This window comes from Vibrio sp. S234-5, from assembly GCF_000960595.1.
In the GTDB taxonomy this organism is placed as follows: Bacteria; Pseudomonadota; Gammaproteobacteria; order Enterobacterales; family Vibrionaceae; genus Vibrio.
This window is the reverse complement of the sequence record NZ_JZAM01000222.1, coordinates 1-57,671: the sequence shown is the minus strand read 5'-3', so window position 1 is coordinate 57,671 and position 57,671 is coordinate 1. Positions and strand designations below refer to the sequence as shown.

The window sequence follows — 57,671 nt, the reverse complement described above, 5'->3', positions numbered from 1 at the left end:
CATTTCGAAATCGATCTTATCGTAAGGGTTGACTTTTTTCTCTACATCCAAATGAAAACTATTGGTGTAGTAACCTTTGTCGGTCACGCCTGCAATCACGCCAAACTCTTTGGTGTCAATTCGGCAGAAACGGCTGCACAGGTTTTCACTTGGTGTGCCATAGAGGCTAAATCCATAACCAGTCTCTTCTGTCCACAGATCCACAGCCGCTTTCATGCGTTTAACAATCTCTAGCGCCTTTTCACGCAGACTCGTGTCGTCATAAACATGCGTGCCATCACGGTAAAGGGCATTGATCGTTTCATGGATGCCAATGTAGCCAAGGGAAATAGACGCTCGCCCGTGTTTGAAAATATCGGAAATCGCTTGGTCAGCTTTCAAACGCACACCACACGCCCCTTCCATGTAAAGAATCGGTGCAACGCGCGCTTTAACATTTTCTAAACGGCTAATGCGTGTTTCTAAAGCGCGACGGGCTAGCTTCAGTTTCTCATCCAGCAATTGATAAAAACGCTGTTCATCACCAGCGGCTTTGAGGGCAATGCGCGGCAAGTTGAGGCTCACCACACCGAGGTTATTACGCCCTTCATGGACCAGTTCGCCATTTTCTTCGTAAGTGCTTAAAAAGCTGCGACATCCCATCGGTGTTTTGAAAGAACCGGTCACTTCAACCACTTTGTCGTAGTTAAGGATATCCGGGTACATGCGCTTAGAAGCACATTCTAATGCCAGTTGTTTGATGTCGTAATTAGGATCTGCTGGTTTATGGTTGAGACCATCTTTGATAGCAAAGACCAATTTAGGAAAAACGGCAGTTTTGCGATTTTTGCCCAGACCCGCGATACGGTTTTTCAAAATTGATCGCTGGATAAGTTTCGATGCCCAACTGGTGCCAAGACCAAAACCAAAAGTGACAAACGGCGTTTGCCCGTTGGCGGTGTGTAAGGTGTTCACTTCGTATTCCAAGGATTGAAATGCGTCGTAGCACTCTTTTTCGGTACGAGCGCGCGCAAAACCTTCTGGTTCATAGATATCCCACTCACGCGCGATGTCGAGGTGTTTCTCATAGCTGGCCATCACATAGGGTTCAAGCACTTCATCTATGCGGTTAATTGTGGTTCCGCCGTAAATATGGCTGGCAACCTGAGCAATGATTTGCGCGGTGACTGCTGTCGCGGTGGAAATCGACTTTGGCGTGTCAATTTCTGCGTTTCCCATTTTAAAGCCGTGTGTCAGCATGCCCTTCAAGTCTATCAACATGCAGTTAAACATAGGGAAAAAAGGTGCGTAGTCTAAATCGTGGTAGTGAATATCGCCCTCTTCGTGTGCCTGCACGACATCTCTTGGCAAAATATGCGTTTTGGCATAGTGCTTGGCGACAATACCTGCGAGCAAATCACGCTGAGTTGGGATGACTTTACCGTCTTTGTTGGCGTTTTCATTAATGAGGTCAACATTGCTCTCTTCAATCAATCCTTCGATTTCTCGCGTCAGCGTACTCTGTTTTTCGCGTGCAATATCACGATCATGACGGTACTCAATGTAAGCTCTGGCAAGCGACTTGTAAGGGCCTTGCATCAGTTCATTTTCAACCAAGGTTTGGATTTCGTGAATGTGAACTTCGTCGTGATCTTTTAGCTGCAATTCAACCGCTAAGGCAACGTTAAGGGCATAAATGGCGATTTCTTTATCCACATGCTCGGCAGCCGCTTCTACCGCAGCTTGAATACGATCGCGGCTAAATGGAGCCCTAGAGCCATCACGCTTGATTACGATTGGTTTCACTTTCTTCTCCTTACCCTTAGCATACTCACAGAGTTATCCACAAACACACTATATAGGGTTATTTTTTATCCGACTGGCACTATATGTTGTGGCGTATTTAACGAAAAGCCGCCGCCCTGGGTATTGATTTTGATCAACAAAAATGGGGTATGGATTAAGATCAAATCGATCTTGTTGGCACCGGTCTCAGTTAGGAAGAAAAGCGTGAAAATTGCAAAAATGTGCTCTTTTCTGCTTGAAATTTTTTGAGCTCTTATAGGATAAAGGGTTGCCGAATGACTTGGGAATAATAGTGATGAAGAAACGACTCAGTATACTTTTTTTGATTTATTTTGGGTTACCGTTGTCTGTTTTAGCCCACGCCGCAGGCACAGTGCATATTTCCACCTGGAATATGCAGTGGCTCAGCAGCGTGCCAACCAAGAAGATGGCTGAAAGCCAACGACAAGCAGAGGATGTGGCGAAAATGGCATTCTATTTTCAGCAAACCCAAGCCGATATTCTCGCTTTCCAAGAGGTCAACGACATCAAAGCGATACAACAAATCGTCGGTGCCGATTACCATGTGCGGCTCTCTGATCGCGCTAGCCCTCCCTTTCGCCGCCATCAATTTGATGACATCAACCAATACACGGGTTTCGCGATTAAAAAAGAGATTCCCTTTGAAGATCCACAAGAGATTGTTCTAGATACTCAGGCCAATAGCAAACTGCGATTTGCCGCGTACGTAATTATTAAGCAGGCGCCTTATGCGGATATTCACTTGCTAAACGTGCATCTGAAAGCGGGTTGCAGTGGTGCATTTAAAACGACGGAAGCTTGCCAGACACTCAAACGACAAGGCAAACAATTGGCAAAGTGGATAAAGAGCAGAGAAGCGCAAAAACAACACTATGTGATTTTAGGTGACTTCAACCACAACCTCGCCTATGCGGGCGATTGGCTCTATGAAATCTTGGCAGATTCTGGGCAATTTCGCTTGGCGTCTCAGCACAGTGAAGCGTTATGTCAGGTGCGTTCGAAAAGGCAACCGAGCAAAACTCACCGTTTTCGATCTTTGATCGATCACATACTCGTCAGCCATTCCCTGACATCGTCTGAAGCCAAACAGACGCGCTTTGATAGCCTTGATGTACTGCGTTTTCAACTTAGCGACCATTGCCCGTTGAGCAGTACGCTTACTCTTAACCACCCAAAATAGACGAGGCCCTGTTGGGCCTCGCTAGTTAGTCGACATAGCCAATTAATGGCTGAAGCGTTTTCGCATAAAGGTGAAATAAAGCACTGGAATAACAATCAACGTCAGGATGGTTGAGACGAAGATGCCGAAAATCAGACTTATCGCTAAACCGTTGAAAATCGGGTCGTCGAGGATAAAGACTGCCCCAATCATAGCGGCCAGCGCGGTCAACATAATCGGTTTTGCCCGCACCGCCGCAGACTGAATCACCGCTTCAGCGAACTCAACGCCTTGTTCAACTTGCTGGTTAATAAAATCCACCAGCAAAATGGAGTTACGCACAATAATCCCGGCAAGGGCGATCATGCCGATCATCGACGTCGCGGTAAACTGCGCGCCCAGCAAGGCATGACCGGGCATGACACCGATAATCGTCAGCGGGATCGGTGCCATGATGATCAACGGCACCAAATAGGATTTGAACTGCGCGACCACCAACAAGTAGATCAACACCATTCCGACTGCATAGGCAATTCCCATATCGCGGAACGTTTCATAAGTAATGGTCCATTCACCATCCCACATGATTGAAATGCCTTGCAACCCATCTGGCTGGTGGATGTAGTACTGATCGAGCGTCATCGCTTGGTCGAGCTCGCCAGAGAGATTAAACATGCCGTAAAGCGGGCTGTCGATCTCTCCCGTCATATCAGCCACGACCATCACCATCGGAACAAGGTTTTTATGCACGATGTAGTCTTCCATCTGACTTTGCGTGATCGAAACCAATTCCGTTAGCGGGTAGTGATTGCCATTTTGGCTGCTTACTTTGAGGTTCAACAGCTGCTCAAGACGCACTTTTGCCCCTTCCTGCGCTTGAATCATGACAGGCACAGGATACTTACTGTGTTCCGTATGTAGATACGTAATTGGTTTACCACCAACCGTCGTCGCCAACACGTCGACAATCTCACTGTACGGCACCATTAAACGAGCGGCCTTGCTGCGATCGATCTTCACTTGCCATTTCTGATGGATTTCAGGCAGATACATGTCCACGTCGACAATATCTTCGCTGTTTCTAAAAATGTCTCGCACTTGGCGAGCGGCTTGCGCTCGCAGCTCGGGGGTTGGTGCGTATACTTCTGCCAGAATTGGGGACCACACTGGCGGCCCTGGCGGCACTTCAACAACTTTCACTTTCCCGCCAAACTGGCTGGCGATTTGGTTAAGCACTGGGCGCACAGCACTGGCTATCTCGTGGCTGTCGCGATCCCGTTCACGGCGATCCAACAGATTGACTTGAATATCGCCTTGGTTAGCTTGGTTGCGCAGGAAATAGTGGCGCACTAGGCCGTTAAAGTTGATGGGCGCGGCATTACCGACATAAATTTGGTAGTTCTCTACTTCCGGCACTTTGGCAAGCTCTTGCCCTAATTCAAACAGTACGCGTTGCGTGCGTTCAAGAGAGGCGCCTTCAGGCATATCCAATACCACCTGAAACTCAGATTTATTATCAAAAGGCAGCATTTTCAATACCACAGCTTGCATAACTGGCAAGGCCACCGATCCTGCTATCAAACCTAAAACGCCCAGTAAGAGGAAAAGTCGATTTCTCGCTTGTTTCTCGGCCGTAATAAAAGGTGCCATGAGTTTATGGAAAATCGAATCCGCTTGATGCTCATTTTCATGCTTGCCCGCTTTAAGCATTTTCCCCGCCAGCCAAGGGGAAAGCACGAAAGCAACCGCAAGGGAGATCAGCATCCCCATTGAGGCGTTGATTGGAATTGGGCTCATGTACGGGCCCATTAAGCCAGAGACGAACGCCATCGGCAGCAGCGCCGCTATCACTGTCAAGGTGGCTAAAATAGTCGGCCCCCCGACTTCATCAACGGCAACCGGGATCAACTCCGACAGTTTCTTTTTGCCCATCGACATGTGACGGTGAATGTTCTCCACCACAACAATGGCATCGTCCACGAGGATACCAATCGAGAAGATCAGCGCAAACAGAGAGACGCGGTTTAAGGTAAAGCCCCATGCCCAAGAGGCAAACAAGGTGATCATCAATGTCACAATGATTGCGATACCAACGACCAAAGATTCTCGCCAGCCCATGGTCAGCAGCACCAGTAACACGACTGCCGTGGTGGCAAACGCCAGTTTACCGATTAAGGTGTTACTTTTATCGGCGGCGGTTTTGCCATAGTCACGGGTGATAGCCACGTCAATATCGGCGGGAATGAGCTGATTTTTCAGCACATCAATGCGAGCCTCCACCGTTTTGGCGACGTTCACCGCATTTTCCCCACTCTTTTTGGCAATCGCCAAAGTCACGGCTGGCGACAGAGTATGCTTATCACTGGTCCAAACGTTGTGTTTGGGTGTATCGACACCCAAAGCGATCTCTGCGATGTCTTCAAAGTAGACGGGCGATCCATTTTGTACACCAACCACGAGCTGCTTGACTTGATCAACTTGGGTTAGAAACTCACCAATCTGTAGCGGTAACTGTTGATTGTCATGGGTCAAACTGAGTGTAGTGGAACGTTGATTGGCAGAAGGAAGCGCTTGATTGAGTTGGCTGATAGTCACACCATAAGCATTCATTTTTACCGGATCGAGCCTAACATCCACGATAGTGGCATGCGCACCCACCGTGTATATGTCACGTGTGCCATCAATGCGTTTTAGCTCGGTTTCTAGCCCGTGCGCAATTTGAGTTAGCTGCTGCCCAGAATAGTGGCCATCTTTATCTGATAAGGTAATAGTGACGATGGGGACATCTTCAATACCACGCGGTTTGATGATGGGTTCTCCGACTCCAACGCCTTGCGGCATCCAGTCTTTGTTGGAATAGAGTTTGTTGTAAATCCTTACCACGGCATCGCTTCGCGTCACGCCAACCTCAAAGATCGCCACGATCATCGCACCATCAGGTTGAGAGAAGGAGTAAATTTTGTCGATACCTTGAATCTCGGAGATAACCTGTTCTGCCGGTGTGGTCACTAAGCTGGCGACTTCCTGCGGAGACGCACCGGGAAACGGGATATAGACATCGGCAAAAGTGACATCAATCTGGGGCTCCTCTTCTTTTGGGGTAACCACAACAGCGAAGATTCCCATCAACAAGCCAACTAAGGCCAGCAATGGGGTCATTGCTGAGTTTTGAAAGGCCGCAGCAATGCGACCCGAAATACCGAGTCGTTGAGTCATATTATTCACCTTTCACTTTGAGCAAATTGCTTACCACACGATCGCCAATTTCAAGTCCAGACAACACTTCATAGCTGTCCTCAAACTCTTGCCCTAGGCGTACCGGATTAAGGATTGCCTCATCGTCTTTAGTGAGTCGGTAGACGACGCTCAGTTCAGCGCGACGCATGACGGCCGTTTTAGGTACCAGAAGGAGTTCTCTCTGCCCATAGACAAAACGCGTTTTCACCCAAGCACCTGGGGTAAAACCAAGTTGTTTTTCCGGTAAGTTGAGGCGAATAGTATGGCTGTGTGAGCTAGGTTCTGCATAACGGAAAAGATTGTAGGCGGTTGGAGTGACTTTCTCGCCACCGCCATTGTCAACCGTAAACTGCGCTTCATTGTTTACCAACGAGTAATAGTGCTGCGGGATCTCACTTTCCACTCTGAGCTCGTCCATCGAGAAACCGCTCAACAGTGGTGTGCCCGGGGCCACGGTTTCCCCAAGTTCGACATAACGCTTGGTAACCACACCATCATAAGGTGCCGTCACGCTGGTGTAACCGAGAGACTCTTTCGCCTGAGCAACCGATGCCTCCGCCGATTTGACTGCGGCAGCAGCACTGCGAGCACGCGTTTCTGCTGCATCCATCTGATCTTGGGAAATCGCCCCTTTCGGCATCAATTGGCGAAAACGCTTTACTTGTGCCTGCGCTTCTTTATTTTGTGCAACTGCGCTTGCCAATTGCGCCTTGGCTGCATCTAGCGCGGCCGATTGTTGTACTGCACTAATTTCCAATAGCACACTACCTTGCTTAACGTAATCATTCACATCCACATTGAGGGCGACCACGGTACCTGACGTTTGCGCGGCGACAGTACCTTGATTGACAGGCTGAACCACACCATCCAACACGATGGTCTGATCGACTTTAGTGAGCTGCGCGGTATAGACTTCCGCCATTACCGAGCTGTTCGTTGTGAGCAAAAGTGCGGCTGCCAACGCAGATTTTTTCAACCATTGCATAATCAAATCTCCCTGATTGTTTCTGTTACTCTAGCCGAGCTAGGCCAGCTCTGTTTTGACTTGACGCTCATTTCTAATACAGATCAGCAAGTTAGTTGTGCCTAAGCCGACCATCATTGCAGCAAAAAAGATCCAGATTTGAGTATTGCCCAATCCAAGGCTTGCCACTGCTGGTCCGGGACAAATGCCCGCCAATCCCCAACCAATACCAAACAGTGCCGCACCAGAAATCAGCCTTGCGTCCACTCTCTTTTGTGTCGATAAGCAAAAGCTTGGCGCGTTGACTGGCTTGTTCTGCTGACGAACGATAAAAAAGTAGCCGGGCATAAACACCGCGAGAGCACCGCCCATCACAAACATCAAACTGGGGTCCCATTGCCCAGCCACATCAAGAAAGCCAATCACTTTAGCGGGATCAATCATCCCAGAAATAGCCATCCCCAAACCAAAAAGAACGCCTGCGACTAACGAAGTAAATCGAAATAGAAAGTTATTCATTGAGTTACGCCTTAGGAAATTAGATCAAATGAAGTCTGATAAACACCGTCACCGCAGCGACTAGCATAAAAATACCTGTCGCTACCATTGAACGCGTTGATAAACGGCCAATGCCACAGATACCATGTCCGCTAGTACACCCGTTACCTAATCGCGTGCCGACTCCCACAACTAACCCCGCCAGCGCCAACATGAGAGAGGAGCCGCCTAAAGACGAAGCGACTGGAATATGCGCCATACCGAAAGTCACCGCAGCGACACCTCCGGCGATCATGCCGACAACAAACATTAAACGCCAAGCAAAGTCGCGTGATTTGGGGGTTAATAACCCGGTTAAAATCCCGCTGATGCCAGCGATTTTCCCATTAAGCACTAGCATGATTAATGCTGATAGCCCAAGTAAAATGCCTCCAGACAACGACTCCCAGGGTACAACAAACGCCATATAATCCTCTCAATTATGAACAAAAAACATTCTGTAAATTACTGATTAACTGTGCCACACGCACATCTGCCAAAGAGTAGAAAACCTGTTGTGACTCTTTTCTTGCTTTAACTAAACCGTGCTTTCTCAACAAAGTGAGATGCTGTGAGAAAGCTGACTGACTCAATGTTGAGCTCTGCTGCAATTGACCTACGCCAACTTCACCACTCGTCAACTGGCACAACACCATTAAACGTTCAGGATGAGCCATCACCTTAAGCAATTCAGAAACCTCATGTGCACTACCGCGCATTTGCTCTAGATTAATTGAATCTTCACGACGCATAGCCACCTCCTAAGTACATGATTTAGAGTTTACTGAATTACCATATTTAGTCAATTCTAATTTAGATAATTTGAAATTAGGTTAATTTTTATTAGACATATCTAATATTAGAGATTAGAGTAACACCATCAATCACGTGGAGGTGACATCATGACGGTAGATAACGGAGTTCGTATCATTGCAGGCAGCATGGTTTTATTATCGCTCTTGCTCACAACCTATGTGCATACTAATTTTGTATGGTTAACCGTATTTGTCGGCGTCAACTTAATCCAAAGTGCATTCACTGGATTTTGTCCGGCAGCCCTATTTCTCAAAAAACTTGGCTTTAAATGACGATGTGGCCGCAATAGCTATGCAAACGCACTGCTATTGTGTGCCGTCAAAATAATGAGGTTTTAATTACATGACAAAAATCGTGATCATTGGTGGTGTCGCAGGTGGCGCCTCAGCAGCAGCGCGTGCACGCCGTCTCAGCGAAGACGCACAAATCATCATGTTTGAGCGCGGCGAATTTGTCTCATTTGCCAACTGTGGTTTACCTTACCACATTGGTGGTGACATCACTGATCGCAGTAAATTACTGTTGCAAACACCAGAAAGTTTCTTAGCCCGCTTTAATGTCGATGTGCGAGTGATGAATGAAGTTCTTTCCATCAATCGCGAAGAAAAAACCGTCAGCGTGAAAAATTTACTCGACGGCTCTGAGTATCAAGAAAGCTACGACTTTCTCTTACTCAGTCCCGGGGCTGGTCCTGTCGTTCCGCCTATCCCGGGCATAGACAACCCACTCACCCACTCACTGCGTAATATTCCAGATATGGATCGCATCATCAAAACCATTCAGATGAACAAACCAGAACACGCGACCGTAATTGGCGGCGGATTCATCGGTCTGGAGATGATGGAAGCGTTTCATCAGTTGGGAATAGAAACCACATTGATTGAGATGGCCGATCAAGTGATGACGCCGGTTGACAAAGAGATGGCAGGTTTCGTTCATGCTGAAATCCGACAAAAGGGCATCGACTTACGCTTGGGCGTGGCTCTAGAAGCGGTTGAGTATCACCCGACAGAACACATTGTCAGTGTCGAGTCTGGTGAAAACGAAGCACATCGCCATATGCAAGGTGAGCTAACGCTTTCACTCAATAACGGCGAAACTTTACGTACCGATGTGTTGATTATGGCGATTGGGGTGCGCCCAGAAACCAAACTTGCACGCGAGGCCGAACTTGAGATTGGTGAGCTTGGTGGTATTCGCACCAACGAATTTATGCAAACCAGTGATCCGTTTATCTATGCAGTCGGCGACGCGGTTGAAGAGCAAGATTTTGTCACAGGCAAACAAACCTTGGTTCCCCTAGCTGGCCCTGCCAACCGTCAAGGCCGTATGGCAGCGGACAACATGCTTGGTCGCAGCGAACGTTATCAAGGCACTCAAGGAACCGCGATTTGTAAGGTTTTTGACTTAGCCGTAGCGTCAACAGGCAAAAATGAGAAACAGCTAAAACGCGACGGTGTCACTTATGAAAAAGTGTACGTGCACACTGCTAGCCATGCGAGCTACTACCCCGGTGCAGAGATAGTCTCATTTAAGCTGCTATTTGACCCACAAACAGGCAAAATTTTCGGCGCGCAAGCCGTTGGTAAAGATGGCGTAGATAAACGGATTGACGTGATGGCCGTCGCTCAGCGTGCGGGTATGACAGTGTTCGATCTCCAACACTTAGAGCTGACCTACGCTCCTCCTTTCGGCAGTGCCAAAGATGTGATTAACCAAGCAGCCTTTGTTGCGGCAAATATCATGAAAGGGGATTCGACACCGATTCATTTCGACCAGTTAACTGAGCTAAATGATCAGCAACTCCTACTGGATGTGCGCAATCCTGGCGAACGTGACAACGGCAATCACTTGCCTGGCGACGTAAACATTCCCGTTGACCAACTGCGCCAGCGTATGCACGAGCTGCCAAAAGACAAAGAGATCATCATCTATTGTCAGGTTGGTCTGCGTGGTAACGTCGCGTATCGTCAACTGGTCAACAACGGTTTTAAAGCCCGCAACCTGATTGGTGGCTACCGTACTTACTTATTTGCTCAGCAGTAAAAGCTAAATTTGTGCTACAACGCAGATAAAAACGAGGGAGCCATAAGCTCCCTCGTTTTTTTAATCATTGTTTTTCAATCATAGTTTTTAGCTTCGTGATTCTCGGCTGTGGCAAAGCTCAATCGCATTTTTTAACAGCTCAAGAGCGCTTTGATCACATGGTGGAAGTGCAGCATCACTTTGAGCGATAGGGTCGACACGCTCACCCCATTTGATCAGTCCTGCGCCCCACGTTAGGCCTGCGCCAAACGCAGCGAGCAAAATGTTGTCGCCCGCTTTAATATGCCCCTGCTCTACCGCCTCACACAGCGCGATCGGCACCGTAGCCGCCGAGGTGTTGCCATATTTATCGATATTAATGAACGCTTTTTTCTGCTCAATCCCCGCGAGATCACACAAAGTCTGGATAATACGGATATTCGCTTGGTGTGGAATCACCACGTCAATATCGTCTTTACTCATCTCAGCCGTGGCTAGTACGTGTGCAGCGGCGCTACTCATGCCCTTCACTGCTCGTTTGAAGATCTCTTTACCAACGAAGTTGAACGCCCAAAAGCCGTTATCTGCGGCGAAACGATCCATGGAAGTGCCAAATTTCGGCACAGAGAGAATGTCGCGGCCATTGGCATCACAGCCGATTTTCGCACTTTGCAGACCAACCGCGTGCTCCGTTCTTGATAAAACCACCGCGCCCGCACCGTCACCAAACAGCACAGCGGTGTCGCGCATCGCCCAATCGATATAGAAAGAGAGACGCTCTGCTCCAATGATGAGTGCGTGGCGATAAGCGCCAGATTGAATTAAGCGTGTGCCCGTTTCTAGCCCATAAACAAAGCCCGTACAAGCGGCATTCAAGTCAAACGCTGCCGCCGCTTCGATACCCAAATTTCTTTGAACCAACGAAGCAATATTGGGAATAAGCGAATCAGGTGAACAGGTAGCAACAATAATCAGATCAATATCCGCAGCATCAAGCCCTGCACGCGCAAGCGCATGGCGAGCAGCAACGGTGGCCAATTCCGAGGTATTTACATGGCTGATACGACGATTGGCAATCCCGGTGCGGGTGCGAATCCATTCGTCCGACGTTTCAAGAAACGTACTCAGATCATCATTTGACAAGGTAGCGGGAGGCAGGCATTTTCCCCAACCCGTAATTTCGGCGTAATAATTTGTCATCTTAGACCTATTTATTGTTGTTTTTAAATTAAGTAGATTAAGCAAGTATACGCTTTCTGAGGTTGTCTGGTAAGTCCAGTTTAAAACCTCGTCGACGAGCTTGATGTGGTAATGACTCTTTTATCGTCTGTTGTATGAAAATCACTAAGAGGGAATGAAAAACATGTCGACCTTCCATTCACGCTGCCCAGCTTGCGGCGGCCTAAACCGTTTACCCGTGGAACGTGTTTCTGAGCAACCTAGCTGCGGTAAATGCAAAGCGGCGCTGCTTGATGGCGCGCCGATTGAAGGGACCGCGGACAACTTTAACGCAATTCTAAACAGCGATCTTCCTGTGGTGGTCGACTTTTGGGCACCTTGGTGTAATCCTTGCGTTGGCTTTGCGCCTATCTTTGCCGATGTGGCGCATGAGCGTAAACATCAGGTACGCTTTGTGAAAATCGATACAGAAGCCCAACAGGCGCTCGCCGCTCAGTTTCAAATCCGCAGTATTCCAACCATCATGGTATTTAAGAAAGGACAACGGGTTGATATGCTCAATGGCGCCCTGCCAAAAAGCCAGTTTGAACAATGGCTAAATCAAGCCATCAACAAATAATTGACCAATCCGGGTAGGTTTGACCCGGATTTATTCTGATCAAAGGCGGCAAGTCGACGATTTTCGACCATAACCTCGAAAATCAGCTTTTCATGTCGTATCGACAAATATTTGTGATTTTACTCACATAAGATTTCGCCGCATAGTCGCGCCAACAAGCTATGAACCTCTCTTCTTATCCGGAGAATCTGACTTTGGCCGACACCCGCGAAACCACACTGCCTTCATCTATTTTCGTCCCTATTTTGGCGCTGACGCTCTACTCGGTTGCGTCTGGCTACCTGATGAGTCTGATCCCGTTAGTGACGGAGCAATACCAACTGCCCGTCTCGTTGGCCAGTTGGTTAGCCAGTGCGTTTTATGCCGGTTTGTTATTGGGCTCGATGTTTTTTGAACCTGTGGTACAACGCATCGGCCACAAGAACGCCTTTATTTTGTGCTTGCTGGTTTTTATCGTAAGTATCGTGACGTTACCTCTGCTGCCTAACAGCCATATTTGGCTGGGGGCACGTTTTGTTGCCGGCATTGCCGTAGCAGGCGTGTTTGTGGTGGTGGAATCTTGGCTATTGGATGGTGATGAGCACTCTCGTGCCAAGCGGCTTAGCTTTTACATGATTTCACTCTACGGCGGCACTGCGTTTGGTCAAATCGGGATAAGCGCTTTTGGTATTTCGGGCTCGACGCCTTTTGTCTTGATCTGCGCCACGTTAGTGATTGCGATCATGTCACTTCTTTGCTTTCGCACGTCGCAGCCAGACAGCCACTCGGCTGAGAGCCTGTCGCTCAAGCAGATGGCTCGTCTTAGTCATGCGGCGATTATCGGTTGCGTTGTCTCAGGGCTGACGCTTGGCGCGATTTATGGATTGATGCCGCTTGAGTTAGCCAACCGCAACGTCGAACAGAGCAGTATCGGCAGTTTGATGGCGCTGGTGATTTTAGGTGGCATGGTGGTGCAGCCTACCGTGACGGCGTTGGGTAAATGGACAGGCAAATCTTTGCTGATGGCGTTTTACTGTTTGGCGGGCGTTTTCGCCATCGGCATGACGTTCGTCTCCGACTCCTTACCTGTGTTAGCGATGGCGCTATTTTTGCTGGGTATGGCCGTCTTTGCTCTCTATCCGATCGCCATCACATTGGGTTGTGAACAGCTCGATAGTAAATTTATCGTCTCAGCCACTCAAGTCATGCTTTTTAGCTACAGCGTAGGCTCGGTGATTGGCCCCGCTTTAGCTGGCGTGTTTATGCACAAGCCACATGGCTTGCTGGGTTATCTGTTTGCCATGTTGGTACCAACCACAATCTACATGCTGCTCGCGGCGATAAAAACGCGCAAAAGCGTTGCTCTCCCTTAACATTAAGCCCCAGTTGGGGCTTAACTGTCTGCCAAGTTTTTGCGATAGCGTGTCGGCGAAACACCAAAATATTTTTTAAATCGGTGGGTAAAATTGTACGGGTCACGGTAGCCGAGCCGGTGCGAGATCATGCTGATGGTCCACTCTTTGTAACGTAGTAAATCCGCCGCTTTATCCATGCGCAGTTGGATCAGTTTGCTGCGTGGCGTAACACCAAATAGCTGTTTCGTCAGGCGGTTAAACTGCTCTTCACTGATATAACAATGTGCGGCCATTTCTGCCACACTCCAAGGCAGATGCAACTGACTTTCCACTTCGTTAAACAACGCCTGAACCCGCGACAGTGAGCCGGAAACCCCAGGCTCGACCGTGGAAAGTAGGCGCACCACTTCGCTGATCAACATGCGGCGAAAACTGCCTCTTCCGCCGATTTCGGCATAGAGCAAGCACATCAGCGACCACACCTGCTCTGTTTCTCGAAAATTCACCACGCTTTGCCCCATTTGGGCAATGTGCTGCCATTTTTCACTTGGCTGTGGTAACAGCCAGATCATTTCCCAAAATTTGCTGTTTGGATCAAGTTCAAAACGAAACGGGGTATGCGCAGGAAGAATGGTTAATGAATACGGTGGAATCGCACTCACCTTATCTTTGGTGATCAATACGCCAGCACCGGCCATAGTGAACAGCAAAGTATGCACCGCCACGCCATAGCGCTCAACCGAATAACCTTGCTTGAGTTTCGCGATGCCCGCCATAAAAATGTCAGCACCACGCCATTCTGGGATCTCCGTTAAGGTGAGAAATCGCTCCTTACACTCAGGCGCAAGGTAGACTTCGTCGACCCATTCGTTTTTAGGCACAAATTGTTCAATGACGGATTTGCACAGGTTTTCCGAATTTTCAAACATGTTCACCTCAAGTGATCCCCTTTATAGTTCCGCTCCAAACAAAGGAGCAAACATGAACCAACAATATATCAAAGAATTGCCTAGCAATCCTTTACCTGGCGGGCTATTAAAGACCATTGCCAAGCTCGGTTTTCCCGTTGCGATACAAAGCGCACTGGTGGCGATTTTAGCGTTGGCGGACGTTCTCATGGTAAGCGACTTTGGCAAAGAAGCAACCGCCGCTGTGGGAATTGCCTCAAAATGGCACTTTGTTGCCATCATGATCATGGCCGGACTCGCTTCAGCAAACGGTACCCTAGTGGCACAATATTGGGGTAAACAAGACGCCCGCAGCGCCAAAACGGTCTCGATGATTGCTATGGGCTTTGGCCTCAAAGTGCTTTTGCCCGTGACGCTTTTGATCACGCTTGGCTCACACCTGATCATAATGCTGCAAACCAGTGACCAACGGGTTATTGAACTGGGCTCTGTATACTTGTGGTACGCCTTTCCCGTACTATTGCTGACCCACATAGTGATCGTAATTGAAGCAAGCATGCGTTCATCGGGTGACACCGTCACACCTCTGGCGATGGGGGCCGTTACCATCGTGATTAACATCGCGCTGAACTATTGGTTGATCAAAGGCGGCTTCGGCGTCCCGGCAATGGGGGTGGCTGGTGCGGCGCTGGCGACGACCATCTCTCGTGCGGTGCAAGTCGGATTAATGCTTGGTTTCATGCGATGGAAATCGCATTGGTTGCTGACCACCAACGCCTCGCCTGAACGCCCTTCGTTGCGGCTTTCGTACCGCCGATTGGCACTCCCAACCACGCTAGGCGCGGTTTTGTGGGCGATTGGCACCATGGTTTATCAAATGATTTTCGGCCATATGGGTACCACAGAACTGGCGGTGTTTAGTATGCTTGGCCCATTTGAGTCACTCTGTTACGCGATTTTCTTTGGTATTTCTGTCGCGTGCTCGGTCTTGATTGGTCAAGCCCTCGGCCGAGATGAGTTTGAGAAAGCGCAGGCCATGGCTGCTTACTTTATCAAAGTCGTTTTTCTGGTTGGTATTTCCGTCGGCGCTCTAATGCTTGCTAACCGTGAACTGATCTTATCTGCACTTAACCTAGCAAGCGAGGAATTGCATCCATTGGCGTCGCCAGCGGTAATGATTCTTTGCTGCGGCATTTGGATAAGAATGCTCAACATGATCATCATCAACGGTATTATTCGTGCAGGAGGCGACAACATTTTCTGCCTGCGGATGGACTTTATCGCCATGTGGATGACAGGCTTGCCCGTGTGTGCGATGGCCGCTTTTATTGCTGGCTGGGAGTTTAAATACGTTTATGCGCTAATGCTCGCTGAAGAAGTGGTTAAATTGGGCCTATGTTATCGCCGCTACACACAGAAATACTGGATTAAGAACCTCACTGTGGTGACGACTTCTTAGCCATTCTTTGATGACGATTAGAACTCTCCGGTGCTGGTTTCGCTGGCACCGCTTTTCTCTCACTCCACAGATGGCGAATCGCCAGAATCGGATGAGCGATCAGCATCCTTGGCCCACCATAACGCATCACATCGCGCATCTGCGCTTTCGGCTCCGGCTTGTAACAATGGATCGGGCAGCGATTACACGCCGGTTTTGCTTGCCCGTATGGGCACCGGTCTAAACGGGTTTCGGCATAATCCAACAAAGCCTGACACGATTGACACAAAACACGCTCACTTTGATGATGCACCTGACAGTAGATCGCGACCATATAGGAGACGGTCTTAAATTCAGTGGCGAGTGAGCCTGTTAATAAAAGCGAGGGTGAAGGTGGCTGTTTCATCTTTGTGGTCAATGTCATTTCTTTTGATGAGTCACTATACCCACAAAACAGAGCCGCGCTTTTAACTAAATCAAAGTCACTTGTACTTTTGTGAGCAAATGATTATCCTGCGCCACCTCAACTGGGAGTCAACCAATGAACCGCAAAAAGAAAATTAATCAAATCTATAACGCCAGAATGAAGAAGCAGAATGCAAAAATGCATAAGAGCAATAAGCCGCGTTATATTTCCAAAGCAGACCGAGCCAAAATGGAAGCTGAACAAGCGCTCGAAGCGCAAGCGCTGGAAAATCTGCCTCAAGCAGAATCTGTAGAGACTCAGACGGACGCGCAAAGCGACTCACAATAAAAAAACCGCTCAGTTGAGCGGTTTTCTGTTTATAAGCAAGTGGAGCTACGAAACTTTAAAATATTTCAACTGGTCATTCAGGATCTCGGCCGAAGCCGCCATGGCTTGGCTCTCTTCAGCCAGCATCTGTGAAGCCTGCATCACTTCGTTGGCAGCCAGATGAATGCTAGTGACGTTTTCCGTCATTTCATTGGCGACTAAACCTTGCTGCTCAGATGCCGCCGCAATCTGCGCCACCATATCGTTCGATTTCACCAGCTCAGTCACCATATCGGCTAACTGCTTTTGGGTGTCCAACGAAATAGCGACACTTTCCTCGACTTTGGCATTACTGCGCTGCATCGCTTGCACCGTGCGCTCGGTGCGCTCAGTTAACGAATCGATCGTCTGCTGTACTTCATTGGTGGATTGCTGAGTACGTGAGGCCAAATTGCGGACTTCGTCCGCCACAACCGCAAAACCACGCCCTTGTTCACCAGCACGAGCCGCCTCAATTGCTGCATTAAGTGCCAGTAAGTTGGTTTGCTCTGAAACCTCGCGAATCACGCTCACCACTGCGCTGATCTCCTGTACGCCCGCTTTGAGCTCTGCCACCAACTGGTCGGCAGCGGAAATATCTTGTGACACGTGCGAAACGGTTTGCGCGGTCTTCTCCATCGCTTTGCCGCTTTGCTCTGCATGATGCGTAACCAACTGGGTACTGTGCGCGGTATTCTCTGCGTTGCTCGCAACATCGGCGATGGTGGTGCTCATCTCCGTCATTGCGGTTGAGAGTAATTCCAGTTGCGAATGCTGCGTCCCGACACTGGTCGCAGCTTCTTCACTTGCCTGAGCTATGCTTTGCGCCATATTGGCGGATTGTTCTGCCGCTTCATGTGCCGCCATCAAAGTAAACTGCAGTTTCTCCAACATACGGTCTATCTCACGACTCATTACTCCCAGCTCATCTTTGCGCTGCGTATTTAAACGCACACGTAAATCGCCATCGGCAATTTTGTTGGTATTATCAATTAAACGATTGAGCGGTAAGACAATGTTGCTTGAGATAACGTAACCCATCGCCAGTAACATGGCCGCCATAATTAACGCAACAAACGCCTCTTTAAGCGCCGCCGCGAAGAAAGATTCTTGAATGTCCGCAACCAAGATGCCAGAGCCAACAATCCATCCCCAACCCTTGAACAGCTCAACGTAGGAAATCTTGTCTTTCAATTTGCCATTAGGGCTTTTCCATTGGTAATCGAGGAAGCCGCCCCCGTTTTGCGCTGTTATCGACGCCATTTCCTGCCAATGGAATTTGCCAGCGCCATCTTTAAAGCCAGAGGCGTTTTGCCCGTTTAACTCAGGCTTAACCGGATGAGTGACAATCGTGAGCTGCGGCGTGGTGATCCAGAAGTAGTTATCACCGTCATAACGCAATTTGTTGATCGCTTGGATAGCGCGAGACTGGGCTTCTTGCTCACCGATTTCTCCTTGCAGATCATAATAGTAACTGACCAAATTCAACGCGGTTTCCACCTGAGCTTTAAGCTTACTTTCGCGTTCAGCCATGGAGGATTTACGTTGCTCATTCAAGTTATAAATGCACGTCACCACAATGAGAGCAACGGAAAGAATCACGAGCGAGAGAAGTTTGTACTTTACCGATAAGTTACTGAGTTTCATCTGAGTATCCGTTTTAATTATAAAGCCAACTGAGTCGTATTTTTTATTGAAAGAGGATCATTACTCGTTTCAGCGAATAGTCAAAGGATGCATATCACGATTTTAACCATTTGTTACGTGTGGGTTTCAGAATGACAGCATTTATCACGTTTGCGAATGCAAAATGCCATGTGAGAGGCTCTCTATATGATTTTTTATAGTGATACCTTTGGCACTTTATTCCCAATCTAATCGGTTCGTTTACAATCTTGTATCATATTTTGCCAAGTGATCTCACGCTCAGTTTTTCGCCAGTGTTAACGTTATCTGTGTATCCACACAATTAAGACTTAACAATCTCCTTACTTCACCGTCACGAATGGCTGGAATTTCGTGAGTCACTACCGAGAAATCAACATCGGTTTCAACGCTCAGTGGTTATGTGAAGCCGGTTTACTATTTTTTAGCGATATCAAGAGAAAATATCCCTACTAATTTTACTAATAAGGACAAATATCATGTTGTATTTGGAGTTCCTGTTCCTTTTGCTGATGCTTTACATCGGCTCCCGCTATGGCGGTATCGGTCTTGGTGTCGTGTCTGGGATCGGCTTGGTTATCGAAGTGTTTGTGTTCAAAATGCCACCCACGTCCCCACCCGTGACGGTCATGCTGATCATTCTTGCCGTTGTCACCTGTGCCTCGATTCTTGAAGCGGCCGGCGGATTGAAATACATGCTGCAAGTGGCTGAGCGCATGCTGCGTAAAAACCCAAAACGGGTAACCTTGATTGCCCCTTTTGTCACTTACGCGATGACGTTCATGCTAGGTACTGGCCACGCGGTTTACTCCATCATGCCCATCATCGGCGACGTCGCTCTAAAAAATGGCATTCGCCCTGAGCGTCCGATGGCAGCGGCTTCAGTCGCATCGCAAATTGCGATTACCGCTTCGCCCATTTCTGCGGCGGTGGTTTACTACTTAGCGCAACTTGCCGACATTAACCACGAAATCACTTTGCTTTCTATCCTTTTGGTCACCGTTCCTGCGACACTGTTCGGCACTTTATTGATGTCTCTTTACAGCCTAAAACGCGGTAAAGAGCTGGACGACGATCCGGAATATCAAGAACGTTTGAAAGATCCTGTATGGCGCGAAAAAATCCTTAACACCACCGCAACCTCGTTGGATGAGCATCTACCAGCCGCCGCGAGAAACTCTGTCCTGCTGTTTATCGCTTCCATCTTTACCATTGTGCTCATTGCCATGGTGCCAGAAATTCGCATTATCGCTGAAGGGAGCAAACCGATCAGCATGGCGGTGGTCATTCAGATGATGATGCTGTGCTTCGGCGGTATCATTTTGCTGGCGACCAAAACGGATCCGCGTAGCGTGCCCAATGGCGTGGTATTTAAATCGGGTATGGTGGCAGCGATTGCGATTTTCGGTATTGCGTGGATGTCAGATACCTACTTTCAGTACGCAATGCCTCAGTTTAAATCCGGCATCGTTGAGATGGTGAACAACTACCCATGGACCTTCGCTTTGGCGCTGTTCATTGTCTCGGTGGTGGTGAACTCACAAGCCGCGGTTGCCCGTATGATGTTGCCTGTTGGCCTTGGCTTAGGGCTTGAACCCGCACTACTGATTGGTTTAATGCCAGCGCTGTACGGTTACTTCTTTATTCCAAATTACCCTTCAGACATTGCGACCGTAAACTTTGATAACACAGGCACGACTAAGATTGGCAAATGGTATTTCAACCACTCCTTTATGGCGGTTGGTTTAATTGGTGTCATCGGTGCCTGCTGTCTCGGCTACTTGCTGGGCCAAATCATTATTGGCTAACTAACCCATAACGACAAAGAGCGGATATCATGCCTGAAGTGATATCCGCTCTTTTTTTCTATGGCACTGAGGTTGAGTTTTACCCCATGCCTTAAACTTCGGGCGTCTCACTTTTCTTGTGTGACAAAAAACGTACCCAACTTTGCGTTTGTGTCGACGATTTGATCGCATCAGCTTTTTTCGCTAACGCAAGTGCGGCTTCTAAGCGGTTGAGGCGATACAGCGCGTTCACTTTAAGCAACTGTGCATCATAGAAGCGCTGCTGATTTTCCATTTGATCCAGTGACGCGATCACCTGTTGATATTTCTGTAGCTGGTTTTGCAGCACCGCGACTTCCCAATGGTATTTACTCTCAATCTCTGCCGCTTTATGCCAGAAATGCAGCGATTTCTGCCACTCTTTTGCTGCTTGCCAATATTGCGCTTGTAAACGAATCAGTTCGAGATCGCTGTCAGCCTGCTCAAGTTGTGACAATGTCACTGCAGCTTTTTCATAAATCCCTTGGCTCGCATACAGATATGCCAACGACTTGCGTTCAGAATCGAGTAAGGCAATGCCTTTAAGCTGCGCGAGGGTCAAGATATCCAACGCCGCTTTTTGCTGACGCAAATTCAGATAGCCACTATAGGCTTGCATCCACCAGATTTTTTTCTCCGGTTGCAAGGCAATCAGCTGTTTGGCGTTGTCCACCACCTGCGACCATTGCTCAAGCTGGGCATGAGCGCCAAGAGCGATTGAGAGCACCGCCACACTGGGTTTAGGGTCGAGTTTGCGCTGTTTCTCAAGCGCGAGCAACGTCTCACGCCACTGCTCTAGGCTGTAGTGTGCTTGCGCCAGATGCAGCCACACTTCGGCTGCGTTTTCTCCCTCGGGAATGGATTGCGTGAGCAGTTCGAGGTGCGGCAAAGCTTGACGAAATTGACCCAGCGTTAGGTAGATTGACGACAGCATACGCCTAGTACGCCACTGCTCATCGTCGGCCAAACCTTGCGCGTTGAGCGCTTTTTCCAAAGCAATCACCGAATGTTCAGCTTGCTCCGATTGCCAATATAAGATGCCCAGCATGCGCGAGATGGCTGCCACATCGCCCGGCCTTGACACTTCAGCGGTCAACAAATGCTCGATCGCCTGCTGGTTTTGCTCTTTGGCAGACAAGGTTTGCGCCTGCTGCATGTAACGCAGGGCGTAAGGTGAGATGTCCGAGTTCGGTGCCGCGGCTGATACCTTGGTCAACAGCAGGCAGCTCATTAGTAAGGTGATCGTCGTCTTTTGCATCTTCATTGCATTTTAAACTCTATCCGGGTGCTATATCCGAGAATGGGTTGCGCGGCGCCATCGATGATTTGTGGCTGGTAACGCCAACGCTTTACCGCATCAACGGCACTTCGTTCAAAAAATCGAGCTGGCTGAGCTTCCACCACTTCGATGTTTTGTGGCCTGCCCGTTTCATCAATATCAAATCTCAGCAACACATAGCCTTCAATGCCTCTCTTCTTCGCTTTTGCGGGATACACCGCATCCACTCGGCTCAGTGGGGTCAACTGCTGATGATTATTTGCCACGCTGTTACCCGGAATACCGACCGAAGGAACGGAAATTGCTAAGCCATTGACACTAAAAGACATATCAACATTAGGCATCTCAACCTGAGCCGACGTCGTTGTCATTGGCGTTTGGGAGACCTTCATTACTTCGGGCTGAGGCGGAGGCGGTACGTCCGGCGGTGGTGGCACTGCACGTTGACGTCGTGCCACTTCGCTTTGCGCTTCAAACATCACCATGTTAAAGCTGACAGGTGCAGATGGCGTTACTCCGTTTAATTTGCCCAGATTCACCATCCATGCCATGACGGAAAACAGGGCAAACACCATCGCCAATGACACAGGAAGCGATAGCAATAGTCTCAACATCAGCGTTTCTCCGCCGCCAGCGCGATGTTTTTCACCCCTGCCGCTTTCGCCGCATCCATCACTTTCACCACAGTACCGTTGTAAGCATATTCGTCGGCTTGTACCACCAATGAGGCATCCGGTTGATCGAGCAATAAGCGTTCGATACTGGCTTGAACGCGCTCAACATCGACAATTCGTTTATCGATATAGATATCATTGGCTGCCGTGACGGCGATGAAAATACCCGCATCTTTCTGCGCACTGACATTGGAGGCCTGTGGACGATTCACTTCCACACCGGATTCACGCACAAACGAACTGGTGACAATAAAGAAGATCAGCATGATGAAAACGATGTCCAGCATTGAGGTCAAATCGATCTGCGCTTCATCCGACTTTGCCTGACGTTTACCTAGTCTCACGACTGACTCCTTAACATTCTTTCTAATTTCAGTTCTCGGTTCTGACACGCTTTATACAAGCGGGCATGAACAAACATGCCGACCAGTGCCACCACCATGCCGACCATCGTCGGCAGCGTCGCCAGCGAAATACCTGACGCCATTAATTTGGGGTTGCTGCTGCCTTGGGTTGCCATCACTTCGAAAACCGAAATCATGCCCGTTACCGTACCGAGCAACCCAAGCATGGGACAAATAGCCACCAGCACTTTTAGCAGGCTTAAATGACGAAACAGACGCTGATGCGCTTGCGCCATCCACGCTTCACGCACCGACAAGGCAAACCACGACTGCCTATCTTGCCGCACTTGCCACTGCTGCGCGGTTTGCGTGCAATACACGGGAAACTCGCGGCTCAGGTAGATAATTTTCTCTACCGCGAGCAGCCAGAAAACTGCCGCGACCGCCGCGAGCCACCATAAAATCTGTCCACCCTGTTCCATAAAGGTCTGCAAAGACGCCCACCATTGGCTGGACGTCAACAGCTCAGGCAACAGTTGCGAAACGAATCCACTCACGCTGCATTCCCTACCTTGGCTGGAAACTCACGAGTGGTGTGCATTTGCTCTTCTGCTTGCTGTGCGACTAAACCGATACTCTGTTTTTCCAGTACGTTACGCACGTTTTCCGCCATTCCATTGAGAATGTTGTGCGCCAACAGTAGCGGCATCGCTGCGACCAGACCGAGTACCGTCGTGACCAGCGCCATCGAAATACCACTCGCCATGATCTTCGGATCGCCGTTACCAAATTGAGTGATCACTTGGAAGGTCTCAATCATGCCGATCACCGTCCCCAAAAGACCCAGCATTGGCGCTAAAGCGGCAAGCAATTTGAGCATCGAGAGCCCTTTTTCCAAGCCATTTTGCTCATCAACAATCGCTTCCAGCAGACGAAGTTCTAATGCTTCCACACTGCGCGGACGTTCACTGTCGTACACCGCAAGAATTCGACCTAGAGGGTTATTCTGTGGTGTGTTCGGTGTTTTCAACTGAGCCTTAATTTTGCCCTGCACCGCAAGCAGTACCACGGCGCGGTAGGCTGCGATGATGAGACCGATTGCCAATAAACCAATGATCACTTTGCCGACCACACCACCCGCCGCAAAGCGCTCCGCCAAACCTGGCGACTGCGCATATTGCTGCAACAACACACCGCGAGTCGGGTCCAGCAGCACAGGTACCATCTCACCTTGGCTTGCCGCGACCAGCTCTGAACGTACAGGTACGTTTTCAGGCAGTTTGGCGAAAGAAGAAGCAAATTGCTTGTCATGATGCCAATTGACATAACCTTGCTCGGTCAACAGGCCAAAATTACCAAGCGTCAGTGCTGGCGTCGCTTGTGTTTGGCCTTCTGCATCTAGCATCGCAATGGTGAGTTCGCTGACACTGCGGCTGGCACTGATTTGCGCTTGCATCACTTGCCACAAGCCGCGTAGCTGGCGAATATCCGGCAGTGTGTTTGCCTCTACGATATCATTAACCACTTGAGTTTGATCTGTCTGGCCAATCGCGGTAACTGCTTCAGCAAGATCCGATTTGATCTCTTTCGCGTGTTGACGCACCACACCGAACAGTTCGCCCAAACTGCCCGTTTCAACACGCAGTTGCTCTTCCAGTTGAGACAACTGCACTTCGTTATCACTAAACTGACTGGCTAACTCATCATTCTGGCTTTCCAATTGCGCTTTTTTCTCTGCCAGAGACGCTTTCAGCGCTTTTAGTTGCTGCTCCGTCTGTTTAAAGCCTTGTTCACGCTGTTGGTTGTGTATTTGCTGAGTTTGGTTTTCGATTTTGGCTTGCTGTACCAACTCGGCCTGCGCCAGTACGCCAGCAGAGGACAATGTCAACAATCCAGCCGCAAGAATAGATACGGGTTTCATTTACATCACCTCTTTGGCTGCAACAGATAAGGGAAGATAGAGTAACGCTGGCGCGACTTTCTGGTTGGCCACATCAAAGGCACGATTGAGCTCAGACGCCGGAATTTGCGTTAATTCCATCCACTGCTTTTGCTGTTGGTTCCAATACCAGAAAGCTTGACCGCTTAAGCTGCGAGCAATCAAAGAGATACGACCGAAATGCAGCAGCTCTGCCTGACGCGCTTTACCGTCAACGGTTTGAATTTGCGCCTGATACGCACCAATGCGGCTACCGTAATCGAGCTCAATTTGGTAAGCCTCTAAAATACGACGAAATTTCTCCGCTTCAGCGACATCAGCACGTGACATCAGCAATTCCAGCTTTTCCACCCGCTCTTTGCGTTGTTCGGCTTTTAAAGGCACATCATTGACAACGAGCTCTTTCAACTCAACCAGCATGTCATACATCAAAGGAACGATACCTTGCCGCGTCGATTGGATTTCGCTGATTTGGCTCGCTAAACTCGACTTTTCCTGCTCTTGGCTGTGGATCAAAGAAGTCAAGTGGCGCTGGTAAATCTCGAGATTACGCACCTCTTCCTGAAGCAGTTCAATTTCGGCTTGCAATAACTGGCTGTTTTCAGCACTGGCATTAATCAGTGATTGGCTTTTTGCCGCAGCAGTGTTGGTATGGCTTTGAATTTTCTGCGCCTTGTCGAGATCACTGCCATGGGCAGTGGCAACGGTCGCCATCAGTAGTGCGGCGGCACTGGCTTTGTAGAACGTCATAAGAGTTGTCAATAACCTGATGTAAGTTACAATTGCTGTTGATAGTCATTCGCATTATCAACCAAGAGAAGTGCATTCTAACGGATTTTTTGCAGAATACCAACTTGAATGAATATCACCTTCGCAACGTTTAAATAAGTAGTGATTCGTCTATTTCAATAAACTGGTCAGCTACGTTTCTCAGCCCTTGAGCACTCAGACCCGGAACACCATAAACCACCACTTTTTTTCCGTAACGTTGCTGGATGCGCTCGACCAAAATTTCAAAGTCGCCATCGCCAGAGAGCAAAATAACTTGGTCGACTTCCGGTGCGCGTTCAATCGCATCTAATGCTATTCCTACATCCCAGTCACCTTTGGCACTGCCATCGGCGCGTTGAATGAAAGGCTTGAGTTTCACCTCCAAACCAATTCCGCGCAGAATGTGGTGAAACTGCCTTTGCCCGAGATCACGGCTGGCAATGGCATAGGCATTTGCCACCACAACCTGTTTGTTTGCTGTGACTTCTTGCCAAAAACGGTTGTAATCAAACTTACGCTGATACTTTTCACGACAGGTGTAATACACATTTTGTACATCGACAAAAATGGCGACTTTTTCTTTCATTGGCGTTGCTAACCTAGCAGATGAATTTGCCCCACCCTATGCGATAGCGGCAGAAAAGGCGAGTAAAAAGCGTAACTCAGCGACTCATGTGTCTTCAAATAGCAGATGATGCCTGTAAAACAAGCAATATGAAGAAGAAAAGCACAACAGGAGCTGGCATTAATTCGACTTCGTTCAAAAAGCATATGCAACAAAAACATTATTTCTACAAAACGCAATCGGTTATTTGAACACTCTCACTTTTTGTTGATCGTTTTATTAATATTAGACATCCATTGATTCAAATCATAAATGGAACCCACCTCTCAACCTTACTATATGCCGCTAAAAGTGACTTTCATTGCATATTCCATGACGCAACAGAGTCATCTCCGTCAGCCAGACTCTGTAAGATTGCGCCTAGCTGAACAAATAACTTGCTGTTCGAACCTCAGGACGAAAGAGAACGACGAATAAAATGACTACAAAATCCAAGCTCAACAAAGACTATTCCGTCAGCGCCAATCTTATCTCGACGACCGACCCTCGCAGCATCATCACCCACGCCAATAGCGATTTTTGCACAATTGCTGGCTACACCCGCGATGAGCTAAAAGGACAACCACACAACATGGTGCGCCACCAAGACATGCCAAAAGCGGCCTTTGCACAAATGTGGCAGTACCTTAAAGCGGGCAAAAGTTGGATGGGGTTGGTAAAAAATCAGTGTAGTGATTCACAGCACTACTGGGTTTCGGCGTTTGTGACGCCCATTCGCAACGCTGAGGGCGAGATCATCGAGTATCAATCGGTTCGCTCTAAACCGCAGCCCGAACAAGTTGAAAGGGCCCAAGCGTTATACGACGCCATGCGCGCCAATAAACACAAAGCTAAAATGCGCCTGCCACTAAAGCGCCTTACCACGCTCTCTACCGCGATGACACTCTTAAACGGGGTTGGCGGCATCGGCTTAGCCTCATTCTCCTTGCAATGTGTCGCGATGGGTTTCGCCAGTGCGACGTTAGCACTTGGTTGGTATCAGCAAAAGCGCTACGAAAAAATTCGTGCACTCGCCGACGAAGCGTATCACAACCCATTGATGGAAAAGCCTTACACCAATCACTACGATGATTTTTCGCCAATTGAATTAGCGTTGATGATGAAAAAAGCGGAACTGCGCGCGGTCACTGCTCGCGCAACGGAAACCTCTGGCAGTATTTTGATTTCGGCAGAAGAAGAGTTCGCCACTATCCAATCGATTGGCGAAAGTTTGGATCAGCAGTGCCGTGAGACCGAACAAGTGGCTGCTGCGGTTGAAGAGCTCACCCACTCCATCCATGAAGTGGCCAATGCTGCCGCTGCTGCGTCTACGTTGGCAGGTGATGCGAACGACGACTCCAAAACCGGACTTGAAAGCATCCGCTCGACCATCCGCATGGTTGACGCTCTCACAGCAGAGCTGCACAACTCAAAACAGATCATTGAACAACTGGCGAAAGACAGCCAGAAAATCGACAGTATTCTTGAAGTCATTACCGCGATTTCGGAGCAAACTAATCTGCTCGCGCTCAATGCTGCTATCGAAGCGGCACGCGCCGGTGAATCGGGTCGCGGTTTTGCTGTGGTCGCCGACGAAGTACGCAATCTTGCCTCCAAAACGGGCAGCAGCGCCAATGAAATCCACTCGATGATCAGCCAGTTGCAAAACACCGCTCGTCAGGCAGTCGCGGCGATGAATACCGGTAATGAGTTGTCACAAAACTGCAAGCGTCAAGCCGATAGTACTGGTGAAGTGCTCAGTGCGATTCGCGATAAGCTGGGCGCAGTCACCGACAGCAGCCATCAAATCGCCACTGCAGTCGATGAGCAAGCAACGGTGACCCAAGAGATCAATCGCAATATTGTTAACATCAAGCAACTTGCCGACAACACATCACACGCTTCTCAAAGCTCGATTGTTCGCACCAGTGAGCTGGTCAGTAATTTGGAAGAGATGCAGCGTTTGATGCGTCAGTTTTCTTAACGCTTGCTTTACTCAATGCGCTTAAGCGCAATAAGTAAAAGGGAAATACGCAAAAAAGGGGAACACGCAAAAAAGGGGAACACGACGTTCCCCTTTTTCATTTCGTTTCTTTTCGTCACGATCCGCTTAGAACTGTCCAGCGACAGAGAAGAAGAACTGATCTTTACCGAGATCGCTATCAAAGCCATGCGCGTAGCCCAACGTCACGGGCAGCTCTAGGTTGTAGCCAAGACGCACCCCCACCGTGAGCGACACACCCGCGCCAGTCAGTTGTTTGTACTCTTTAGTGTCACTCCACGCAGAACCTGAATCGACAAATGTTGTTCCTGAAATATCCCCCAAGCCTATTGGATACAATCCCCAGTTACGCTCCACGCGTCCAAGCCAAGTGCTTGCTTCCACTCGCTGAGTCACATAACGGTCGCCAGATTGTACCGTTTCGTCATATCCGCGCAGCGCCTGAGTTTCACGGCCAAACAGTGCAACTTCATCACTTTGGTCGGAACCACCTAAGCGGAACGGTTTCGCTTTACTATCGGCTAAGCCCCCAGCAAAGCGCAATGACAATGTCGAGCGGCCCGGTAGGTCGAACGTGGCTTGCCACTGACCTTGGTATTTCTCACCTTGGTAGTCACTTCCCAGCAGTTCGTTGCTTTCAACCACCACATCTAAGTAATGCCCCCAACCTATGCCCGGAACATTGAGATAGGTTTCACGATTGTCGAATGTCGCTGCGATCCCGATCAGAGATTCTTCCGTTTCTACGTAAGGCTTAGTGGCACCAAACTTCGGTTTTTTCGCTTCGGACTCTTTATCCCAGTACACACCCGCCGCAAAACTGAGCTGGTCTTCAATCGCGGTAAAAAGGTGGTTTCGTTGAATAAGTGCACTGTCACTTTGTTCAATGCGATGGGTTTCCGAGCTGCCTTGCTTAAACGTGGTAAAATCGTGTGAGCGCTCTAACTGGATCATCCAGCGTGAATCGTACAAATAGCCCAAATTGTACTGAGCAAGGCTATTTTCTGTATCCCAAGCAAAACTGAGTTGATATTGGTGACGATTCAACGCATCCGCCCCGTTAGTCATAAAACCAGCCAGTGTTTGGTTCTCATCTTGCGAAATGATAGGCAGCCAAGCACGTGGACGCAGGCTAGACCAAGGGCTGTAATCGCTTATCTCACTTTTTGCCGCCACCGCTTCAACAGGATCAACGTAGTTGTACTGACCTTGCGCATCGGCCACGGTAAAGGTGCGCAGCGGTTCCACACGCTCTTTTTCGCGTAACGTGTAACCTTTTGCATCATAGGATTGATAAACCAGCCCGCTTTCCGCTTGCCAATGGGGCTCAAACGCTCCGCCGACTTCGCGGGTGAGCTGAGAAATCTGTTGTGTCTCTAGGTCAAGCGAATAGATATTAAACACGCCGTCGTAATCGGCGCTATAGAGCACTTTACCATCTGGCATCATCGTCGGGGCATTTTCCACGGCGCGCGAGTCCGTCAGCTTGTGCCACGTCGCGCTGGTAAGATCAAAACGCTCTAGGTTCCAACCTTGCTGCGGGCGTTTCATGCTCGCGACTAAGAAATCGCCTTGCGGCGCGAGAGAAAATCCGCCCAGTACATCACCCTCTTCTCCTTGCCAAATCAGCGTTTTGCTTTCAGGGTTGTTGGCATCCATAAGCCACAGCTCACTCAAACCATCCACCTTACGTGACGCGAGGTATTGATGCCCATCCAGCAACCACTTCGCCATGCGAAAACGCTGTTTTTCCGTCAACTGCGTCCAACGGTCATCTTGATAGACAAACACGTCACTCAATACGCGGCCATCGGCGTAGGTGATAGAGCGAGTTGCCAGAACGCCCGCCTGTGGATGAACATCAAGCGAATTAATATGCTTAGTTTTACTTAACGTTTGTTCGTTCTCAGCATCTAAGCGCTGCAGCTCTGAATAGCCATCACCATCATTTCTGTTCACCAGTAAACCGTTGTCACTGGCACTGACTACTTGCAAAAATGGAGCGGTGTACTTGCCTTTGCCAATGACGGCGGCTTCGGTCATTTGTGTCACGTCACCTTGGTATTTCTGGTAAATATGACTTTGGAAATCAGACCACAACTGCTCGAAATCTTTACCAAACGTGGTTCTCGCGGTGCGATTAAGCAAAAAGAACGGAATCACTTTTCTGCTGTAGCTGGTGAGAAATTCACCCACTTTCTCATCGCCATACGTATCGGCGAGGTACTGAACAAAATAAGCGCCATACAAATAGTTGTAGCCCAATGGCCACTCTCTTGATGCGACGGCGACCTGGTTCAAGCTTTTCACTTCACCAGACGCCACTTCCATGCGCATCTGCATGTCGTAGCCAGTGCCTTGTAAGCGCCCGTAACCTGCCGCTTGGTTTGTCTCTTGATAGACAGCTAGCCCTTCAAGCATGAAAGATGGCGTCATAAGGTGCGGGTACAAAAACGGATTGCGGCCGAAAATGTTGCGCAATGTTTTGATCGCTCCGCCACCCATCTCCATATGCATAATGTGAGTGTATTCGTGTTTGATCAGCAAATGCATCCATTCATCATTGTTTTCTAAACTGTTCGCCTCATCGGGCGGGCTCATGATCAAACGGATTTGCGGATAAGGTACCACCGTCGCCCAGCCGTTAGAAAAATCATACTCATCGACAAGAACAATTTCCGTTTTTTCTTCTGGTTGATAAGCAAAAAACGGCACTAACTCGCGGTGTGATTGTTCGGCCAAATCAAGCGCACGAGCTGCTTGCTTTTCATGGCCATTGCGAAAATGAATCACAAAATGGTCAGAAGATTGAGTCAGCCAAGATTCGTTTGCTCTATCCCAAGCGACAGATTGCGCCGCCGCTTGATGAGGAATCGCCGCGCCAACCGCCAGAAAGGCGGCCAACGTCATAGCGATGGGTGATGGTTTCATAACGTTTTCCCGTAAGTACACAGACATTCAATTGAACTACTGCGAATAATGTACACCGTTTTATTAATAAGTCATTCCTATCTTTGTATGGGAATGTATAGATCCGAAGTGAACTGTGCAACGAGCACCTTACTATTCCCTGAGTCTTTCATCGAATTGAACCAAAGAGTTAGCAAAGCGTGAGTCAGAGACTTACGAGTGTGTGCCAAACTTGAACGTATGCAAACAAAAACGGTGGCCTCAGCCACCGCACGATCAAACGATTTAAAAAACAGAATGCAGTTAGAGACTTAGCTTGGCCACCCAAACTCGCTTCTGCATGATATCGGGTCGGTAAAGTGGCTCAAAGGTTTGCATCTGATAATCCTTATAGATTGTTAAAGTATTTGCTTTTCACCAAACAGCACGCTGTTTCTGCCACTATGTTTGGCTTTGTAGCGTTGTTTATCTGCAATTTCAAATGCCTGTTTTAGCAGAGCTTCACACTGCTCAAGTGAGATCGTGTCACTGGTTGACTCGATAGCGACCGCGCCGATTGAAATGGTGACCACACCAAACGGCAAGTTGCCCTCATGGCGAATTGCTCGTTGAGCGATAGATTGATGAATGTGCTGTACTCGTTCTGCGGGTTAATTCTACGCTTTTTCCAGCAGCTCAATTTCAACGGTGGATTTATTTAGAAGATACTTGAGCTTATCCAGACGTAAGGTATCACTTTTCGGTGTGCGCTCGTACGCCGTTCTTAAGGTTTGCAACTGCCCTTTGGCCGTATCAATTTCGCCATCGGTCACATCCGTGCGCCAAATTTGATCAAGTTGACGCAAATACTGCACAGACACCGGATGGGAGTTGTAATCGCTGACTCCCGAGATCTCGACAAAAATCATCGGTATAGGGGCCGTGCGTTTTGTACTGCGCCAGCTTTTCTGGATTAACACGAATGGTTAGCGGAGAGCCTTGACCATTATTGATCCAGCTGTAGGCACGTACTGATTCTTGGATAAACAACGAGGTATCTGGCGGCAGCACAGTATCAGCAGGCAAATTCATGGACTCTTTAACCACTGGCCAAGATTCCCAACCCGCCGGATAACTCGCCATAGACGCGGCCATAGAACTCGACGCGCTAAATGCAGCCAACAACAAAAACAGAGGTTTTGTCAATTTCGCTATCACATTGATTCCTTATGCAATACGTCCTGAGAGGAGTACACAAAATTGAAACTAAAAAGAGAAGATTTTTATGTATAGATATCATCGATTAGCATCAACTAATTCACGATTTTATTTATAAGCTCACATAGATATTTGAGCTATGTCTTAAAATCGCGCGCAAGATCGCTTAATCTTTAATTCTTTGTATTAAAGCGTTTTTACAGTTTTTGCCCAATGTGAACGGAATAGCCTAGTGCCACTTGTTTTCACTTCTGATAAGGCACAGGCTATCGGTGCGGACCATGGAAGAGTATTTATTAAAAATTAAGCAGTTGGAGAAAGAACTCCAACAATTGAAGCAGGAAAACACTCGGCTTCAGGAGAAACTGCATGTTGCCTTAGACGGCACAGGATTGTGCTTGTGGGAACAACATGTACCAACGGGCACACTCACTATTTTCAATATGGAATGGGGGAAAATGCTCGGGTATCAATCGCACGAGTTAACCGCCACCGTCGAGACTTGGAAAAGCAAGTTGCATCCTGATGATTACGATCTTGCAGTAGGCGCCTTTGAAGACCATTTGGCCGGAAAAACCGACTTATATCAGGTTGTTCATCGCATGGTTCATAAGGATGGCAGCGACAATTGGGTTTCTGATCGAGGCCGGGTGGTAGAATACGATGCCAACGGCGCTCCCCTACGAATGATGGGCACGCACATCGACATTACCCAAGAAAAACGCTACGAGCAGCAGCTCGCTAAGCTGGCAGACAGCGATCCGTTGACTGGATTGCTCAATCGCAGTGCGCTCGAAAAACAATTTTATGCCGAGACAAGCGTATCTAGTGAACAACGCTGGGCGCTTATTTTCATTGACGTGGACAACTTCAAAAGCGTCAATGATGAGTTGGGGCACAAAACCGGTGACGGTGTCCTGATTGCCGTTGCGCAATGTCTCAAACAAGTAACGCAGACAAACAGCCAAATTGGCCGCTTAGGCGGAGATGAATTTGTGATGTTGTGCCAATACGTTGAACGCATTGAGATAATGCACATCTGCGATCAGCTTCTTTCTCGCCTCTCTAACCCGTTTGAATTTGCGCCTAAGGTTTCTATTGGATTAAGTATTGGTGTTTGCCTCTTTCAAGGCGCGGGCCAGCCATTTGATGATATTTATGAAAAAGCCGATGCCGCCATGTATCGCGTGAAAAAAAGCGGTAAAAACAGCGTCGCCTTTGTCGACATCAATGATTGAGGTCATGTAATTTTCACAAACGCTTTATATGCTAGCGGCACCATTCCCGCAGAGTATCTTTTGTGAAGCCGCTAAAACGCTATCAATATGAACGTTATGCCGTGCTGTGCAGCCTTGCCTACCCGAGAGTATTCAAACAGACTCGCTACGGGTTTGATCCAAACGGACAACGCATTATCAAAAATCAGTTTGGTAAAACCATGATTCGAGTGTTGTGGAGTAAAGACTCGGATGAAGCGGTGGTGGTGATAAAAGGCTCTCACAGTCTCAGTGACTGGCTGCTTAACTTTGCATTATGGACGAGAAGTTGCCGTCATTTAGATCTACCTTACCGTATCCACGCCGGTTTTTACCATCTATTGCATCAAGAGAGCCAACCATCACGTAATGCCGATACGCTTGGTATGAGCGTGTTAGATAAGCTAGAACAAACCGTATTACCGCTGCTATTTGAAGGAAAACGCATCACCATTACTGGCCATTCCTCGGGAGGGGCGATTGGTTGTGTTTTTGCGGACTATCTAGAGCGCAAGTACCCCAAATCCATCAAACGTGTGGTCACTTTTGGTCAGCCTGCGATTGGCGACTGGCGTTTTCCACGCCATTACGTTTTGGCGCACAAAACCTACCGCATCTGCTGCGATCTCGATATCGTCACCTTTATGCCGCCCGTTCCGTTTCTTTACTGGCATGCTGGTAAAATGCTTTGGTTATACAACGGACGTATTTTTGAGAACACCCCGACTTACGAAAGACTAGGACGCTCGCTACTCAGTTGGGTCCTGAGGCCCTTTTCCTATCATCTGATGAGCAAGTACATTAGAAATAAAGATTTTTTTGATGAGCGTTAACAGCAAAAACAAAACAGGCCAACAAACTGGCCTGAGTCACAACTACAAAGAAGCGATCTCTTTTTCGAGTTGGTATTTTTGGTCGGTGACAATTTTCTCAAGTACAACCACGCGCTGAGTCAACTTTTCGACTTGCAAACGCAACTCGTCATGGTCACTGCTTGATGACTTGCGTGTGTCTGTCAGTTCGAGCGCTTTTACTTTTTCTCTGTGATTGAGCACAATTTTCAACATGCCACTGCCAAAAATAGCGGCGAAGATGATGAAGACAACCAAAACGTTTGTGAGCGATTCCATGCTTTACTTCCTAAATCATTTTATAAATAAGTCGTTAACAATTTATAACCAAATATTATCAAATACAAGCCGTTACTGACTATTCAGTTGGCAGTTTCGCTTTAAGCATGATTTAGAGACTGGCGAGAAGAAGTATTTGAGGCACGCCACAGAGACAGCGCAAAACCAATTTAAAAAAGAGATTTGGGAGTAAATGGAGGCGCGTCCCGGAGTCGAACCGAGGTCCACGGATTTGCAATCCGCTGCATAGCCACTCTGCCAACGCGCCTTTGAAGAAATGTGATGGTGCCCCGGGCCGGACTTGAACCGGCACAACTCGAAAGTCGAGGGATTTTAAATCCCTTGTGTCTACCGATTTCACCACCAGGGCAACGCATACTGCGATGGAAGACACCATCTGTTCTTACGAGCTTTGCCGTGAGAACGAGGCGTACTTTAACGGATTAAGTTTTCAGGTCAACAAGAAATTTACTTTAATTGATTCAACTGCTTAAAAAGCACCCCACCCGGTCTATTCGTCAAGCAATCTGTGCAAGAGTTAAACAGACTAACCTTGAAAAAGCATCCTTAACGTTTGTTGTCGGGATGACGTGGGCAGTCACGACAAAGCGGACGCCCTTGGCATTTGTAAACCAAGCAGCAACTGGTACGCACTAAGGTGAGTTGCTTTGTTTCAGCTTGATAGTTGAGCGAATCGGCCAATTTCTCCGGAACTCCACAGGCTCTGAGCCACAAACGCGCATGTTGGAGTAAATATTCGCCCGACAGTTCGGGATGGGTCTCACTGCGCCTCACTAAACATCCCAACAGACCATCGGCAAAAAGATGCTGGGTAAAACCGGGGCGAATGCGCGTCCACTCACTCATTTCTAGACGAAAAAAGTCAAACAGCCGCATGAGCTCTTGTCCTGCACGCTCAATGAGCTCCTCTTCACTGCCCTGCCACACCTCGGTGAAGGTAAATTGATAACCGCTGATGAAACTCGGCTGAACATGCTGCGCCATCGAAGAGAGTTTAGGTAAGCCGCGGCAGGTGTAAATGGCGGTCAAGGCAACAAAGATTGGCTGCCAACAAACTACCGCCCAAGAGCGTGTCAACCAGTAGGCAGCGCCAGCCTCAGGATGTGCTTGCTGCAAACTCTCGTAGACCTGGCGAATAGTGTCTGAGCTAGAGCGCTCGATACAGATAAGCGAAGCATCCCTATATCGCTCCGCCAGCGATTTTATCTCACCATGTAAATAGGGCGTGATCGCCTTCGAATGGTGAAAAAGCCGTGCAAAAAACGCAGGAGAACTCATCTTGCTGATCTTACCCTGAAGAATGTGTGGCAAGAGAATAGGGAACTCCACACGTTATTGCAAATCATTCTCGTTAATGGGAATTTGATAGCTCAGCGGCTTTGCAAGCTGCCCTACCCACCGAGAGCAGATTGCAATTGAAGCCAAATGTCAGGTTGTGATACTGAATGTTCTCAAGCTGTCGCGGGCACTCTGCTCTTCGCACGCCACTTGAGCAGCATTTGCATTCCCTTGCCGACTAAAACAATCAAAGTTGCGCCAAGCAAAACGGGGGTGAACAAAAACGACCAGCCTTGCCCAGACAACATAATGAGCAGCGGGTTTGCTCCTGCTGGCGGGTGTGTTGTTTTGCTCAGCAACATAGCGCTCACAGCGACACCTGTAGCTAACGCCAACGTTAATGGTGTGACCCCCACATATTGAGCAAACACAATACCGACAATCGCCGTGATCATATGACCAAAAATCACATTTTTTGCTTGCGCCAAGGGGCTATCCGGCACACCAAAAACCAACACCGCCGTTGCGCCAAACGGTGCCATCAACAAAGTCACATCACTCATCGCCGCATCAAAAAATGAGAGCAAACCTATCGCCACAAATGCGCCTAGCCCGGCGACAAGTGCCATCACAAAATTTTTCATTTCAATCTCCAAACAAAGTAGACCGATTTGTCTACAAAACTAAAATAGACAAATCGGTCTACTTTTGTCAATATGCTTTTCAAAGGAGAGATACATGAGCCAAAAAAGACAATTGCTTGTCGATACCGCACTGGCACTTTTCTACGCCAATGGGATCAATTCGATTGGTATCAATGAAGTGCTGACGGTTTCGGGCGTAGCGAAACGCACGCTTTATTCGCATTTCCCCAGCAAAGAAGCCCTAGTGCTCGCCGCTCTGCAGCAAAGACACCAGATCTTTGCCAGCTGGCTGGAGCAAAAAATAGCGGTTGCGAGTTCGGACAGCGATTTGATCGCACGCCTGTTTCACGCATTAGAAAACTGGTTTACCCACCAAGAGCCCCAACTCGGTACGTTCAGAGGATGCTTTTTTATCAATACATCGGCGGAATTCAGTGATTTAGACAGTGAGATCGCTCGCTTTTGTCTCCTGCATAAACAGCAGGTTCGCGCGATCATTTCGCATCACTTGCAAAGCAAAAATCCGCTCTTGCTGGATGCCATCTGTCTTTTAAAAGAGGGGGCGATTGTTACCGCTCATTTGAGTGGCAACAGTGAACAAGTGACAGAGCAGTGCATCCAGATCTTGGGTACTTTTGAAGTATGAGCGACTGAACGAGAACGGCCGCACACTTGTTCACAATGGACTTGGTTTGTGGCCTGCTTGTCACAGCAAGCCACATTTCCCAGACTATCGAAGCTTTAAGACACGCAACTCTCTAAAGTTACGTCATCACTACGCTCGCTAAAGCGGAGCCTTTTGTGACAATAACGCTCAAGTTCTTGATGGCTGTGACTGATCAAAATTAGCGCACAGCCTATCGATTGCGTGGTATGGATCAGCAATTCCATAGTCTCTCTTGCAATGTGCGGATCTAAACGCGTGGTCGGCTCGTCGGCGATCAACAAGGTCGGCTTTAATAGCAGCACACGCAAAATCGCAATGCGTTGTAGCTCGCCGCCCGATACTTGCTCCGAAGTACGCTGCAAAATGTCCGCAGCAATGTGCAACTGCTGCGCATAACGTTCAATCAGTTTTGGCTCAATGCCATGTAACTGGCACAAGTCCAATAACTGCCGATACAAGCTTAACTGTGGTGAAAAAGACTGCGGTGGATCTTGGTACAATTTCAGCCGCTTACCAAGCGGAAAGTCCTGATGATAAACAACCGAGCCCGAGAGTGGTTTCTTCAATCCAAGCAGCACATCAGCAAGGGTCGACTTACCACAACCACTTGGACCGGAAAAGCCAATCACCTCACCTTTACGCAACGAAAAATTTAGCTCGCGAATCAAAGTTCTCTCTTTAAAACCGACATTGAGGTGCTGCACGTCGAGTAAAAATTCATCCAAACAAGCCGTGGGCTTTTCCTCACCGATCTGGCTGGCTCGAATTAAAGATTGCGAATAGTGATCGCTGTGATCCGCTTGCCATTGATCGAACGTCTTTTCCTTGACGAGCCAATCACCATGTCGCAGCACATAAAGTTTTCCGCCGAGTGCTTCCGCAACCTGCAAATCGTGAGTGATGGTGATCAAGGCACCTTGTCTTTTTACTTTACGCAGCTCGGCGATAACTTGCTGTTTGCTTTTCTCATCCAATCCTTTTGTTGGCTCATCGGCAATGAGTAACCTGCCTCCCGCCGCTTGGGCGCAGAGCAGCGCACAGCGCTGAGCCATCCCTCCGGAGATTTCTAGCACGTGCTTTTGCTGCGCATCATCAAGCTGCATACCAGCAAACACACGCTCAGTTTGCGCCTTAGCTTCAGCGCGTTTCATTCCTCTCACCCAGCGATACACTTCGCTGACTTGCTGCTCTATTTTCATCAGCGGATTGAGTGACAAACGCGGCTCTTGTGGCAAAATCGCGATCTCTCTGCCCCACAACTGCTCGCGCTGCTGAGCGTTAAGCGTTGAGAGAGGAAGCTCGCCAAGATAAATCTCTCCCACAGCAGTAAAACTCGCTGGTAAATCACCTAGAATAGCTTTCACAAACAAACTTTTTCCGGAGCCCGTTTCACCAAGAATGGTGATGGATTGACCTTCTTGCAGAGCAAAAGAGAGCGGCTGAACCACCGTCTTTTCTCCCTGTTTTACCGCAAGCGCGTCAACTTTGAGAATGTTCATCGTAAACGCTCCTTCGTTTGAGCCAGAGAATAAAAGCTAAAAATCAGCAACATAAGAGTCAGAACGGGTTGGATAAGCACCCAAGGTGCGACCTGATAGTAGCGAAACAGTTCGACCATCATCATACCAAGCTCGGCTTGAGGCGGACGAAGACCGACATACAAGAAACCCAGTGCTGCGAGGGCCAAAATCGCATTGCCTGCACCAAAGCAAGCTAAGGTAAAGACATCCGCTTTTAAATAGGGCCAAATATGCACTCGAAAACGGTACAGACGACCAAAACCCAGTAGACGCGCATTTTCAAATTCATCGGCTTTGCTTAGCCTCTGAGTTTTGTTACGGATCACGCGGAAAAACTCCGCCCACATGGTCACCGCGATACCAAACAGTAAAAAAGCGTAAGACCCAGGCACAATTGCGCCAAGAAGTAGTACCAACACAAGTCCGGGCAAAGCCATCACCATGTTGACCAACACCGAGGCGATTTTATCAAACCAACCGCCAAACCAACCTGCTATCACCCCCGTAACTAGGCCAACGGTGACGGCTAAAGTGACACTCACCAAAGCGATCACCACTGAGTTGCAAATCGCGTCTGCTAAACGAGCGGCGTTGCTACGGCCAAAATGATCGGTGCCGAGTGGCTCTGACCAAGACGGAAATTGAAACACTTGGCTTAAATTTTGCGCAGCGACATCATGGTTGGATAACCACTTTATGTAGATGGAAAAACTCATCAAAAGAACTAAAGCTGCACCGCTAAACAGGTAGCGTAGATTGAGATTCGTCATACGACTTTCTCCTGTCGAATACGCGGGTCAAGCATATATTGAGCCAAATCCACCGCAGTGTTGATCGCAACAAACAAAAGCCCCATCACCAGCGCCGCTCCTTGAATAACCGGAATATCTCGCGCAAAGATGGCGTGTGACAACGCATGGCCGATGCCCGGCCAAGCAAACAGCGACTCAATCATCACAATCCCCTCAATTAAGCCCACCGCTTGCACACCAATAAAGGCAATCAATGGCAGGGCGATATTCAAGCGCGCGTGACGTTCGTACGCTCGTACCTCATCTAACCCTTTATAGCGTGCGAAGCGGTAGTAGGCCGAACGTAGTACCAAGTACGCTTCGTTTTTGATCATGCGATTAGAGAGTGCCGCCAGCGTCAATGCCAACGCCAAACTTGGTAAAACCACATGCTCTGGTCGACCAAATCCCAATACAGGCAGCCAACCCAGTTGCAATGCAAAGAGGATGATCAGCCCCAATCCAACCACAAATACGGGGGCAGAACGCAGCAGCACCGACAGTGACAACACCATTTTGTCCACTCGGCCCCCAGGATATCGACCACAGTAGACGCCGACCGGAAAGGCAATGAACAAGGAAAGTGCGAGAGCCGCCGTAGCGAGGATCAGACTATAGCCAAGGTGATTCCATAGCAGCTCATTGACGGCTTCTTCACTGACCAAGGAGCGGCCAAGATTTAAGTGCAGTAACTCCCACAGCCAAGCCACATATTGTTCAAACGCGCTGCGCCCTAGCCCCAACTCCGCAGAGACCACTTGCGCCGCTTCTTGGTTGACAAAATCGTAGCCGTAGCGGCTTGCCGCAATCCGATAGGCCATGTCACCGGGAAGCAGTTTCATCATCACAAAGGTGATGGTGCCCACTGCCCAAGCGACAAAGCCTGCTTGTAAAAGCCGTTTTAGCAGCAGGTCAATCATGGAACTGCAACTCCGACAGACGATAGTCAATCTCAAATGGGTCTAAGTGCAATCCCTGCAGTGACTGATTAAAAGCGACGTGCTGGCTACTGTAAGCGATGGGGATAACAGGCAGTTCTGTTGCTAATACACGAGCAACACGCTGACTCAATTCACGCTGATTTTCACCGGATTCGGTTGAGATCAGTTCGGTTAAATCTTGCTGAACTTGTGGTGAATACCAGTTCATGTGCCCCCAATCACTGCCTTTTTCATCGCTAAAGTCTTGATAGAGAAGTGGCAGCGGTGTGCCAGTCAGACCAAAGTTTCGTGCCACTAGCGCCATTTGCAAACTGTTGTCATGGTGACCTGCCGGAATCACACTGGAGTTATCAATACTGACGTGCAAACGGATACCGATTTCAGCCAATTGGCTTTGTAACGCGGTCGCGATCAGGGGTAGTTCTGGTCTGTCGGCGTAAGTGGTCAGGTTAAGCGCGAACTCTTGCCCTTGACGCTCAAGCCAGCCTTGTGCATTTTTCTCCCACCCCAGCTCTTCGAGCAGTGCTTTCGCTTGCGCCACATCACGTTTCTCGGTGGGTTCCTCTATATGCCACGCTTGTTGCGCCTGACTAAACAGTTGGTAAGCTTCACTGCCTGGCGCGTATAGAATGCTTTGGGCAATGCCTGTGCGATCCACGGCCAAGCTGATCGCTTGTCTGACTTTTGTCTCAGACAACAATGGGTGCTGGTTATTCAGCTTCAACATGATCGTCCGTGGCAAATTGACACTTTGTACCTTTACATTCTTAGCGCTTTGCAAGTTTTGCTTGCTGATAGCATCAATCGAATAGGCGATGTCAGACTGGCCACTTTGCAGCTCAAGCACACGGCTTTCAGAGCGGTGGCCTGCCACATAGTCTAACTGCGCAATCTTCGCCGATTTGCCCCAAAACGATTCAAAGCGCTTGGCACTTAACTTGTGCGGCACCACTAAATTGTCCAACTGGTAAGGCCCAGTCGCATTCAATTTGACAATACGGCCTTCAGAGTCGAATGAGTCGGCAGAGAGAATACCTAAACTGAAATGCGCTAAGGTGTTCAGCAGCGGGAAATAAGGTGAGGTGAGTTCAATCACCAGTTGCTGACCGTTGGCTTCAATTTGGGCCACCGGAACTTTGGCAAACACGCCCGGTTTTTTCAGCGCACGTTGAAGTGACGCAGACACATCTTTGGCCGTCAGAGGCTGCCCATCATGGAACTTGACCCCTTCTCTAATCAAAAAATCCCATCGTGTACCTTGCTCATTGCGACGCCAAGATTGCGCCAGTAACGGCGCAATCTCTCCGTTGCTTTCGAGTTGAGTTAACGATTGTGTGATGCCTAAGCGGCTGAAAATATATCCATTTTTAGACATATCCATGCCGTGAAACTCAAACGGACCTGAAATGGTTAAACGATTATTCTCCGGGCTAGAACTGGAGATACTCCAAGCTAAATAGGTTATGGCAACCACTGCCAGTAGAGCGACGATTTTTTTCATTTCTTTTCTATGGTGATTTAAAATATAAAAATATGTTATAACATAACAAAAGAAAGCAAAACAAATGAAAATAATTTTTATTTATCAGAGAGAATTGAGCGAACAAGAGAAGACATTGGTAAAGAAGAACACTTGCCCACCGATGGCAGGCAAGTTTTGTCGGGCACTAAAGCACAGTGACCAAATGCTCTTGAGCTGTTGCTAGCTCAGGCGTATCTATCTCTAGCCAGTGACCGACTCTTTTCCATGAATCCAGTGGCTGACCATTGAGCTGCACTGCTTGCACTTCTTTACTATCCAGCGCCCACAGAATGCGCATCGATCTTTTTTCGGGTGCGCCAGTGTAATCGCCTTGCGTGCGAATGTGCAGTTGCACTTGTTTAGGTTGTACTTTGACCGACAGCTCTGTACGACGAATCTCGCCCGTTAGGTACGCTTGACTTACGCCATCGTCTTCAAACAGGGTAAAGCTTGCGTCTTGCTGGCCAAAAATTTTCACCCCTAACTGAGTCGGTACTTGGCTGGAAACTCCGTGCTCTTTGGGCGCAAAAGGAATAATCGCCCCTTCTGCCGCCAACAACGGCAAACGGTATTGCCCTTGCTGATAGAGCGCAAAAGATTTGCTTTCACCAGACGACAACCCCAAATCCTCACCAGTGCGATAATCAAACCAGTGCGCTTTGGGCAAATAGAGCGCAGTCTCTTTTGCGCCAAGCTTCGCAACCGCGCTACTCAATAGTGACTCGCCCACCATTTTTTCTGCCGTGGCGTTAGCGGAGTTTTCATCGTTCGGGAACTGATACGCCGCACTGGAAAAGACCGCTTCTCCGTATTGATGCGCACGATGCGCCAGTGAATAGAGGTATGGGATCAACTCATAACGCAGTTCAATGTTGTCGCGGTTACTGGCGAGATCGCCCACTCTGTCCGGAGCCGTTTCCTTACAATTACACAAGTTTTCGGTGTGAGGACGAACAGGCACGTCGAACATTGAGCTATAAGCAAACCATTGGGTATAGGTTTCATTCAATACGCGCGGGATCTCATCCGGTGCGACACCTAGGCCGCCGCGGTGAAAACCGCCGATATCCGAACCGTAATAATCCATTCCTGAGAGCATCATATTGGTCTGTTGACCTGCGTGCACGGCAAGGCTGGTTAGGTTAGAGCCAATGTCCGCTGACCACATTACTGCGCCGAACTTCTGCATCCCAGGCGCACCGGAGCGTGACATCATAAAAGGTCGTTGGGTATTGTGGCCCTGCTGATAGCCAAGGTAGATGCTTTTTAGCCAGTCGTAGTTATAGAGGTTGTGAATGTCGTCGTGTGATTTGTCTTGATAGTACACCCCCTTGCTGTTGTACATCTCCGGCTCACCAAGATCGGTCCAGTGGCCGATTATGCCCATGTCGATTAGAGGTTGTCTCTTCCATTCGTGCCAAAATTGCCCCGCCTCTGGATTGCTCCAGTCGATCATGCCGCCTTTGCCCCACCAGTGACCGCCCCCTGTTGGATTGGTATTGATCGCTTTGCCCGTAGCCGGATCCTTCGCCAAAAAGCTTCTGGCTTCCATCTGCTGATGCTCTTCTCGGCCCGAGCTCACGTAGCTCTCTTCAATCAGCATCATGCCCACGCCCTGCTGTTTCAGTTCAGCAATTTTTTGTTTTGGCTGCGGGAAGTTTTCCTCATCCCAACGCAGTGTGCCCATATGGCTGTTCTCATCATGGCTTTGCACATTACCAAACCATTGCAAATCCATCACCACGCCATCAATGGGAAACTGGTTGGTATGGAGCGTCGCGATCTTGTCATCCATCTCCTGCCAGTTATCAAAACCGTATTCAGAGAGCCATAAACCAAACATTTTCCGCGGCGGTACCAACGGCTTACCAACCAGTAACATGTATTGCTCACGCAGCGTTTTTTGCTCATCCGCCACCATCAACAGCAAGTCACGCTCACCTTTAACTGGTTTGATGGTCACTGTCTCTTGGGAGAAATCCCAACGTGTGTTGTAAATATTGTTGAGATACAAAGCAAAGTCGCTCTGCTTACTGCTCGCGGCGTACAAAATCGGGAACTGAGTATTGCCCGTTGCTCCACCGTTAAAACCGCTCATTTGATTACCAGACTGACGCACACGCCCATTCCAGCGCCCATCAATCACTCCGGGCTGCTGAAACTCTTGTCCTAATCCTTGATAGCCATAATCATTGACTGTGCGCAGAGAAATTTGGTTATCGCCATTCGGGCAGAGTTCATTAACCGCGTCGCCATTGCTTTTACTGACTTTCACACACAACGTCCTGCCGTCCACCTCAGCTTTCAGTTTCGCTGTTGTCACGCCATCTTCACTGACATGAAATGTGGACGGCTGCATTAGCGCCTTGAAATCGGCCAGCTCGTTGGTTTGTACTTGTGTTTGGCCAAAACGAATTCTCAGCACATCATCGGCCAACACAGAAATATGAACCGATTCTGCTGCAACCAACGCCTTGTCTTGTAGGGATGGATAGACGATCGCCACCTGCTCCGTCGTAAGATATTGATTTAACGCGTGCTTAAACTCCCCCTCAGAATAAAATGTTTGATTAAACAGGGGACGTAAATGACGAGTGAGTTTTAGCTCTGGGTACGCTTTATTGAGGCGAAATACATCGGCAGCAGAGAGTTGATAACTTGGCATGCCTTGCAAGTAAAAGTCGCGACTTTGCTGGCTGGTATCCGCGCACGCCGCCAACAGGCACAGACTGATCAGCTTGATCGGCATTAATCTTGTTTTCACGATAAATATCCATTGAGATGTTATTTTATCGCTAGTATATAAAGCCGCGTCTCGAAGCAGAAATAGCTTCAACCGTACATGATATAGAAAACATCTATATCAAAACGCTCATTCACGGTAAGAATGCCGCAGCTTCTTACCCGGGAAAAGAAAGAGACAACAAAAAGTGTGATGACGATAATAATCTTGGTGAAACAAGAAGATGTATAGGTAAGAGGAAATAAATTTAGTTAAGAAGAGAAGAAACTTAAGAGAGAATGGAGGCGCGTCCCGGAGTCGAACCGAGGTCCACGGATTTGCAATCCGCTGCATAGCCACTCTGCCAACGCGCCTTTGATATTGAATTCAACGCATTAGGATTGCCCTAACCCGCTTGGTGGTTACTTTACGGATTGAGCAGAGAGAGTCAAACAAAATCAGCAACAATCCGTTTGTTTGCTGTAATTTACGCCAAAGCGATGCTCTTTTGCCCTCATTGCGCTTTTATCCACCGCTTGATTTTTTGGCTCATTTGAACCATTATTATCAGACCATATGAACCAAAAAAGGAAATGGTATGAGTGCAAGCGCTTTTCAAACTTTTAAACCCCAAGCCAACTACCAAGGCGGTTTTTGGTTTGACATCGGTATTGAAAGCAGTGAAATGGCGAAAAATGAGTCAGTACATCAAGGTTTTACCCCGGATATTTATCGCAATATTGTGCAAAGAGCCCAGCTGTCTCAAAGTGAGTTTCATGCTATTACCCATATTCCACTCAGCACCATCAAACGCAGACTGGCCAAGCAAGAGCGATTTAGCACCCAAGAGAGTGACGTTATGTACCGTTTGGCAATGCTGGTCAAACTGGCAAGCGATCTGTTCGAGAGTGAAGAACGTGCCCTTGAATGGATGCGTGAGTCTGTTTACGGCTTAGGCGGCAAACGCCCTCTGGATATGGTGGCAACAACGGTGGATTTTGAGCAAGTAAAGGATCTTATCGGGCGAGTGCAACATGGTGTTTTTACCTGATGAAACTCTATCGTTTAACGCAAAAACGTTTTGCAGACAGCCCGTTTGACCCCATTGGAGCCAAGTTATTTGGCGGACGCTGGAACTCAAAAGGAACCGAAGCCCTCTATTTTGCCGAATCGGAATCGCTGTGCTGCTTAGAAGTCTTTGTTCACCTAAATCAGAGCCCCGACATCCGCCATCAGTATGATCTCTATCGCATCGAACTGCCCGATGAACTAATTGCCACCCTTGCGACAGAAGACTTGCCAAGCAACTGGCGCGCCATTCCCCCATCTGAATCCACGCAGATTATTGGCGACCAGTTTCTCCGTGTTGCCGAGCCGCAATTTGCTGCGCTGCAAGTTCCTTCGGCCATTTCTCCGCGCGATAAAAATTATGTGATTAACCCCAACCATCCATCTATGCATGATATATTTTCACAGGCAGAGAAATTAGAGTTTTCCTTCGATGAGCGAATATTTAAATAGCGTTGAATCGAATAGAAAATCAATGGAGCAACTATGCACACGGCAGCGATGAATCTATCCAAATCGACAAAGAGTCTGATGGCTACGTTAAAGCGGGTCGCTATTATCTCAGCATTAGCGGCCGTGAAGCCTTTGACGTTCATGTGAGTGCCAGCACTCGTTGAGGGCATAATTCCGCGAGTTGTTGTTTAACAAGCAAAAAATTAGCCAATCACAATGAGGTGATTGGCTGTATATACTTGTGAACAATATCGGTTCACTAACAACGTCAGTTGGCTAGGTGACCCTCGGCTTAAAAGGGTCATTCTATTTAATGCAGTTAGTGTGCCAACTTTGAAATACTCGCTTACCCAATGTTTATGAACATTTTTTATGCAAATGCAGACAAACTAAGCTCATATATTCAGCACTAGAGTGTTAATGACATTGCAAATTGCAAAAAATAATTTCCATTTTGCACTTTTAGACCAATTTATATGCAATCACATAAAAATTTTCCAACCCAGGATAGATTTCTGCGATCACCTCTTTTAATACAGGCAGTGTCATATTTTCTTGGCTAGCATGGTGTTCATTCAGTTCAGACAGCGAAATCGGCTCGACCGAAAGAATCTCAATACGACAAAACAGTCTATCATCCTCAAAAGTTGCCACGCCAACTTGGCTACCGGGAACGTAATGACTCTCCGCTTCGTCTCTAATCGTGATGGTCTTCTTCCCTGATAAGATGTCGCTTTCAAAGCGTTCAAAGAACGTAATTTTATTGGGTGTGTTCATGGGTTACCTCCAAGTGGCATTGTACTCTAATTATGAACCTACTTATGCAAAGTAAACCGATTGGCTTATCCATTGGTACTTGCTATCTTTAGGCAAATCACATAGGCGTGCGCCATCAACCCGGCAGAGTATCAAGATGAATTTTTGCATAAATTCAGCGTGTATTGCCCTCATGCTCCTGAGCTTTCAACCACTGGCTTCTCCCGAGCGAGGATGGACATTCGATTCTGCCGACAATGGTATTACCATCCATTTCCGAGAACAAACTGATGGCTTGGTTGAGGTAAAAGCGCAGATGTTCACCCCAACGACATATGGTGGCTTTCTTCGGCTACTGCAAAATACCGCTAAAGTCCCAGAGTGGGTGGATAACGTAAGCGACAGCGTGGTGGTCAAGCAGATAAGCCCAAGCGAGAATATTGTCTATACGCAGTTCTCCGCACCTTGGCCAGCTAAAGATCGGGATATGCTCACTTACTCAAAGTTTCGTATTGATGCCGAAGGGTTTCGATTAGAAATTAGCGATGCGCCGCAAGCCATCTTGCCACCACAAGCTGACTATATTCGTATCACGTCCGTTCACGCAATTTGGCAACTGAAAAAATTAACCGATGGCAATACGCATATTGAATACACGGTTTTTGCTGATCCTGGCGGCGCACTCCCCAATTGGCTGATCAATAAACTCGCCAAAGAGAGCGCACGCACCACTTTCGAGAATCTCAGAGATCAGCTAGCGCACGTTCAAACAGACGAACACCCCGAGATTAATGAGTGATGTTAAGTTGATTACCATAAGCGCTCATACGGCAAATAGATCAGGTTTGTTATCGCCAGCGCTAAAATCACGCCAAAGGTCAACATCATTCCTCTGACGCGCCAAGGTAGCGTGTCAGATAGAATCGCTCGGGCATGGACAATCCGCCCGATCACAAACAAAGCGCCAAGCGCATGAATCCATACCAACTGCGCGCCATTATACTCAGCCAATGCCATCAAAATTAGCGTGATTGGAATGTATTCCACCGCGTTGCTTTGGGCACTCCGTGCAATAATGAGTGCTGGGTGGCCCCCATCGGCATATTTGATCTGTCCCGCTTTGCGCTGAGCAATCACTTTGGTCGATAACCAAATCATGATGAGTGACAAAATCGCGGCGTAAAGTGCAGTTACCATGCAATATTTCCTTATGTGGTTTAGCACTTCCACCGATTGAAAGCGCCAAACCATTCTTAAGCAGATTCGGCATAAAAATCAACATCGATTCGATAACGGTTTAACGTTACGCACCACTTAACGCCTAACTAAACAGGCTATGAACAAAAGCTTCAATATCGCTGCGCCGAGTGTTGGGATTGAGAAAAACGGCCTTCTCACCGGGCAGAAATAGACAATGACCCTCTTCATCGTAATCGGTTCTCGCCATCGATGTGATCCAGTTGGTTTTCAGTTCACGCGTTTGGCGTGAGAGAAAGTGATTGCGATGGAAGGTTGCGCTGGAAACAATGTTTTCCATGTAAGCCTTTCGCTTGATCAGCCGACGTTCGCGATAAAACTGTGTTTGAGCACTCTCTTTTACCTGTGGATTGTAAAGACGAAACGTGACGCACGGCCCTTGGTTCACCCCCGAAACGACATAACAATTAGGCCATTGTGACAACAAACAGCGCATATAATTGGCATTTTGTAGTCCATGTGCCACCAGTGTTTGGTAACCTTCAAACCCCATACTTGCTAAGGCGGAATAGGCGGAAAATACGCCCACCGCACTACGCGAGCACTCGATGGTAGCCTGTAGATGAGTGTTATCTCGCTGATGAGGCTCAAAATAAGAGAAGTAGTTGGGATCTTGTTTCAAAAACTCCATATCTTGGCGTTTTTTAACCAACAATAAGCTCGACGTGTAAGGCACATAGCCCCATTTTTGAAAATCAATGCTGATCGAATCAGCAAATCTCAATCCGTTAAGCAATGACGCATGACCTTCGATGCCATCCAATGTCGCTGGATTAATGCCGAGCGGGTTTTCTGCAAAATCGTAATCACGGAAAAAGAGCAGGCTCCAACCCACTGCCGCGTCGACATGAATATGAGGTCGATAAGACAACGCATATTGACGACAGATCCGCTCACGAGTCAAATAAACTTCTGCCACATCATCAATGGCAAACGTATCTGTTGTACCAAAGGTGAGTAAAATCGTCGGGACTGCCTTGCCTTCCTGTAAACATTTGTCCAATTGCTTGGCCAAATGCTGGACATCGATTTGGTTATTTTCCCGCAAACGCACTCGAATCAATTGCTCTTCAATGTTAACGCCAAGCAAGGATAGATTGGTCATATTTGAGTAGTGTCCCGCTTGGGAGTTGATAAAAGCAAATTGCTTGTCACGAAATCCACGCATGACTGAGTCCGGGAAGCATTTACGCAGTCCAAGTAAATAACCATAAAGATTGCAAAACGTTCCGCCTTGAGTAAACAAACCGGTAGCTTCTGCCGTATCGTAACCGACCAAATTGGCCATTTGCCGGACGACCACTTTTTCCAGTTCGGTCGCGTTACCAGCGTACTCACTGTAAACCAAGTTAGGGTTCGCAATCGTTGCCAACATCGCTCCGTGAATCGCGGGATCACAAGGAGTGGAAATGACGTTTTCCACTGAAGCAGGATCATCCCAATTTTTGGTCGTTGCCGCCGCGTAAAGTGCTAGCGGATCAAAACGAACCAAGGGGTTCACCTGCTGAGGAATCACACTCTCACTACTGAGTCGGTGGCGTAAAGCCAAGTTGTAAGGCGTGAGCAAGTTCTTTTTACTGTTAACCAACTCTTTGATTTCTTTAATTTTATACAATGGCCAAAGGTTGGGATCGCGGGCAAAAAACTGCCTTAATACACTTTGGTGCCGTTCTGCAAAACGGGCAGACAGACGATTATGTTTTTCGTCCAGCCAAGAATGGGACATGACTTTATGCATCGCTTTTTCCTCACTTTGAAAGCGTTAACCGGGCCAAACGGCCCGTTCCTTTATTGCAGCTTAAAGTTTGAAACCAGCTTATCGAGTTCATGGTTGGAGTCGGCTAACAGCTCTGTGGCATTGACCGTCTGGCGCCCACTGGCGACCAAAGTATCGACGATGTCGCGGATCGCCAGCATATTGCGGCTTAACTCGGCTGCGACCGTGCTTTGTTCTTCCGTCGCCGAGGCAATTTGCGTGCTGACATCGTCGATTTCTTTGACCGAATTGCTCATCACATTCAAGCTATTTGAGACTTCTGAGGTTTTATCAGCCGTGGACTGACACTGTTCTTTGGTCTTTTCCATCGAATCCACAACACTACTTGTGCCATCAAGCAGTTTCGCCAACATATCTGAAATTTCCGTGGTACTGTTTTGTGTCCTTGCCGCAAGAGCGCGCACTTCATCCGCCACCACCGCAAACCCACGACCTTGTTCCCCAGCACGAGCCGCTTCAATCGCCGCATTCAGTGCTAGCAAATTGGTTTGCTCGGATATTTCGCCGATCACGTTCAACACATCACTAATCTTGTTGGCGTCTTTATTCATGCTGACAATGTGTCTAGACATGTCTTCCACATCGCTGACCAAAGCACTCACCGTCTGCACCGCGTTGTTGACAATCACCAGAGACTGCTCCGCCTCTTTGCTCGCACCATCGGTGATGCGGTTAGACTGAATGACGTTTTCCGCCACCGAACGGGCACTTTCACTCATCTCGGTAATCGCCGTTACCACTTGGTCCGTTTCCGCTGAGTGGGTGAGCAAAATTTTCTCGTTATCTTTCGCCGTTTGGTTCAACTGAATAATGCTGGAAGAAATCGTCTGACTTGCCGCTGAGACTTGCAGCATCATTGACTGCAAACTTTGTACAAAACGGTTGAAGCCTTCACCAATCTGGGCGAGATCATCGCTTCCCTCAACCGCAAGCCGGGCGGTTAAATCTCCAGAACCTTTTGACAAGTCAAGCACCGCTTTTTTAAGTTTCAACAATGGCTTATACGCTTGCTCTAAGGTAAAGATAATCACTATTGCGCTAACTAACAGTAGAATGATTCCAGTCACGAGCGCTTCGCTCTGCGCTTCTCTTACCCCCGCTAACGCGGTGTCTTGATCGACAAACACCATCAGCGTCCAGTATTTATCCGTCGTCAAATTGACTCGTTGAAAGTAACCATCAAACTCGATTCCAAGATAGGGAAACTGCAGGTGCCCACGACTTTGTGAATAAAATGCGCGCTCCATTTCCGCAAAAGCTGGGCTTACTTGTGAAGGTGTTCTGCCTATATCAGTCGGATCGTCACTGGCAAAGAAGACGGCATTTTGATCGGTCAGCGTGGCAGCACCGCCCGCAAAACGCATGTTGCTTACCATGGCGATAATGTCAGCCAGTGGAATATCACCAAGCAAAACGCCTTGGAAAACCCCTTTGTCATACAAAGGCATCACCGCGCTGATCACTTTTTCGCCCGTGACTTTATCGGTATAGATTTCCGTCAATCGTACTTGGTTGCCGCTTTTCGCCAGTGAGTACCAGTCGCGACTAACAAAGTCTTGCTGTCCTGTCGTTACACCATTTCCCTGAGGTAATGACATGTATGAGCGGCCATCATCATAAGCGATGACGACATTGGAAATGCCAACACTCTCTGCAAGTAGCCGAGCTTGATTGACATTTTGCTCATCACTCAAACTTTTCTTGAAGTGCTTTGCGCCCATTTCTATCGCGCGTAGTTTAGTTTTGACCGCCTGTTGCAGTTCGTCCACGTGGTAATTGAGCTTGTTTTGTGTTTCGCTAACAAGCGAAGAAACCATTTTTTCTTTAAGAGAAAAGATATTGAGTGTACCGAGCACAGCCAAAGAGACCGCAACCAGTAGCGCAACACTCACATAAATTCGAGATTTAAAGCCTAAATTCATAGCGCCCCCCTGCTGAGTAGTCAGCAAAGAAAAAGTGAAATTCGGGCGTGATCGGTTTAAAAAAGAACGCATCATACGACGCAAATTATGCCAAAAACACACCCAGCCAACGCTATAAAGATAGTTATAGATAATGACAATATGAAAATTATTTTATAAAAATTTAATGCATATTTTTGTCTTCTCAGCTCTAAGACAAGTCTATCCCTTGCCAAAGCGCTCCCAAGCCACTGACAAAACAGAGCAAGAGTGCGACATAGCGGATCTTTTCTTTTGCCAATGAGTGAGTACTCCATAGAGCAAGTCGATAGCCAAGCCATGCTGCGGGTATTAGCGGTAAGGTAATCTTCAAGTGATAAAGAGTAAAAAATCCCGCAGGGATCTGAATCATGAGCGAGATAAGCGAGCTAAACACGAAGAAAGCGGACAAATTACCACGTAGTTGGTTGGCCTCTTGATGTTGAAGGAGCAAAGCCATTGGCGGCCCTCCGATGCCAGAACTGGTACCAAACAACCCTGAAAAGAATCCAGCAACGCTCATTCGCAGCGGTGTTGGCTCTACTCGATAGGGCAGTAAGCTCACCGCGACTGCAAACAACACTAATAAGCCAATCCACAAAGCAAGTACATCGGTGGAAACCAAAACCAATAGAAAACCGCCAGCAATCGACCCGGGAACACGACCAATTAGCGCCATTTTCAGCCCGCCAATTTCAACACTGCTTTTGTGTTTTAGCGCATTGAGGATGGAAATAAACAGCGCAACTAAACAGATTGGGGCAGGAACGTATTCGGGAGCAATAATGATAAGCAGCGGCGCAGAAACAATAGCAAGACCAAAGCCAATTGCGGTCTGCACAAATGATCCGACGAAGATCAACAATACCGCCAACAACATCACTTGATCCGGCATAACGATTCCTGTTTGAAATGAGATTTTTTATCGCTTGTAATGTACACACATCCTCGGCTGAGCTCAAGAGAGGCATATCCCTGGGCACTTTGTATTACAAGAGCAAACTGACCTAACGAGGATTTGCCACGTATTCTATCGCTTAGGTATATACTTAGCGCAAGTGAGTCATTAGAAGGGATTCGTTATGCAGAAAAGGAATGGTCAATCGCTTTGGCGCTTTGCGTTTTTTCTCGCCGTTCTATGGCCATTTTTTAGCTCTGCAAATAACGAGACCATAACACGTTCTCTTAAGATATGCGGCGATGGCGTTGACTGGCCACCTTACACTTACCTTATGGGTGGCAAGGCGGCAGGGTATGACGCAGACATGGTTGAAGCACTTTTTGTCCCACTGGGCATCAAATACAAAATTGAACTGACCTCATGGACTCGCTGCCTCAAAGCGACCAAAGAAGGCACCGTTGACATCGCTTTAAGCGCTTCGTACAACGCCATTCGAGCCCGATATTATCACTACACACACGCTTATTATGCTATTACTCCCATGTATATTTTCGCCCCGCAAAACCACGCCAAAGAACCGGAGATTATCCAAGCTAAAGACATCGACAAATTTCAGACCTGTGGCATCTATGGGTATAGCTATTCCACTTTCGGCATTGATACCGGTCTCATTAAGCAGGTCGATGTATCACTGTATAAAGCATTACAAGCGCTACAACAAAAAGATTGTGACTTGGTGCTGATCTGGAAAGAAGTTTTGGCGGGCTTTAAAACTGTCTGGGGTATAGATTATCTCAACGATCGCTTTCAAACGCGCGAAGTACCCGGAGTAACGCCTACCCCTATGCACTTTTTGGTTTCTAAGAAGCTTTCCGATGGAGAGATGATCAGAGACTTAATCAATAGACGACTGCATGAGCTTGAGACGCACGGAAAACTTGAACAACTGCGCCAAAAGCATCGTTTCTAGTTTTTCCTAACGCTGAACAACGCCACACCTCCCAAAATAATGGCACGCACTTCCATTGCTTACCAGTGCATAACACTGCCCTATAAGATATAAGTCAAAACATATGACTAGATAAATTTATCCTCATAAAATTTGCCCCAGATCATTCAAACCTCAAGTCGCTCTCGTGCTACAGAGCACTTTTCTGTACATTTCCCAACATAAACTGCAACACTTCCTTTCAATTTTTCATTATTTCGTGGAGATTTCTATGTTGGAACTCTTAATAGGTACTATGGTGACCATCGCCGTCGGTTACTTTATCGTAAAAGGTTACCGAGCATCTGGCGTCCTTTTGACAGCCGGTATTTTGCTACTGATCCTCACTGGCATTTTGGGCCACAAAGTACTCCCCGGCAAAATCGCCTCAACGGGGAACATGCTGACCGACGCTCTGGAATACGTTAAGTTCATGCTGCAAAATCGCGGTGGCGGCTTGGGCATGCAAATCATGCTGCTGTGTGGGTTCGCGTCTTACATGACGCATATTGGCGCAAACAACGTCGTGGTGAAACAGTTTTCCAAACCACTTTCTGTGATCAAATCCCCTTACGTTCTTTTGGTTGCCGCCTATATTGTCGCGTGTTTGATGTCACTCGCGGTAAGTTCCGCAACGGGTCTGGGTGTGTTACTGATGGCGACCCTTTTCCCGATGATGACCGCGATGGGTATTTCTCGCCCTGCCGCGGCCGCCGTTTGTGCCTCGCCTGCCGCTATCATTCTTTCTCCAACCTCAGGCGACGTGGTGATCGCAGCGGAAAAATCGGGATTGGCACTGGACGTCTTTGCCGTCCAAACGGTTCTGCCAGTCTCAATCTGCGCCATCATTGTCATGGCTATCGCCACTTTCTTCTGGAACAAATATCTGGACAAGAAAGACAACACGCCAATGGAAAAAATTGATGTGTCAGATATTCAAGCTGACGCGCCTGCGTTTTATGCACTGCTGCCTTTCTTGCCGATCATTGGTGTATTCCTGTTTAACGGTCGCACCATTGAAGGACTCGAGCTTGACATCTATACCATCGTGGTGCTGTCGATTTTCATCGGTGCTTTGGTCCATTACGTGGTCAACAAGTTTGATGGCAAAAAGGCGCTAGAAGATATGGACGCGTGTTACGACGGCATGGCTGACGCATTTAAAGGTGTGGTGATGCTTTTGGTCGCCGCTGGGGTGTTCGCCCAAGGTTTGATGTCCATCGGTGCGATTGACAATCTGCTCCATCTCGCTGAAACCGCAGGCGCAGGTGGCATTGCACTGATGTTCATCCTCACCGCATTGACCGTCGCCGCCGCCGTTGCCACAGGCTCTGGCAATGCCCCTTTCTATGCATTCGTAGAATTAGCACCATCATTAGCGGCGAAAATGGGCATCAATCCAGCATTCTTGATCATCCCAATGCTTCAAGCCTCTAACTTGGGACGTACCATTTCACCAGTGTCTGGTGTCGTTGTTGCCACTTCTGGCATGGCGCACCTCAGCCCATTTGAAGTAGTAAAACGCACCTCTGTGCCCGTCTTAGCTGGCCTTATCACCGTGATTATCGGAACCATGGTGCTCGTGCCAATGAGTGCTTAGTACTCAGTGCTCAGTGCAAAAGACCAAGAAAAACGCCAGCTTGAATGCTGGCGTTCTTTTATCTAACTAATTACCCAGTTAAACCACTGATGGTCTTCCTGGCGCTTTAGTTCTTTTCTGACGATAACTGAACCACAGATAAGTAGTAACAATAGAGAAGAACAGATAGGAGAGCGAAAAAATAAATGGCGAGCTGATGATGTCTTGCGATATACCCCAGCTTACCCCAGCAACCGTCACAACAATTTTCGACAGCATGCCACACAAAAGCAAAAAGACCGCCAAATGCGGGAAGCGCGAGCTTCTAAAGGAGAACCAGTAGCAACTACCCACCGCTAAAGACGCAATGTACAGACCCAATAAGAAAGAGTGAATGTGATCAGCTGAAGCGTAACCGGCAGTCAAAGAAAACAACAAAATTAGGAAAATCTTCATAAACACCTCGCTATAAACAGCTTGAAAAGCATCCTTTCATATTTGAAATCTCAGTTTTCCTTATATTTTGCCAAAGCAAACTGAGAGATCAAGAGGGGAATTCTGAGCAAAGTGTGTACAAAAGTTACTTGCAGCGTTTGATTTTACAAGCAGTTAACAAGATGATTTTGCAAAATCCTTTCCCTCTCTTGCTCGGCATAAAAGTCGCGATTTTTGCAAAGTTTTGTTACTTATATTTAACATTGGAAATTATTTTTCTTTTTTCTCTACATGTGAAGTAAGTTCCATATTAATTGAAATAGAGCACTCACGCCTTGCAGTAAAGGCCCCTTCTCTCATGCGCTTACCGATCGAAAACATTTTTTCATCATTAACACAAACCTTGTAACAACATTTTTTAACTTATAAAAATAATTTTATCTGTCAGCCTGAAAAGGGATTCCAATCACATTTGGATTGGTTATAATCCGCGCTCTTTGCGCGATGAGTTGAAAAACGCAAACTTATTTTTAACTTAAGCACCCTTTCATTTGTCCCCTCTTAGCGTTAGCTCGGAGGCAACACAGAGAACAAACATGAGCAAGATGGATAAAGCTAAGCGTATTCTGCTAGCGGGATTCTGTATCAACCTTTGTCTCGGCATCCTCTATGCCTGGAGCGTCTTCAACAAAGCCCTAGTGACCGATTTTGGTTGGAGCGCAGCAGACGCGTCTTCACCTTATGCCATTGCAACCATCACCTTCTCTGTTTGTCTTTTGGTTGCTGGCATTCTGCAAGATCGCATGGGCCCACGTAAGATACTGATTTTAGGTACGACTTTGACCGGCCTTGGCATGATTGCCTCCGGTTTTGCCTCTTCCGTTTTGATGCTCAACATCACCTTTGGCATCATTACTGGTGCGGGTATCGGTTTTGGCTATGCGTGCCTATCTCCATCGGCGATGAAATGGTTCCATGCATCGAAGAAAGGTCTGGTGAATGGCCTTATCGCGGCCGGTTTCGGTCTGGCGGCGATTTATCTAGCGCCACTGACTTCTTACCTGATTGGCCAGCTCGGTATTCACACCAGCTTTATGATTTTGGGTGCTGGCGTCTTGGCTATCGCGGTACCGCTTGCCTGTACCATCAACAACCCACCAAGCGGTTATGTGCCTGAAGAACCCAAAGTAAAGCAAGGCCAAGCGCCAAAAACAGTGAAAACAGCGGCCAATATCAGTTGGAAAGGTATGCTTAAAACGCCACAGTTTTACGCTCTTTGGATCATGTATGCATTTGCGGCGTCTGTCGGTTTGATGATCATCGGTAACATCACCAATATCGCCAGCGTGCAAGCAAATCTGCCTAATGCCGTTTACCTTGCTTCGATTCTGGCGATTTTCAACTCAGGTGGTCGAGTGGCTGCGGGGATCTTATCCGACAAAATTGGTGGTGTTCGCACCTTATTACTGGCGTTTGTGCTTCAAGGCATCAATATGGTGCTCTTCGCTACGTTCGACTCAGAGCTGACGCTAATCATCGGCACAGCCATTGCTGCGGTAGGTTATGGCACTTTACTTGCGGTGTTCCCTTCTATCACGGCTGAATATTATGGCCTGAAAAACTACGGCACTAACTATGGCGTGCTTTACACCTCGTGGGGCATTGGTGGCGCTATTGGCGCAGCGGTTGTCGGCTACTCAATGACTCATGGCGGCGGTTATGGCTTGGCTTACACTATTTCTTCCGTGATGATGGCCGTGTGTATTGTTTTGGCTTTCATTACCAAGCCAGTGAGCGAAGCAAAAGCGGCTGAGTTACAGGCCAGCGCATAATTGCGCATTGATTGAATGCAGAAAAGGCTTACCCTATGAGGTAAGCCTTTTTTATTTAAATGGTTCATCCGGAAAATCGATACTTCGCCTCATGACTGGCTTTGATTTTTAACTCAAAAAATTCCCAATCACGATACCCATAGGCGACTTTGTTCAGCGTCTTTATTCGGTTGTTCACACCCTCTACT

54 protein-coding genes, 3 tRNA genes and 1 pseudogene (1 of these 58 running past the window's edge) are annotated in these 57,671 nt (G+C 48.0%); 19 read left to right on the top strand and 39 right to left on the bottom strand.

Annotated features, from left to right (window positions below):
* Nucleotides 1-1,785, bottom strand: partial view of an anaerobic ribonucleoside-triphosphate reductase gene (gene nrdD, locus UF06_RS13440; RefSeq protein WP_045570898.1) — the 5' portion only. Its footprint begins 336 nt before the window's first position; the window shows 1,785 of its 2,121 coding nt (coding positions 1-1,785); its start codon is at nucleotides 1,783-1,785; its stop codon lies off the left edge, out of view.
* A gap of 343 nt (nucleotides 1,786-2,128) precedes the next feature.
* Between nrdD and UF06_RS13435 the strand changes: the two genes are divergently transcribed.
* On the top strand, nucleotides 2,129-2,986 hold the full coding sequence (locus UF06_RS13435; RefSeq protein ID WP_226972492.1) for an endonuclease/exonuclease/phosphatase family protein: 858 nt from the start codon (nucleotides 2,129-2,131) through the stop codon (nucleotides 2,984-2,986).
* A 42-nt stretch (nucleotides 2,987-3,028) separates the two neighbouring features.
* Here the strand turns inward: UF06_RS13435 and UF06_RS13430 are convergent, their stop codons facing one another.
* The 5 genes from UF06_RS13430 to UF06_RS13410 all read right to left on the bottom strand — a co-directional run bounded on the left by UF06_RS13430 (nucleotide 3,029) and on the right by UF06_RS13410 (nucleotide 8,455).
* Entirely contained in the window at nucleotides 3,029-6,181 is a 3,153-nt protein-coding gene (locus tag UF06_RS13430) for an efflux RND transporter permease subunit (protein ID WP_045570896.1), read from the bottom strand.
* 1 nt (nucleotide 6,182) lies between these two features.
* Entirely contained in the window at nucleotides 6,183-7,124 is a 942-nt protein-coding gene (locus UF06_RS13425) for an efflux RND transporter periplasmic adaptor subunit (protein ID WP_226972493.1), read from the bottom strand.
* 102 nt (nucleotides 7,125-7,226) lie between these two features.
* Complete coding sequence (locus tag UF06_RS13420; protein WP_045570894.1) at nucleotides 7,227-7,685, bottom strand: YeeE/YedE family protein; 459 nt, start codon at nucleotides 7,683-7,685, stop codon at nucleotides 7,227-7,229.
* Between the two features lie 19 nt (nucleotides 7,686-7,704).
* Nucleotides 7,705-8,130: a YeeE/YedE thiosulfate transporter family protein gene (locus UF06_RS13415; protein WP_045570893.1), complete on the bottom strand. Its 426-nt coding sequence runs from the start codon at nucleotides 8,128-8,130 to the stop codon at nucleotides 7,705-7,707.
* Nucleotides 8,131-8,143: 13 nt separating this feature from the next.
* Entirely contained in the window at nucleotides 8,144-8,455 is a 312-nt protein-coding gene (locus UF06_RS13410; RefSeq protein WP_039442730.1) for a metalloregulator ArsR/SmtB family transcription factor, read from the bottom strand.
* A gap of 150 nt (nucleotides 8,456-8,605) precedes the next feature.
* Between UF06_RS13410 and UF06_RS13405 the strand changes: the two genes are divergently transcribed.
* The gene (locus UF06_RS13405; protein ID WP_039427445.1) at nucleotides 8,606-8,791 is read left to right on the top strand and encodes a DUF2892 domain-containing protein; all 186 of its coding nucleotides are present in this window, start codon (nucleotides 8,606-8,608) and stop codon (nucleotides 8,789-8,791) included.
* A gap of 70 nt (nucleotides 8,792-8,861) precedes the next feature.
* Nucleotides 8,862-10,565, top strand: coding sequence for an FAD-dependent oxidoreductase (locus UF06_RS13400; RefSeq protein ID WP_045570892.1), 1,704 nt, complete (start codon nucleotides 8,862-8,864; stop codon nucleotides 10,563-10,565).
* An 87-nt stretch (nucleotides 10,566-10,652) separates the two neighbouring features.
* Here the strand turns inward: UF06_RS13400 and UF06_RS13395 are convergent, their stop codons facing one another.
* Nucleotides 10,653-11,744, bottom strand: a complete 1,092-nt coding sequence (locus UF06_RS13395) for a ketoacyl-ACP synthase III (RefSeq protein WP_039436194.1) — start codon at nucleotides 11,742-11,744, stop codon at nucleotides 10,653-10,655.
* Nucleotides 11,745-11,907: 163 nt separating this feature from the next.
* Here UF06_RS13395 and trxC point away from each other — a divergent pair, with 163 nt between their 5' ends.
* Together trxC and UF06_RS13385 are read left to right on the top strand one after the other, a co-directional pair.
* The gene (gene trxC / locus UF06_RS13390; protein ID WP_045570891.1) at nucleotides 11,908-12,342 is read left to right on the top strand and encodes a thioredoxin TrxC; all 435 of its coding nucleotides are present in this window, start codon (nucleotides 11,908-11,910) and stop codon (nucleotides 12,340-12,342) included.
* A 161-nt stretch (nucleotides 12,343-12,503) separates the two neighbouring features.
* Nucleotides 12,504-13,694 (top strand): MFS transporter, encoded by a 1,191-nt coding sequence (locus UF06_RS13385; RefSeq protein WP_045570890.1) that lies wholly within the window; start codon nucleotides 12,504-12,506, stop codon nucleotides 13,692-13,694.
* A gap of 20 nt (nucleotides 13,695-13,714) precedes the next feature.
* On the opposite strand, the gene UF06_RS13380 is transcribed toward UF06_RS13385, so the two are convergent.
* Nucleotides 13,715-14,605: an AraC family transcriptional regulator gene (locus tag UF06_RS13380; protein WP_045570889.1), complete on the bottom strand. Its 891-nt coding sequence runs from the start codon at nucleotides 14,603-14,605 to the stop codon at nucleotides 13,715-13,717.
* A gap of 52 nt (nucleotides 14,606-14,657) precedes the next feature.
* Between UF06_RS13380 and UF06_RS13375 the strand changes: the two genes are divergently transcribed.
* Nucleotides 14,658-16,043: an MATE family efflux transporter gene (locus tag UF06_RS13375; RefSeq protein WP_045570888.1), complete on the top strand. Its 1,386-nt coding sequence runs from the start codon at nucleotides 14,658-14,660 to the stop codon at nucleotides 16,041-16,043.
* Here the strand turns inward: UF06_RS13375 and UF06_RS13370 are convergent.
* Entirely contained in the window at nucleotides 16,021-16,428 is a 408-nt protein-coding gene (locus tag UF06_RS13370) for a nitrous oxide-stimulated promoter family protein (RefSeq protein ID WP_045570887.1), read from the bottom strand. The genes UF06_RS13375 and UF06_RS13370 overlap by 23 nt on opposite strands.
* A 135-nt stretch (nucleotides 16,429-16,563) precedes the next feature.
* On the opposite strand from UF06_RS13370, the gene UF06_RS13365 reads away from it, so the two are divergent.
* Nucleotides 16,564-16,776: a DUF2986 domain-containing protein gene (locus tag UF06_RS13365; RefSeq protein WP_045570886.1), complete on the top strand. Its 213-nt coding sequence runs from the start codon at nucleotides 16,564-16,566 to the stop codon at nucleotides 16,774-16,776.
* A gap of 45 nt (nucleotides 16,777-16,821) precedes the next feature.
* Here UF06_RS13365 and UF06_RS13360 read toward each other — a convergent pair whose 3' ends face one another.
* On the bottom strand, nucleotides 16,822-18,441 hold the full coding sequence (locus UF06_RS13360; protein WP_045570885.1) for a methyl-accepting chemotaxis protein: 1,620 nt from the start codon (nucleotides 18,439-18,441) through the stop codon (nucleotides 16,822-16,824).
* 497 nt (nucleotides 18,442-18,938) lie between these two features.
* Between UF06_RS13360 and UF06_RS13355 the strand changes: the two genes are divergently transcribed.
* Nucleotides 18,939-20,267, top strand: a complete 1,329-nt coding sequence (locus UF06_RS13355; RefSeq protein WP_039442740.1) for an anaerobic C4-dicarboxylate transporter — start codon at nucleotides 18,939-18,941, stop codon at nucleotides 20,265-20,267.
* A 91-nt stretch (nucleotides 20,268-20,358) separates the two neighbouring features.
* Here the strand turns inward: UF06_RS13355 and UF06_RS13350 are convergent, their stop codons facing one another.
* The 7 genes from UF06_RS13350 to UF06_RS13320 form a co-directional block, all read right to left on the bottom strand.
* Entirely contained in the window at nucleotides 20,359-21,543 is a 1,185-nt protein-coding gene (locus UF06_RS13350; RefSeq protein ID WP_045570919.1) for a ferrichrome ABC transporter substrate-binding protein, read from the bottom strand.
* Between the two features lie 2 nt (nucleotides 21,544-21,545).
* Nucleotides 21,546-22,178 carry a TonB family protein gene (locus tag UF06_RS13345; RefSeq protein ID WP_045570884.1) on the bottom strand — a complete coding sequence of 211 codons (633 nt, stop codon included), beginning with the start codon at nucleotides 22,176-22,178 and terminating at the stop codon, nucleotides 21,546-21,548.
* Nucleotides 22,178-22,582, bottom strand: a complete 405-nt coding sequence (locus UF06_RS13340) for a biopolymer transporter ExbD (protein ID WP_039427422.1) — start codon at nucleotides 22,580-22,582, stop codon at nucleotides 22,178-22,180. Before UF06_RS13340 ends, UF06_RS13345 begins: the two co-directional genes overlap by 1 nt.
* Complete coding sequence (locus UF06_RS13335) at nucleotides 22,579-23,064, bottom strand: MotA/TolQ/ExbB proton channel family protein (RefSeq protein WP_082069706.1); 486 nt, start codon at nucleotides 23,062-23,064, stop codon at nucleotides 22,579-22,581. The genes UF06_RS13340 and UF06_RS13335 overlap by 4 nt, the downstream gene beginning before the upstream one ends.
* Before the next feature lie 71 nt (nucleotides 23,065-23,135).
* Nucleotides 23,136-24,503, bottom strand: coding sequence for a MotA/TolQ/ExbB proton channel family protein (locus UF06_RS13330; RefSeq protein ID WP_045570882.1), 1,368 nt, complete (start codon nucleotides 24,501-24,503; stop codon nucleotides 23,136-23,138).
* Complete coding sequence (locus tag UF06_RS13325) at nucleotides 24,504-25,271, bottom strand: DUF3450 domain-containing protein (RefSeq protein ID WP_045570881.1); 768 nt, start codon at nucleotides 25,269-25,271, stop codon at nucleotides 24,504-24,506.
* Nucleotides 25,272-25,401: 130 nt separating this feature from the next.
* Complete coding sequence (locus tag UF06_RS13320; RefSeq protein ID WP_045570880.1) at nucleotides 25,402-25,878, bottom strand: NYN domain-containing protein; 477 nt, start codon at nucleotides 25,876-25,878, stop codon at nucleotides 25,402-25,404.
* A 457-nt stretch (nucleotides 25,879-26,335) separates the two neighbouring features.
* Here UF06_RS13320 and UF06_RS13315 point away from each other — a divergent pair, with 457 nt between their 5' ends.
* The gene (locus tag UF06_RS13315) at nucleotides 26,336-27,880 is read left to right on the top strand and encodes a PAS domain-containing methyl-accepting chemotaxis protein (protein WP_045570879.1); all 1,545 of its coding nucleotides are present in this window, start codon (nucleotides 26,336-26,338) and stop codon (nucleotides 27,878-27,880) included.
* A 126-nt stretch (nucleotides 27,881-28,006) separates the two neighbouring features.
* Here UF06_RS13315 and UF06_RS13310 read toward each other — a convergent pair whose 3' ends face one another.
* The 4 genes and pseudogenes from UF06_RS13310 to UF06_RS13295 form a co-directional block, all read right to left on the bottom strand.
* Nucleotides 28,007-30,829, bottom strand: coding sequence for a hypothetical protein (locus UF06_RS13310; protein ID WP_052702561.1), 2,823 nt, complete (start codon nucleotides 30,827-30,829; stop codon nucleotides 28,007-28,009).
* A 377-nt stretch (nucleotides 30,830-31,206) separates the two neighbouring features.
* Complete coding sequence (locus UF06_RS13305; RefSeq protein ID WP_045570878.1) at nucleotides 31,207-31,392, bottom strand: hypothetical protein; 186 nt, start codon at nucleotides 31,390-31,392, stop codon at nucleotides 31,207-31,209.
* A gap of 72 nt (nucleotides 31,393-31,464) precedes the next feature.
* Nucleotides 31,465-31,653, bottom strand: a complete 189-nt coding sequence (locus tag UF06_RS13300; RefSeq protein ID WP_139046356.1) for a hypothetical protein — start codon at nucleotides 31,651-31,653, stop codon at nucleotides 31,465-31,467.
* A 61-nt stretch (nucleotides 31,654-31,714) separates the two neighbouring features.
* Nucleotides 31,715-31,930 (bottom strand): annotated as a pseudogene (locus tag UF06_RS13295) (hypothetical protein); the annotation flags it as partial.
* A gap of 356 nt (nucleotides 31,931-32,286) precedes the next feature.
* On the opposite strand from UF06_RS13295, the gene UF06_RS13290 reads away from it, so the two are divergent.
* Together UF06_RS13290 and UF06_RS13285 are read left to right on the top strand one after the other, a co-directional pair.
* Nucleotides 32,287-33,243, top strand: coding sequence for a sensor domain-containing diguanylate cyclase (locus UF06_RS13290; protein WP_045570876.1), 957 nt, complete (start codon nucleotides 32,287-32,289; stop codon nucleotides 33,241-33,243).
* A 62-nt stretch (nucleotides 33,244-33,305) separates the two neighbouring features.
* Nucleotides 33,306-34,094, top strand: coding sequence for a lipase (locus tag UF06_RS13285; RefSeq protein ID WP_045570875.1), 789 nt, complete (start codon nucleotides 33,306-33,308; stop codon nucleotides 34,092-34,094).
* A gap of 42 nt (nucleotides 34,095-34,136) precedes the next feature.
* Here the strand turns inward: UF06_RS13285 and UF06_RS13280 are convergent, their stop codons facing one another.
* The 5 genes from UF06_RS13280 to UF06_RS13260 form a co-directional block, all read right to left on the bottom strand.
* The gene (locus UF06_RS13280) at nucleotides 34,137-34,391 is read right to left on the bottom strand and encodes a nitrite reductase (protein WP_045570874.1); all 255 of its coding nucleotides are present in this window, start codon (nucleotides 34,389-34,391) and stop codon (nucleotides 34,137-34,139) included.
* Between the two features lie 194 nt (nucleotides 34,392-34,585).
* A tRNA-Cys gene (locus UF06_RS13275) sits at nucleotides 34,586-34,659 on the bottom strand.
* Between the two features lie 15 nt (nucleotides 34,660-34,674).
* A tRNA-Leu gene (locus UF06_RS13270) sits at nucleotides 34,675-34,761 on the bottom strand.
* A gap of 197 nt (nucleotides 34,762-34,958) precedes the next feature.
* On the bottom strand, nucleotides 34,959-35,690 hold the full coding sequence (locus UF06_RS13265; RefSeq protein WP_045570873.1) for a siderophore ferric iron reductase: 732 nt from the start codon (nucleotides 35,688-35,690) through the stop codon (nucleotides 34,959-34,961).
* Between the two features lie 173 nt (nucleotides 35,691-35,863).
* On the bottom strand, nucleotides 35,864-36,334 hold the full coding sequence (locus tag UF06_RS13260; RefSeq protein ID WP_045570872.1) for an HPP family protein: 471 nt from the start codon (nucleotides 36,332-36,334) through the stop codon (nucleotides 35,864-35,866).
* Nucleotides 36,335-36,428: 94 nt separating this feature from the next.
* Between UF06_RS13260 and UF06_RS13255 the strand changes: the two genes are divergently transcribed.
* Nucleotides 36,429-36,980 carry a TetR/AcrR family transcriptional regulator gene (locus tag UF06_RS13255; protein ID WP_045570871.1) on the top strand — a complete coding sequence of 184 codons (552 nt, stop codon included), beginning with the start codon at nucleotides 36,429-36,431 and terminating at the stop codon, nucleotides 36,978-36,980.
* A gap of 95 nt (nucleotides 36,981-37,075) precedes the next feature.
* Here the strand turns inward: UF06_RS13255 and UF06_RS13250 are convergent, their stop codons facing one another.
* The 6 genes from UF06_RS13250 to UF06_RS13225 all read right to left on the bottom strand — a co-directional run bounded on the left by UF06_RS13250 (nucleotide 37,076) and on the right by UF06_RS13225 (nucleotide 44,871).
* On the bottom strand, nucleotides 37,076-38,500 hold the full coding sequence (locus UF06_RS13250) for an ATP-binding cassette domain-containing protein (RefSeq protein WP_045570870.1): 1,425 nt from the start codon (nucleotides 38,498-38,500) through the stop codon (nucleotides 37,076-37,078).
* Nucleotides 38,497-39,291: an ABC transporter permease gene (locus tag UF06_RS13245; RefSeq protein WP_045570869.1), complete on the bottom strand. Its 795-nt coding sequence runs from the start codon at nucleotides 39,289-39,291 to the stop codon at nucleotides 38,497-38,499. Before UF06_RS13245 ends, UF06_RS13250 begins: the two co-directional genes overlap by 4 nt.
* A complete protein-coding gene (locus tag UF06_RS13240) occupies nucleotides 39,288-40,232 on the bottom strand; it encodes an ABC transporter permease (RefSeq protein WP_045570868.1) in 945 nt (314 codons plus the stop codon). The genes UF06_RS13245 and UF06_RS13240 overlap by 4 nt, the downstream gene beginning before the upstream one ends.
* A complete protein-coding gene (locus UF06_RS13235; protein WP_045570867.1) occupies nucleotides 40,225-41,754 on the bottom strand; it encodes an ABC transporter substrate-binding protein in 1,530 nt (509 codons plus the stop codon). Before UF06_RS13235 ends, UF06_RS13240 begins: the two co-directional genes overlap by 8 nt.
* Nucleotides 41,755-41,920: 166 nt before the next feature.
* Complete coding sequence (locus UF06_RS13230) at nucleotides 41,921-44,539, bottom strand: TIM-barrel domain-containing protein (RefSeq protein ID WP_242402016.1); 2,619 nt, start codon at nucleotides 44,537-44,539, stop codon at nucleotides 41,921-41,923.
* Between the two features lie 258 nt (nucleotides 44,540-44,797).
* Nucleotides 44,798-44,871: transfer RNA gene (locus tag UF06_RS13225), tRNA-Cys, on the bottom strand.
* 224 nt (nucleotides 44,872-45,095) lie between these two features.
* On the opposite strand from UF06_RS13225, the gene UF06_RS13220 reads away from it, so the two are divergent.
* From UF06_RS13220 to UF06_RS26875, 3 genes are read left to right on the top strand one after another with little or no spacing between them, the layout of a single operon-like run.
* A complete protein-coding gene (locus tag UF06_RS13220) occupies nucleotides 45,096-45,548 on the top strand; it encodes an antitoxin Xre/MbcA/ParS toxin-binding domain-containing protein (protein ID WP_045570865.1) in 453 nt (150 codons plus the stop codon).
* Nucleotides 45,548-46,018, top strand: a complete 471-nt coding sequence (locus UF06_RS13215; protein WP_045570864.1) for an RES family NAD+ phosphorylase — start codon at nucleotides 45,548-45,550, stop codon at nucleotides 46,016-46,018. The genes UF06_RS13220 and UF06_RS13215 overlap by 1 nt, the downstream gene beginning before the upstream one ends.
* A 2-nt stretch (nucleotides 46,019-46,020) precedes the next feature.
* Complete coding sequence (locus UF06_RS26875) at nucleotides 46,021-46,182, top strand: hypothetical protein (RefSeq protein WP_171816733.1); 162 nt, start codon at nucleotides 46,021-46,023, stop codon at nucleotides 46,180-46,182.
* 298 nt (nucleotides 46,183-46,480) lie between these two features.
* On the opposite strand, the gene yqfB is transcribed toward UF06_RS26875, so the two are convergent.
* Nucleotides 46,481-46,795, bottom strand: coding sequence for a N(4)-acetylcytidine aminohydrolase (gene yqfB / locus UF06_RS13210; RefSeq protein ID WP_045570863.1), 315 nt, complete (start codon nucleotides 46,793-46,795; stop codon nucleotides 46,481-46,483).
* A gap of 172 nt (nucleotides 46,796-46,967) precedes the next feature.
* Between yqfB and UF06_RS13205 the strand changes: the two genes are divergently transcribed.
* The gene (locus tag UF06_RS13205) at nucleotides 46,968-47,573 is read left to right on the top strand and encodes an START domain-containing protein (RefSeq protein ID WP_226972231.1); all 606 of its coding nucleotides are present in this window, start codon (nucleotides 46,968-46,970) and stop codon (nucleotides 47,571-47,573) included.
* 11 nt (nucleotides 47,574-47,584) lie between these two features.
* On the opposite strand, the gene UF06_RS13200 is transcribed toward UF06_RS13205, so the two are convergent.
* The 4 genes from UF06_RS13200 to UF06_RS13185 form a co-directional block, all read right to left on the bottom strand.
* A complete protein-coding gene (locus UF06_RS13200) occupies nucleotides 47,585-47,971 on the bottom strand; it encodes an MAPEG family protein (RefSeq protein WP_045570861.1) in 387 nt (128 codons plus the stop codon).
* 124 nt (nucleotides 47,972-48,095) lie between these two features.
* On the bottom strand, nucleotides 48,096-49,769 hold the full coding sequence (locus UF06_RS13195; RefSeq protein WP_045570860.1) for a pyridoxal-dependent decarboxylase: 1,674 nt from the start codon (nucleotides 49,767-49,769) through the stop codon (nucleotides 48,096-48,098).
* Between the two features lie 50 nt (nucleotides 49,770-49,819).
* On the bottom strand, nucleotides 49,820-51,730 hold the full coding sequence (locus tag UF06_RS13190) for a methyl-accepting chemotaxis protein (protein ID WP_045570859.1): 1,911 nt from the start codon (nucleotides 51,728-51,730) through the stop codon (nucleotides 49,820-49,822).
* 190 nt (nucleotides 51,731-51,920) lie between these two features.
* Nucleotides 51,921-52,643: a sulfite exporter TauE/SafE family protein gene (locus tag UF06_RS13185; RefSeq protein WP_045570858.1), complete on the bottom strand. Its 723-nt coding sequence runs from the start codon at nucleotides 52,641-52,643 to the stop codon at nucleotides 51,921-51,923.
* A 187-nt stretch (nucleotides 52,644-52,830) separates the two neighbouring features.
* Between UF06_RS13185 and UF06_RS13180 the strand changes: the two genes are divergently transcribed.
* Complete coding sequence (locus UF06_RS13180; protein WP_045570857.1) at nucleotides 52,831-53,619, top strand: ABC transporter substrate-binding protein; 789 nt, start codon at nucleotides 52,831-52,833, stop codon at nucleotides 53,617-53,619.
* A 250-nt stretch (nucleotides 53,620-53,869) separates the two neighbouring features.
* The gene (dcuC, locus tag UF06_RS13175) at nucleotides 53,870-55,237 is read left to right on the top strand and encodes an anaerobic C4-dicarboxylate transporter DcuC (protein ID WP_045570856.1); all 1,368 of its coding nucleotides are present in this window, start codon (nucleotides 53,870-53,872) and stop codon (nucleotides 55,235-55,237) included.
* A 78-nt stretch (nucleotides 55,238-55,315) separates the two neighbouring features.
* Here dcuC and UF06_RS13170 read toward each other — a convergent pair whose 3' ends face one another.
* Complete coding sequence (locus UF06_RS13170) at nucleotides 55,316-55,672, bottom strand: hypothetical protein (RefSeq protein WP_045570855.1); 357 nt, start codon at nucleotides 55,670-55,672, stop codon at nucleotides 55,316-55,318.
* A gap of 575 nt (nucleotides 55,673-56,247) precedes the next feature.
* Between UF06_RS13170 and UF06_RS13165 the strand changes: the two genes are divergently transcribed.
* Nucleotides 56,248-57,483, top strand: coding sequence for an OFA family MFS transporter (locus UF06_RS13165; RefSeq protein WP_045570854.1), 1,236 nt, complete (start codon nucleotides 56,248-56,250; stop codon nucleotides 57,481-57,483).
* 64 nt (nucleotides 57,484-57,547) lie between these two features.
* Here the strand turns inward: UF06_RS13165 and UF06_RS13160 are convergent.
* Nucleotides 57,548-57,671, bottom strand: a 124-nt coding sequence (locus tag UF06_RS13160) for a transposase (protein ID WP_045569239.1), incomplete at its 5' end; no start/stop codon positions are given.

Bases quoted from the DNA above. Each gene is read 5' to 3' on its own strand.
- UF06_RS13430 (WP_045570896.1), bottom strand. From the start codon at position 6,181: ATGACTCAACGACTCGGTATTTCGGGTCGCATTGCTGCGGCCTTTCAA.
- UF06_RS13425 (WP_226972493.1), bottom strand. From the start codon at position 7,124: ATGGCGGAAGTCTATACCGCGCAGCTCACTAAAGTCGATCAGACCATC.
- UF06_RS13420 (WP_045570894.1), bottom strand. From the start codon at position 7,685: ATGAATAACTTTCTATTTCGATTTACTTCGTTAGTCGCAGGCGTTCTT.
- UF06_RS13415 (WP_045570893.1), bottom strand. From the start codon at position 8,130: ATGGCGTTTGTTGTACCCTGGGAGTCGTTGTCTGGAGGCATTTTACTT.
- UF06_RS13410 (WP_039442730.1), bottom strand. From the start codon at position 8,455: ATGCGTCGTGAAGATTCAATTAATCTAGAGCAAATGCGCGGTAGTGCA.
- UF06_RS13405 (WP_039427445.1), top strand. From the start codon at position 8,606: ATGACGGTAGATAACGGAGTTCGTATCATTGCAGGCAGCATGGTTTTA.
- UF06_RS13400 (WP_045570892.1), top strand. From the start codon at position 8,862: ATGACAAAAATCGTGATCATTGGTGGTGTCGCAGGTGGCGCCTCAGCA.
- UF06_RS13395 (WP_039436194.1), bottom strand. From the start codon at position 11,744: ATGACAAATTATTACGCCGAAATTACGGGTTGGGGAAAATGCCTGCCT.
- trxC (WP_045570891.1), top strand. From the start codon at position 11,908: ATGTCGACCTTCCATTCACGCTGCCCAGCTTGCGGCGGCCTAAACCGT.
- UF06_RS13385 (WP_045570890.1), top strand. From the start codon at position 12,504: ATGAACCTCTCTTCTTATCCGGAGAATCTGACTTTGGCCGACACCCGC.
- UF06_RS13380 (WP_045570889.1), bottom strand. From the start codon at position 14,605: ATGTTTGAAAATTCGGAAAACCTGTGCAAATCCGTCATTGAACAATTT.
- UF06_RS13375 (WP_045570888.1), top strand. From the start codon at position 14,658: ATGAACCAACAATATATCAAAGAATTGCCTAGCAATCCTTTACCTGGC.
- UF06_RS13370 (WP_045570887.1), bottom strand. From the start codon at position 16,428: ATGAAACAGCCACCTTCACCCTCGCTTTTATTAACAGGCTCACTCGCC.
- UF06_RS13365 (WP_045570886.1), top strand. From the start codon at position 16,564: ATGAACCGCAAAAAGAAAATTAATCAAATCTATAACGCCAGAATGAAG.
- UF06_RS13360 (WP_045570885.1), bottom strand. From the start codon at position 18,441: ATGAAACTCAGTAACTTATCGGTAAAGTACAAACTTCTCTCGCTCGTG.
- UF06_RS13355 (WP_039442740.1), top strand. From the start codon at position 18,939: ATGTTGTATTTGGAGTTCCTGTTCCTTTTGCTGATGCTTTACATCGGC.
- UF06_RS13350 (WP_045570919.1), bottom strand. From the start codon at position 21,543: ATGCAAAAGACGACGATCACCTTACTAATGAGCTGCCTGCTGTTGACC.
- UF06_RS13345 (WP_045570884.1), bottom strand. From the start codon at position 22,178: ATGTTGAGACTATTGCTATCGCTTCCTGTGTCATTGGCGATGGTGTTT.
- UF06_RS13335 (WP_082069706.1), bottom strand. From the start codon at position 23,064: ATGGAACAGGGTGGACAGATTTTATGGTGGCTCGCGGCGGTCGCGGCA.
- UF06_RS13330 (WP_045570882.1), bottom strand. From the start codon at position 24,503: ATGAAACCCGTATCTATTCTTGCGGCTGGATTGTTGACATTGTCCTCT.
- UF06_RS13325 (WP_045570881.1), bottom strand. From the start codon at position 25,271: ATGACGTTCTACAAAGCCAGTGCCGCCGCACTACTGATGGCGACCGTT.
- UF06_RS13320 (WP_045570880.1), bottom strand. From the start codon at position 25,878: ATGAAAGAAAAAGTCGCCATTTTTGTCGATGTACAAAATGTGTATTAC.
- UF06_RS13315 (WP_045570879.1), top strand. From the start codon at position 26,336: ATGACTACAAAATCCAAGCTCAACAAAGACTATTCCGTCAGCGCCAAT.
- UF06_RS13310 (WP_052702561.1), bottom strand. From the start codon at position 30,829: ATGAAACCATCACCCATCGCTATGACGTTGGCCGCCTTTCTGGCGGTT.
- UF06_RS13290 (WP_045570876.1), top strand. From the start codon at position 32,287: ATGGAAGAGTATTTATTAAAAATTAAGCAGTTGGAGAAAGAACTCCAA.
- UF06_RS13280 (WP_045570874.1), bottom strand. From the start codon at position 34,391: ATGGAATCGCTCACAAACGTTTTGGTTGTCTTCATCATCTTCGCCGCT.
- UF06_RS13265 (WP_045570873.1), bottom strand. From the start codon at position 35,690: ATGAGTTCTCCTGCGTTTTTTGCACGGCTTTTTCACCATTCGAAGGCG.
- UF06_RS13260 (WP_045570872.1), bottom strand. From the start codon at position 36,334: ATGAAAAATTTTGTGATGGCACTTGTCGCCGGGCTAGGCGCATTTGTG.
- UF06_RS13255 (WP_045570871.1), top strand. From the start codon at position 36,429: ATGAGCCAAAAAAGACAATTGCTTGTCGATACCGCACTGGCACTTTTC.
- UF06_RS13250 (WP_045570870.1), bottom strand. From the start codon at position 38,500: ATGAACATTCTCAAAGTTGACGCGCTTGCGGTAAAACAGGGAGAAAAG.
- UF06_RS13245 (WP_045570869.1), bottom strand. From the start codon at position 39,291: ATGACGAATCTCAATCTACGCTACCTGTTTAGCGGTGCAGCTTTAGTT.
- UF06_RS13240 (WP_045570868.1), bottom strand. From the start codon at position 40,232: ATGATTGACCTGCTGCTAAAACGGCTTTTACAAGCAGGCTTTGTCGCT.
- UF06_RS13235 (WP_045570867.1), bottom strand. From the start codon at position 41,754: ATGAAAAAAATCGTCGCTCTACTGGCAGTGGTTGCCATAACCTATTTA.
- UF06_RS13220 (WP_045570865.1), top strand. From the start codon at position 45,096: ATGAGTGCAAGCGCTTTTCAAACTTTTAAACCCCAAGCCAACTACCAA.
- UF06_RS13215 (WP_045570864.1), top strand. From the start codon at position 45,548: ATGAAACTCTATCGTTTAACGCAAAAACGTTTTGCAGACAGCCCGTTT.
- yqfB (WP_045570863.1), bottom strand. From the start codon at position 46,795: ATGAACACACCCAATAAAATTACGTTCTTTGAACGCTTTGAAAGCGAC.
- UF06_RS13205 (WP_226972231.1), top strand. From the start codon at position 46,968: ATGCTCCTGAGCTTTCAACCACTGGCTTCTCCCGAGCGAGGATGGACA.
- UF06_RS13200 (WP_045570861.1), bottom strand. From the start codon at position 47,971: ATGGTAACTGCACTTTACGCCGCGATTTTGTCACTCATCATGATTTGG.
- UF06_RS13195 (WP_045570860.1), bottom strand. From the start codon at position 49,769: ATGCATAAAGTCATGTCCCATTCTTGGCTGGACGAAAAACATAATCGT.
- UF06_RS13190 (WP_045570859.1), bottom strand. From the start codon at position 51,730: ATGAATTTAGGCTTTAAATCTCGAATTTATGTGAGTGTTGCGCTACTG.
- UF06_RS13185 (WP_045570858.1), bottom strand. From the start codon at position 52,643: ATGCCGGATCAAGTGATGTTGTTGGCGGTATTGTTGATCTTCGTCGGA.
- UF06_RS13180 (WP_045570857.1), top strand. From the start codon at position 52,831: ATGCAGAAAAGGAATGGTCAATCGCTTTGGCGCTTTGCGTTTTTTCTC.
- dcuC (WP_045570856.1), top strand. From the start codon at position 53,870: ATGTTGGAACTCTTAATAGGTACTATGGTGACCATCGCCGTCGGTTAC.
- UF06_RS13170 (WP_045570855.1), bottom strand. From the start codon at position 55,672: ATGAAGATTTTCCTAATTTTGTTGTTTTCTTTGACTGCCGGTTACGCT.
- UF06_RS13165 (WP_045570854.1), top strand. From the start codon at position 56,248: ATGAGCAAGATGGATAAAGCTAAGCGTATTCTGCTAGCGGGATTCTGT.